General features: G+C 67.0%; 39 protein-coding genes and 1 pseudogene (1 of these 40 only partly in view). 12 read left to right on the top strand and 28 right to left on the bottom strand.

Going from position 1 to position 44,132, the window contains the following annotated elements; translation table 11 throughout:
• Positions 1-3,865: beta-ketoacyl synthase N-terminal-like domain-containing protein (locus IEY55_RS16935; RefSeq protein WP_229686466.1), on the bottom strand; the 3,865-nt coding region annotated here is incomplete at its 3' end.
• Positions 3,866-5,206: 1,341 nt separating this feature from the next.
• Here IEY55_RS16935 and IEY55_RS16930 point away from each other — a divergent pair.
• The 3 genes from IEY55_RS16930 to IEY55_RS16920 all read left to right on the top strand — a co-directional run bounded on the left by IEY55_RS16930 (position 5,207) and on the right by IEY55_RS16920 (position 7,389).
• The gene (locus IEY55_RS16930; protein ID WP_189058932.1) at positions 5,207-5,941 is read left to right on the top strand and encodes a cyclodityrosine synthase; all 735 of its coding nucleotides are present in this window, start codon (positions 5,207-5,209) and stop codon (positions 5,939-5,941) included.
• Positions 5,938-7,122 (top strand): cytochrome P450, encoded by a 1,185-nt coding sequence (locus tag IEY55_RS16925; protein WP_189058930.1) that lies wholly within the window; start codon positions 5,938-5,940, stop codon positions 7,120-7,122. Before IEY55_RS16930 ends, IEY55_RS16925 begins: the two co-directional genes overlap by 4 nt.
• A 63-nt stretch (positions 7,123-7,185) precedes the next feature.
• Positions 7,186-7,389, top strand: coding sequence for a hypothetical protein (locus tag IEY55_RS16920; RefSeq protein WP_189058928.1), 204 nt, complete (start codon positions 7,186-7,188; stop codon positions 7,387-7,389).
• 180 nt (positions 7,390-7,569) lie between these two features.
• Here IEY55_RS16920 and IEY55_RS16915 read toward each other — a convergent pair whose 3' ends face one another.
• Entirely contained in the window at positions 7,570-8,388 is an 819-nt protein-coding gene (locus IEY55_RS16915) for a S1 family peptidase (protein WP_189058926.1), read from the bottom strand.
• Between the two features lie 672 nt (positions 8,389-9,060).
• Here IEY55_RS16915 and IEY55_RS16910 point away from each other — a divergent pair.
• Positions 9,061-9,687, top strand: coding sequence for a hypothetical protein (locus IEY55_RS16910; RefSeq protein WP_189058924.1), 627 nt, complete (start codon positions 9,061-9,063; stop codon positions 9,685-9,687).
• 62 nt (positions 9,688-9,749) lie between these two features.
• On the opposite strand, the gene IEY55_RS16905 is transcribed toward IEY55_RS16910, so the two are convergent.
• The 13 genes from IEY55_RS16905 to IEY55_RS16845 all read right to left on the bottom strand — a co-directional run bounded on the left by IEY55_RS16905 (position 9,750) and on the right by IEY55_RS16845 (position 23,021).
• A complete protein-coding gene (locus IEY55_RS16905; RefSeq protein WP_189058922.1) occupies positions 9,750-10,424 on the bottom strand; it encodes a hypothetical protein in 675 nt (224 codons plus the stop codon).
• Positions 10,421-10,939 carry an Rv1363c family protein gene (locus tag IEY55_RS16900; RefSeq protein WP_189058920.1) on the bottom strand — a complete coding sequence of 173 codons (519 nt, stop codon included), beginning with the start codon at positions 10,937-10,939 and terminating at the stop codon, positions 10,421-10,423. The genes IEY55_RS16905 and IEY55_RS16900 overlap by 4 nt, the downstream gene beginning before the upstream one ends.
• On the bottom strand, positions 10,939-12,150 hold the full coding sequence (locus IEY55_RS16895; RefSeq protein WP_189058919.1) for an MCE family protein: 1,212 nt from the start codon (positions 12,148-12,150) through the stop codon (positions 10,939-10,941). The genes IEY55_RS16900 and IEY55_RS16895 overlap by 1 nt, the downstream gene beginning before the upstream one ends.
• A complete protein-coding gene (locus IEY55_RS16890) occupies positions 12,150-13,217 on the bottom strand; it encodes an MCE family protein (protein ID WP_189058917.1) in 1,068 nt (355 codons plus the stop codon). The genes IEY55_RS16895 and IEY55_RS16890 overlap by 1 nt, the downstream gene beginning before the upstream one ends.
• Position 13,218: 1 nt before the next feature.
• A complete protein-coding gene (locus tag IEY55_RS16885; protein ID WP_189058915.1) occupies positions 13,219-14,364 on the bottom strand; it encodes an MCE family protein in 1,146 nt (381 codons plus the stop codon).
• Positions 14,361-15,368 carry an MCE family protein gene (locus IEY55_RS16880; RefSeq protein ID WP_189058913.1) on the bottom strand — a complete coding sequence of 336 codons (1,008 nt, stop codon included), beginning with the start codon at positions 15,366-15,368 and terminating at the stop codon, positions 14,361-14,363. Before IEY55_RS16880 ends, IEY55_RS16885 begins: the two co-directional genes overlap by 4 nt.
• Complete coding sequence (locus IEY55_RS16875) at positions 15,365-16,408, bottom strand: MCE family protein (protein ID WP_189058959.1); 1,044 nt, start codon at positions 16,406-16,408, stop codon at positions 15,365-15,367. Before IEY55_RS16875 ends, IEY55_RS16880 begins: the two co-directional genes overlap by 4 nt.
• Before the next feature lie 5 nt (positions 16,409-16,413).
• A complete protein-coding gene (locus tag IEY55_RS16870) occupies positions 16,414-17,655 on the bottom strand; it encodes an MCE family protein (RefSeq protein ID WP_189058911.1) in 1,242 nt (413 codons plus the stop codon).
• Positions 17,652-18,488 (bottom strand): MlaE family ABC transporter permease, encoded by an 837-nt coding sequence (locus tag IEY55_RS16865; protein WP_189058909.1) that lies wholly within the window; start codon positions 18,486-18,488, stop codon positions 17,652-17,654. The genes IEY55_RS16870 and IEY55_RS16865 overlap by 4 nt, the downstream gene beginning before the upstream one ends.
• Before the next feature lie 3 nt (positions 18,489-18,491).
• The gene (locus IEY55_RS16860; protein ID WP_189058907.1) at positions 18,492-19,280 is read right to left on the bottom strand and encodes an MlaE family ABC transporter permease; all 789 of its coding nucleotides are present in this window, start codon (positions 19,278-19,280) and stop codon (positions 18,492-18,494) included.
• A complete protein-coding gene (locus tag IEY55_RS16855; protein WP_189058905.1) occupies positions 19,277-20,299 on the bottom strand; it encodes an ABC transporter ATP-binding protein in 1,023 nt (340 codons plus the stop codon). The genes IEY55_RS16860 and IEY55_RS16855 overlap by 4 nt, the downstream gene beginning before the upstream one ends.
• A gap of 31 nt (positions 20,300-20,330) precedes the next feature.
• A complete protein-coding gene (locus IEY55_RS16850) occupies positions 20,331-21,701 on the bottom strand; it encodes a DUF6801 domain-containing protein (protein ID WP_189058903.1) in 1,371 nt (456 codons plus the stop codon).
• A gap of 189 nt (positions 21,702-21,890) precedes the next feature.
• Positions 21,891-23,021 (bottom strand): DUF6801 domain-containing protein, encoded by a 1,131-nt coding sequence (locus IEY55_RS16845; RefSeq protein WP_308424768.1) that lies wholly within the window; start codon positions 23,019-23,021, stop codon positions 21,891-21,893.
• Positions 23,022-23,600: 579 nt separating this feature from the next.
• Here IEY55_RS16845 and IEY55_RS16840 point away from each other — a divergent pair.
• Positions 23,601-24,902 (top strand): PucR family transcriptional regulator, encoded by a 1,302-nt coding sequence (locus IEY55_RS16840; RefSeq protein ID WP_229686465.1) that lies wholly within the window; start codon positions 23,601-23,603, stop codon positions 24,900-24,902.
• On the opposite strand, the gene IEY55_RS16835 is transcribed toward IEY55_RS16840, so the two are convergent.
• Complete coding sequence (locus tag IEY55_RS16835) at positions 24,897-25,250, bottom strand: hypothetical protein (RefSeq protein ID WP_189058897.1); 354 nt, start codon at positions 25,248-25,250, stop codon at positions 24,897-24,899. The two genes, IEY55_RS16840 and IEY55_RS16835, sit on opposite strands and share 6 nt — an antisense overlap.
• Before the next feature lie 253 nt (positions 25,251-25,503).
• A complete protein-coding gene (locus IEY55_RS16830) occupies positions 25,504-26,031 on the bottom strand; it encodes a DUF6292 family protein (protein ID WP_189058895.1) in 528 nt (175 codons plus the stop codon).
• 480 nt (positions 26,032-26,511) lie between these two features.
• On the opposite strand from IEY55_RS16830, the gene IEY55_RS16825 reads away from it, so the two are divergent.
• On the top strand, positions 26,512-26,739 hold the full coding sequence (locus IEY55_RS16825) for a hypothetical protein (RefSeq protein ID WP_189058893.1): 228 nt from the start codon (positions 26,512-26,514) through the stop codon (positions 26,737-26,739).
• Between the two features lie 260 nt (positions 26,740-26,999).
• On the opposite strand, the gene IEY55_RS16820 is transcribed toward IEY55_RS16825, so the two are convergent.
• The 4 genes from IEY55_RS16820 to IEY55_RS16805 all read right to left on the bottom strand — a co-directional run bounded on the left by IEY55_RS16820 (position 27,000) and on the right by IEY55_RS16805 (position 29,468).
• Positions 27,000-27,968, bottom strand: a complete 969-nt coding sequence (locus tag IEY55_RS16820) for an acyl-CoA desaturase (protein WP_189058891.1) — start codon at positions 27,966-27,968, stop codon at positions 27,000-27,002.
• 166 nt (positions 27,969-28,134) lie between these two features.
• A complete protein-coding gene (locus tag IEY55_RS16815) occupies positions 28,135-28,347 on the bottom strand; it encodes a hypothetical protein (protein WP_189058889.1) in 213 nt (70 codons plus the stop codon).
• A gap of 4 nt (positions 28,348-28,351) precedes the next feature.
• A complete protein-coding gene (locus IEY55_RS16810; protein WP_268239326.1) occupies positions 28,352-28,732 on the bottom strand; it encodes a tellurite resistance TerB family protein in 381 nt (126 codons plus the stop codon).
• Positions 28,733-28,883: 151 nt separating this feature from the next.
• Positions 28,884-29,468: a winged helix-turn-helix domain-containing protein gene (locus tag IEY55_RS16805; RefSeq protein WP_189058885.1), complete on the bottom strand. Its 585-nt coding sequence runs from the start codon at positions 29,466-29,468 to the stop codon at positions 28,884-28,886.
• A gap of 696 nt (positions 29,469-30,164) precedes the next feature.
• On the opposite strand from IEY55_RS16805, the gene IEY55_RS32105 reads away from it, so the two are divergent.
• Positions 30,165-30,380 carry an AMP-binding enzyme gene (locus IEY55_RS32105; RefSeq protein WP_229686463.1) on the top strand — a complete coding sequence of 72 codons (216 nt, stop codon included), beginning with the start codon at positions 30,165-30,167 and terminating at the stop codon, positions 30,378-30,380.
• Positions 30,381-30,467: 87 nt separating this feature from the next.
• Here the strand turns inward: IEY55_RS32105 and IEY55_RS33015 are convergent, their stop codons facing one another.
• Positions 30,468-30,923 (bottom strand): nitroreductase/quinone reductase family protein, encoded by a 456-nt coding sequence (locus IEY55_RS33015; protein WP_189058883.1) that lies wholly within the window; start codon positions 30,921-30,923, stop codon positions 30,468-30,470.
• A gap of 305 nt (positions 30,924-31,228) precedes the next feature.
• Between IEY55_RS33015 and IEY55_RS16790 the strand changes: the two genes are divergently transcribed.
• Positions 31,229-32,035 (top strand): crotonase/enoyl-CoA hydratase family protein, encoded by an 807-nt coding sequence (locus IEY55_RS16790; protein WP_189058881.1) that lies wholly within the window; start codon positions 31,229-31,231, stop codon positions 32,033-32,035.
• Between the two features lie 111 nt (positions 32,036-32,146).
• Here the strand turns inward: IEY55_RS16790 and IEY55_RS16785 are convergent, their stop codons facing one another.
• Positions 32,147-33,097 (bottom strand): NAD(P)/FAD-dependent oxidoreductase, encoded by a 951-nt coding sequence (locus IEY55_RS16785; RefSeq protein WP_189058879.1) that lies wholly within the window; start codon positions 33,095-33,097, stop codon positions 32,147-32,149.
• A 769-nt stretch (positions 33,098-33,866) separates the two neighbouring features.
• Between IEY55_RS16785 and IEY55_RS16780 the strand changes: the two genes are divergently transcribed.
• Complete coding sequence (locus IEY55_RS16780) at positions 33,867-34,007, top strand: hypothetical protein (protein WP_189058877.1); 141 nt, start codon at positions 33,867-33,869, stop codon at positions 34,005-34,007.
• 509 nt (positions 34,008-34,516) lie between these two features.
• Here the strand turns inward: IEY55_RS16780 and IEY55_RS16775 are convergent.
• From IEY55_RS16775 to IEY55_RS32100, 4 genes and pseudogenes are all read right to left on the bottom strand, one after another.
• Positions 34,517-35,500 (bottom strand): M20/M25/M40 family metallo-hydrolase, encoded by a 984-nt coding sequence (locus IEY55_RS16775; RefSeq protein WP_189058875.1) that lies wholly within the window; start codon positions 35,498-35,500, stop codon positions 34,517-34,519.
• A 510-nt stretch (positions 35,501-36,010) separates the two neighbouring features.
• On the bottom strand, positions 36,011-37,660 hold the full coding sequence (locus IEY55_RS16770; protein WP_373290021.1) for a purine-cytosine permease family protein: 1,650 nt from the start codon (positions 37,658-37,660) through the stop codon (positions 36,011-36,013).
• 737 nt (positions 37,661-38,397) lie between these two features.
• Positions 38,398-39,357, bottom strand: coding sequence for a hypothetical protein (locus IEY55_RS16765; RefSeq protein WP_189058962.1), 960 nt, complete (start codon positions 39,355-39,357; stop codon positions 38,398-38,400).
• A gap of 113 nt (positions 39,358-39,470) precedes the next feature.
• A pseudogene (locus IEY55_RS32100) lies at positions 39,471-39,971 on the bottom strand (ATP-binding cassette domain-containing protein); the annotation flags it as partial.
• Positions 39,972-40,347: 376 nt separating this feature from the next.
• Between IEY55_RS32100 and IEY55_RS16755 the strand changes: the two are divergent.
• The 3 genes from IEY55_RS16755 (at position 40,348) to IEY55_RS16745 (ending at position 43,871) form a co-directional block, all read left to right on the top strand.
• On the top strand, positions 40,348-40,629 hold the full coding sequence (locus IEY55_RS16755) for a metal-sensitive transcriptional regulator (RefSeq protein WP_189058874.1): 282 nt from the start codon (positions 40,348-40,350) through the stop codon (positions 40,627-40,629).
• A gap of 43 nt (positions 40,630-40,672) precedes the next feature.
• Complete coding sequence (locus IEY55_RS16750; RefSeq protein ID WP_189058872.1) at positions 40,673-40,882, top strand: heavy-metal-associated domain-containing protein; 210 nt, start codon at positions 40,673-40,675, stop codon at positions 40,880-40,882.
• A gap of 652 nt (positions 40,883-41,534) precedes the next feature.
• Entirely contained in the window at positions 41,535-43,871 is a 2,337-nt protein-coding gene (locus tag IEY55_RS16745) for a heavy metal translocating P-type ATPase (RefSeq protein ID WP_189058870.1), read from the top strand.
• Between the two features lie 242 nt (positions 43,872-44,113).
• On the opposite strand, the gene IEY55_RS16740 is transcribed toward IEY55_RS16745, so the two are convergent.
• A protein-coding gene (locus tag IEY55_RS16740; RefSeq protein WP_229686462.1) for a metal-sensitive transcriptional regulator crosses the window boundary here: on the bottom strand, positions 44,114-44,132 show its end. The gene runs 302 nt beyond the window's last position; 19 of the gene's 321 nt are visible here — the last part of the coding sequence; its start codon lies off the right edge, out of view; it ends in the stop codon at positions 44,114-44,116.

Below are 44,132 nucleotides of genomic sequence, written 5' to 3'. Positions count from 1 at the left end.
TGCCCAGGGCCGGCTGGGCCGCCCGGGTGTCGGTGACGGCCGCACGCTGCTGTTGGATCTCCTGCTGGGTGAACGCGGCGGGCGGGAACATCACGTCGGCATACCGACCGCCGGCCAGGCGAAGGAACCGCTGCAACCGGGGGAAGGCCAGGAAGAGCTCCCGCAGCATGCCCGGCCGCTGGCTGCCCTGCCCGGGATACAGGAACGCGACCTTCCCGCGCGCACCGTCCAGGGCGGGGAACACCCCGGGGGCCCTACGGAACTCGCGGGCGGCGGCGAGCTTGTCCGCCAGGTCGGCGGAACCGGTGGCCACGATCGCGACCTGGACCGGCCCCTGGCCGTTGCCGGACGTCCGGGCGAGGTCGCGCAGGCGTGGCTCGCCCCGCGAGAGCAGGTCGCCGATCCGGTCCAGTTCCGCGTGTGCGGCCGCACGGTCGGTCCCCCGGATGAGGAACAACTCGGCGGGCCACTCGGCAAGCCCGGAGACCGGCTCCGGGGCGCCGTCGTAGCCGGCGAGCACCGCGTGGAAGTTGGCACCGCCGAAGCCGAAGGCGCTCACTCCGGCGAACCGCTCACCGGGCGGCACCGGCCACGGCCGGGCGGCCCGGTCGAAGCTGAACGGGCTGGTGCCCGCAGACCAGGCGGCGATGGGCTTGCGCAGGTGCAGGGTGGCGGGCCGGATCCCGGTGTGCAGGGCGTAGGCGGTCTTGATCAGCCCAGCCAGTCCGGCGGCGCACTTGGTGTGGCCGATCTGCGATTTCACCGAGCCGAGCGCGATGCTGCCCGGCCGGGCGCCCGCGGCGGTGAAGGTCTCGGTCAGGGTGGTCAGCTCGGTACGGTCCCCGACCGCGGTCCCGGTGCCGTGTGCCTCGATGAGTCCGACCTGGGCGGGAGAGACGCCGGCCAGCCCGTACGCCCGCTCCAACGCCAGCCGTTGGCCCGCCGCCCGGGGTGCGGTGAGTCCGAGGGAGCGGCCGTCACTGGATCCCGCCACCGACTTGATGACCGCGTACACCCGGTCGCCGTCCCGCTCCGCATCGGCCAGCCGCTTGAGCACCACGCAGGCCACGCCCTCACCGAGGGTGATCCCGTCGCCGTCGGCGTCGAAGGCGGCGCACCGACCGCTGGGCGAGAGCGCGTGCACCGAGGCGAAGAGCAGGTAGTCGTGGATGCTGTTGTGCAGGTCGGCACCACCGCACAGGACCATGTCGCTGGTCCCGGCGGTGAGCTCCTTGCACGCCGCGTCCAGGGCGGCGAGGGATGCGGCGCAGGCGGCGTCCACCGTGTAGTTGGCGCCGCCGAGGTTCAGCCGGTTGGCGATTCGCCCGGCGATCACGTTGGTGAGTACTCCGGGGAAGGAGTCTTCGGTGAGTCTCGGCAGCCGCTGGTCCAGCTCTGCGGGCACCGCACCGAAGTACTGGGGCAGCAGGGCCCGGGTGCTGTAGGCGGCGCTGAGGTCGGTCCCGGCCTCGGCGCCGAAGAAGACCGCGGTGCGGGAGCGGTCGAACGGCCGGTCGGCGTAGCCGGCGTCGGCCAGCGCCCGGGAGGCGACATCCAGGGCCAGCAACTGGATCGGCTCGATACTGCCGAGCGAGTTCGGCGGGATGCCGTACGCCAACGCGTCGAACGGCACGTCCGGCAGGAACCCGCCCCACTTGGACGGGGTCTTCTCTCCCGGCACGCCGGCAGGGTCGTAGTAGACCTCCGGATCCCAGCGCTCGGCGGGCACCTCGGTCACGGCGTCGACGCCACCGACGATGTTGGCCCAGAACTCGTCGGCGTTCCGTGCCCACGGGTAGACGCAGCCGATGCCCACGATGGCGATGTCCAGCGGCCGGGTGTCCCTGCCGGGCCCGTTGGCGACCCCGGTCCGGGCGAGGTCGATGCCCAAGTGGGCGGCGCGGGCGGCGAGGAACCGGGTGGCCCCGGCGGTGACCTGCTCGTGCAGGCTGGCGATGCTCGTGGTCGCCGACCGCAGCGCCGCGACCTGACCGATCATGAACAGGCCCTCGCGGCGCTGTTCCTCGTCGTCCACCGCCAGCAGACGATCCCCCTGGCGGCGGAGCCCCTTGCTGGCGATCCGCAGGCGGCCGAGGTTGAGCTTCTCCAGCCGCACCCACATGTCCTGCCTGCTCGTACCGGACTCCTCCAGTTCCCGCCGGGTGGCGGCGAACTCGTCAACGTACGGGCTGTGCGCGCAACGGGTGGCATGGCCCGGGGACGTCTGCAGCAGGACGGTCCGGTCGCACTGGACGGCGGCGCGCTGGAAACCGGGCTGGATCGCTCCGGCCGCGACCGCCTCGTCGGTGAAGAGGTAGGCGGTACCCATCAGGATCCGGATGTCGGCGCCGCGTTCGGCCAGCGGACCCGCGAGCGCGGCGACCATGGCGGCCGACCGCGCGTCGTGGATGCCGCCGGCGAAGGCCACCGACAGCTCGGTGGCGGCCTCAGGGTGATGCTCGGTGAACTCCAGCAACCCGGCAAGCTGTGTCTCCCAGAGCGGGAAGCTGGCCAACGGCCCGACGTGCCCACCGCATTCCCGCCCTTCGAAGACGAATTTCCGTGCGCCCCTGCGCAGAAACCGCACCAACAGACCCGGTGTCGGAACGTGTAGGTAGGTGCTGGTTCCGGCCGCCTCGAGCGAGGCAGCCTGCGCGGGGAGGCCGCCGGCGATCAACGCGTAGGGCGGCCGGAACTCCCGCACGACGGCGAGCTGGGCCTCCCGGATCTCGGGCGGGGCGAACCCGAGCACACCGACACCCCATGGCCGGTCGCCAAGCCGGTCGGCGGTGTCCGCGAGCAGTTGCCGCACCTCCTGACCGCTCATCAGCGCGAGCGCCAGCAGCGGCAGGCTGCCGTCCTGCGCGACCGCCGCAGCGAATGCGGCCCGATCGCTCACCCGGGTCATCGGTCCCTGGATCACCGGGTAACGGGCGGCGTTCCCAGCGTCGCGGAGGGTCCCTTCACCGGACAAACCATCGGCTGCGGGCACCCCGGGCAGATGTTCCCTGGGGGCGAGCGGTTGGGCCCGGAGCGCGGCGAGCAGATGCGTGGAGAGCTGCTCCCGCACGGCCTGGACCACGCCTCCCGCGGTGTGGTAGCGGGCCGCGAGCGGTCCGGCCAACGCGCCGTCCTGTCCCACGGGCACCAGCTGGGTACGCAGGTCCACCGCGCCAATCCGGCGGACGGTCTCCGCCGGATCGAACCTGGGCAGGTCGGGCCGGGTATAGACGCGGTGCCCCGCCACCAGGCGGGTCTCACGACCGTCCATCGCCTCCAGCGCGGCACCGAGCTCAGCCGGCAGGTCCGTCTCCCGGACCAGCGCGAGCTGGGCGTCCAGCACCACCCCCGCGGCACCCCCCACGATTGCGGCGGCGGCGGTGTGCAGACCGATACCGCCGGCCGCCCACACCGGCACACGCAGCCGGCGGTCCGACAACAGCTGCTGCAACAGGACGAACGTGGTGAGCTCACCCACCCGGCCGCCGGCCTCGCAGCCCCGGGCAATCAGGCCGTGTGCACCCTGCCGCAGCGCCGCGTACGCCTCTGCCAGGTCGACGACCTCCGCCCACAGCCTTCGGCCCCGCCCATACGGCAACGCCGTGGCGAACGCGGGGGCATCGACCAGGATGGTGTCGACGGCGGGCGGGAGCTCCTCGGGCCGCACATCACAACCGGCCGGGACGCGGACTCCGAACGGACCGCCCCACCATCCGGTGACCTCGTCCAGGGCGGCCAGCGCCCGCTCGCGGTCGCGACCCAGGTCCAGGACGCCGAGCCCCCCGGCGCGGGCCACGGCCACCGTCAGCCGCGCGGCCGGCCGCCCGAACGGTGTCACCCCGACGACCTGATCTCGTGTCGGCACGACCGGACCGTCCCCCGCCTCAGCCGGATTCGCTGTGTCAGCTATCACCGACGCCCCCGACATGTCGTCCAATTGTTGATTCATTGACCGGCGGTGCGGACGATGGGCTACTGCGCCGCGCCACCTTTCAAACTGCTGACTACTGTCCAACTACTACCTTGATCTTTTTGCCGACACGTGGCTGACACGCCAGTGGTCGATACACAAGGACGTAAGACCACACGGACCGGTGAATATGGCGCCCCTCCAAAGTCGAATGACCAACTGGATGGAAGCTGGGTCCAGGTGCCCATCGGATATTTGTGATCATATTCGCGCCGTGATCGTTTGGTTGGATGCTCCTGCCGCATTTGCGCGGTGTGGTGGTCGAGCGGACTCGGACGGGGTCTGCTGATCTGGGCGCGCGCCAAGCCGGAGGACGGGATCATTTTTTCCGGCGATGGCCGATCGCACCAGATTCACAGGCGCTACGACCGCGGGCTGGCCGACGGCTGGGTGCCGGCCGGCACGACCAACGACCTCGTGCATAGTTGATGAGGCGACGTGTCTGGCCGCTTAGTGGCGGATCCACATGGTGCGGCGTACGGGGAGTGCTTCGATCGGCTGCCGTCGGCGGTGGGGGGTGTCAATGATCGCAGAGTAGGCCGGCGACGGCGCGGACAGTCGGGCAGGATGTCACGTCGGCCGTGGTGGCGAGTCAGTGCTCGCCAGTTCGTCAGGTAGGCGACAGCGTGCTCGACCCGGATCCGCCTTGGTGCGTGTGCTTTCCGTGGCGCGGCATGCAGTTCCGCGATGCCGGGAATGCATGCCAACCACTTCTTGCGGTGCCTTACGGTGGGGGTGATGACCTGGCCGAATCGACCAGACCGGACCGGCGGGATTGGGTGATGCGGGTGTGTCGCCGCGACACAGGGCTCCACAGAACAGCAATCACCCGTGCACGTCGGTGATGACCAGGGCCTTCATGGCGTTGGTGCGGGGCTTGCCGAAGATGAAGGAGATGAACCGGTGGCGCTCAGCCCGTCGATCCGTGGACTTCCGGCTACGGGCACGTCACCCGACGCTCCCGGAGCACACCGACACGAGTCACACCAAAACCATCCCAGACTACGGCGCTGACCGCGCATGAGGTCGTTAGCCCACCGGTTCGAGATCGGTAGTCTTTTCAGTCCAGCCCAACCGAACGCATCACAACGATTCGATCACACCCACCGGGTGAAACTTACTGCGTGAGATCACGCGTTGACTCTCTGTTGGACAGTCGCTAGTTTCGCATGCGGTGCCGCCACACCATGGGCACGAGGTCCATAGGGACTAGCGGCATGGAGGGTACAGCGTTTCGTGACGACAGCAGCTGTCTCAACGTCAACGCCGACCGAAATCATTACGCGGGAAGGATTCCGCATCCGTCCGTACACCCCCCATTGTCACGTCATCTACGCCGACCGTGACCACGCAGTCATCGGCGTTTCTCCCGGCAACAGCTACTTCTCCGCACGTCGGATCCACGATCTCGCCCGCTGGGGACTGGCACATTTTGACCGCGTGGACTTCATCTACACCGACGTCCGCGTCGCCGACATGTACCAGGCGCTCGGCTATACCGAGATCGACGCCCGCCGCAAGGCAGCGAAGAACTTGCGTGGCGTGCGCGCCAAGGTCACCCGAACCGTCGTGGAGGTCGATCCCAGACGACGGCGCGTTTTCGCGCATCCGATTTCCGCGTTCGAGAGCAACCAAGCCTATCTCGCACTGCGCGGGGACCTGATCCGCCGACTGGAAGTCGACGAGAAGTTCCGCGTGGTCTGCGAGACGTTGGTGGAACGGTTCCTTTCCACCAAGTTGCTCGAGGGGAAGGCGCCCACCACACACCAGAAGCGGGTGTGCTTGGACTACATCTGCGCGGAGGCTCCGTTGTTTCTCGATACGCCGGCGATCTTGGGCGTCCCGTCATCGCTGAACTGCTACCACCAACTGCTGCCCATGGCCGAACTCCTCTACGCGCGAGGTTCTGGCCTTCGTGCCTCCCGCAATCAAGGCCACGCCATCGTCACGCCCATCGGAGACAACGCATGAGTGCCGACGTTCTCGATTTTCCTTTCTCCGCGCGCGGCGACCGGCTCCCCGATGAGGTCACCATGCTGCGCGACACCACACCCGTCCGCAAGGTGCGCACGATCGCGGGTGACGAGGCCTGGCTGGTCTCGTCCCACGCGCTGTGCAATAAGGTTCTGCACGACAGTCGGTTTTCACTGAAGGAGACATCCACCCCCGGCGTTCCCCGCCAGTACGCGCTGACCATCCCGCCCGAGGTTGTCAACAATATGGGCAACATCACCCACGCGGGACTACGCAAAGCCGTGATGAAGGCGCTCAACCCCAAGGCGCCTGGTCTCGAAGAGTTCATGCGCACCACCGCGGAGACGCTCGTGAGGAGCGTCACCGCCGAAGGCGCTCCCGCCGACCTGCGCAACGACTTCGCCGAGCCGTACTCGGCTGCGCTACACTGCCACATCCTCGGCATCCCACAACAGGACGCGCCGAAGTTGATGCGCAGCCTGCATATCGCGTTCATGAACTCCGCCGAACCCATCCCTGCGGCCAAGCTGAACTGGGACCGGGACATCACGTACATGACGAAACGTCTCGACGATCCGACCACGACCGGTCTCATGGCCGATCTTGCCGCGCTACGCGGTGATCTGGACTATGTGCACCTCACCGACGACATGCTCGCCACGGTCGGCGTCACGCTGTTCGGCGCCGGGGTGATCTCGACATCAGGATTCCTTACCATGGCACTGGTTTCACTCATCCAGCACAAGGACTTGCGGGATCGTCTCGTCGATGACCGCGACCTCATTCCCGACGGTGTCGAGGAACTGCTGCGGATCAACCTGTCCATCGGTGACGCCCTCCCTCGGATCGCGACCGACGACATCCGGCTCGGCGATGTGCTGGTCAAGAGGGGCGAGCTCGTGCTCGTGTCGGTGGAGGGAGCCAACTTCGACCCGAACGTCTTCGCAGAGCCCGAAAAGGTCGACCTGCATCGGCCGAACAATTCCTCTCACTTCTCGTTTGGCGGCGGTAAGCACTACTGTCCGGCCAGCGCGCTCGGACGCAAACACGCTGAGATCGCGTTAGACGTGCTGCTGAAATACATGCCGGGTCTCGACATCGCGGTACCGATGGATCAGCTCGTGTGGCGCACTCGGTTCATGAAGCGGACTCCCGAGCGACTGCCCGTGCTCTGGTAGCGCGACATCGGTTCGCAGTTCGGGGCCTGCCGCGATCGGGCGCGGTGCATGATCCTCAGCTCCATGACGGCGCTGGTTCACTTTCGAACGGAACCAGACCTGCGTTGGCGGGTCGAGGATGAGCGGGCGGGGTACCGCCGGCTCCAACTCGGTGTCTTGGACGACGGTGAGCTGATCGAGGTCGAGGTGGACGTACCCGCCTTGGTGTTCGAGTTGGAGGTGATCCGGCCAGGTGGCCATGTCACGGCTGATCGCGAACAGTCGTGAGGTGGGCTGTTCGCGTTCTTCTGCCAGATCCAGTTCCGCCTCTGCATCCCACCTCTGCACTCTCGACTTGGGCCTGGAGCGAGCGGACGGCCCGGTTCAGCTCGCTCGGCCTCGCGCCCGGGCTCTGCGGGAGCGCAGCGAGCGTCGCGTGGACGCGGCCCTGGAGGAAGTCGCCGAGGGTCAGGCAGCGGGCCGGTGTGTCGGTATGTCGCGAAGTACGGGCGAAAGAAGTTGCGCCAACGGGCCGGTGTGCCGCTCGATCCACCCTCGGTGAGCGGGTAGGTCAGTGTAGATCACATTCGTGATGCCACAACCCCTCGTATCAACGGGACGGCTGAGGACGCCAATCAGTTCCCACCGGTGTCCAATCTTGATGACCTGTGGTGTACCTACGTCTCCGTAGCAGGGCAGATTGGGCACCCGAACGACGTGTGGTCTCGTGCAGATCTCGGTCTGCCCTTCGATCGCCCCCTCGCTACACCGTTCGTCCGACACAACCGTGGCTGGGAGATGGCGGAGGGAGTCGCAATCGTCACGCTGACAGTAACCCCACGCGACAAGCAACGTGTCGGTGTCGGGTGGCGGGGATTCTGCAGCAACCGTGACACGTGTACGCGGCACAGCTCGAGCGAGTTCGATCAGCGCGATGTCGCCGCGACCTGGCTGCGGCACGATGCGGGTTACCGCCGTCAGAACGCCGCCCTTGGTGCGGTTGGAGCCAACCCGGACGTGGATCATCTGTGGGGAAACACCCTGAACGCAGGCTCTGGATGCGACAACCCAGGACGGGGTGATGAGCACGCCGCCGCAGTAATGCCTTCCTGCCCGTTGCAGGGAGACGACGGACCGGTAGACGTCTCTCAGCGGGTCTTGGCGGGCGGACTGGTTCGTCTCGGCACGTTGCAGCCTTTCCGTGCTGGCGGCAGTGGGGGCGGCGGGGCCACCGAGCAGAGCGGTGGCGGCGGTGACGATGCCAATGAGCAGCGAGCGGGTGTACATCGGTCGTTCTCCGTTTCATCGTGGAACTCCCGAAACGGACGCTAGGCACCACGCGCAGCGGGGTGGTACCGGCGGACGGGGTGTTCCGTCGTAGCCCCCACTCATTACGAAGCTGTACTGTAGTTATGTCCGAAAGGGACAGCTGACCACGCCACACCCCCACCTGCATCTCATGCTCGCAGCATCCTCGCCCACCGTCTGACGACGATTGGGGAACTCACCGACGCTGTCGTAGGAGGGGGGGTGGTGCTAGCGACCCGACCATTCACGGGTCACTTGTTGGACGGGGATGGCTGGGTGTGTCGTCGGCCTCCACGTCAACGTTGCCACCGCCCCCGGACCTCGCCGACCCAGGTCCGGCCGAGGCTGTTGAGCAGCTCGAGTCCGTTGGCTTCTCCTCCGGCACGCCGCGGTCGCGGAACTGCTCACCATTCCGCCACCACTCGCCATGACGACTCATGGTTCGAACAAATTCCATGCTATCCACAGTCACCGGGATGACAATTCCGGATGGGCCCTGCGTCAAACCGAGCAATCTACCAGTCGCACTCTTGTAGCGCCACCACAGGAACGGTAACGTGCTGGCCAGTAGGCTGACCGGGGTCGAAAAACACGATTATCGATCCGGCACTCTTTTCCATTGTCGCACCAAGGCAATAGCGGAGGTTGAGCATGTTGAGACGTTGGAGGCATTCGTCGAGGATCGGGGCGGCACGGCTGGCCGCCATCGGGGCGATCGTCTGCCTCGCCGCCGCGGGCATCGGCGCCGGAATCGCGTCCGCCGAGCCCGTTTTCCGCTACGACGTGGTCAAGGGCAGCTCCACGATCGAGAAGTTGGACGCGACCCTGGCGCTCGGGCCCGGCAAGCTCGTAGTCGACCTGGAGGGCGCGACCGGCCGGTTCACCGCGGACATGCAGCTGCCTCCGGCCAGCGGAAGCTTCAAGATCTTCGGGCTCTTCCCGACCACGGCCACGGTCACGATGATCCAGCAGGGCCCGATTGTCGGGACCATCACCGACGGCGTTGTCGAGGCGGACGCGAACGTTGCGATCAAGCTCAGCGACGTCCACGCGGTTGGGTTCCCGCTGTTCGTCGGGAACAACTGCAGGACGGAAAGGCCGGCCGAAATCCATCTCAAGTCAGCACCCGGCTTCAACCCGATCGAAGGCGGTGACCTGCTCGGCACATATACGATTCCCGATTTCTCCGGCTGCGGGTCTTCCACTCCTGTTCTGAACTGTCTCATCCCCGGTCCGAGTAACACTATTTCGTTGACCCTCGCCATCAGGTGGGACTGAGCCGTGCCCACTCGTGAGTGTCTTGTCGGACAATGTTCGGACAAGACACTCACGAGTACGGTTCAGCGCGGGACGAGTTCGTTGATCTTCCAGATATCGTCCTGCCGCTCGGCCTTGACGGTCAACGCCGCCGCGCTGCCGCTGGTCTTGTCCGTGTCCACCCTCGTGGCCACCTGGTCCAGGAAGACCAGTAGCTGGGCCCGATCGCCGTCCAGCATCCGCACCCCGGCCGTGGTCACCTTGGTGGACAGCACCAGCTTCTGGGCCGGTGCCTCCGCCTTCACCTGGTCGATCAGCTTCTCGTACTCGCCCACCGCCGTCCCGGCGAGCACCTGCCTGGCCGCGTTGCCGGTGGCGTCGACGTTGTCGTAGCTGAACGAGAAGATCCGCTCCAGCGCGTTCTTGACTTGCCCGTTGACCTCGGTGGTCGCCCTGGTGTCAAGCAGCGCGACATTGCCAACTGTCTCCGCGGACCGCGCCTCGACCATGAAGAACACTCCGAGCCCGGCAAGCACCGCGGCCACCAGGATCAGCACCACGGCCGCACCGGGGCGACGCGGTGTCGATTCCTCGGCCTCGACCGCGACTTCCTCGTCAACCTCGGGTTGCGACGCGGGTTCGGGCACGGGGTCGGTGACCTCGCGGCGTCCGTTGGCGCGCGCAGTGGGTCGGTTCCGACCGGCGACCCGGGGACGGCGGACGGGGGTCCTGCGCCGTTTGGCCGGTTTGATGGTCATGACTCACCTACCACAACGGCGCGCAGGGAACTCAGCCGCCACCCCGCCTCGGTACGGTCCAGCCCGGCCTCGAAGCGGTTGCGCTTCACCACTGGCCGGCCGCCGTCGGGCGTCACGGTGATCTCCACGGCCGCGATCACCCGGGCGATGCCGCTGGCCACTTCCAATTCGGTCACCGCGGCGTCCACCACCTTGCCCACGGTGACCGTCTTCCCCTCGGCGATCTGTTTCCTGCTTTCGTCCATGCCCTGGACAAGGCTGTCCCGCAAGGCGCCGGTGGACGACGACAGCCAGCGGTTCAGCCCCTCGTCGACGGCGCGGTGGTCCATGGTGGTGAGGTTGGCGATGCCCTGCTCCCCCACGCGCAGCACCTCCTCCCTGGTCTCGACGTAGTTGTCCGCGTCCGCCGAGGCTCGTGTCCACGACCAGCCGAACCAGCCCGCGAAGGCAGCTGCGCCGATCACGAGGACCACCGCGAACACCAACCCCGTCCTACGCCGGGTCAGCTGGGACATCACCGGTCACCTCCCTTGAGTCCAAGGAGCTGATGTAGGGAAGGCGGGTCGGATTCCGGCGCCGTCAACGCCAATACCCCGGGCAGCACAGGGTTGGGAACCGGGCCACCTTTGGGCGCGTTCTGCGATCCGCGTACCGAGGTTTCGTGGCCACGCGGTAACGCGCACCGGACAAGGGTGTTCAGCGGCACGGTTTCGACGTTCTTCCCATCCCGGTTCTCCGTGCTCTCGTACCCGGAACGGCACGGTGGCGGGTTGCTGAAGTTCAGCACCATGACGAAGTTGCCCGTCCCGTCCGATCCGATCACCCGGTAACCCGCACTGATCGCGCGCGGGTAGGCGCTGAGCAGATGTTCCGCCGCGCCGAGCCTGGTCTCGAACACCTGGGCCGGGGTGCGCAGATTCGCCAGCAGCAGGCCGATCCCCTGACCCGACTCCCGCAACAGGGCACTGACCTGTTCGGACACCGGCGGTGTCGCGGCGAACAGCCGGCGCAGGTCGCTGTCGGATCGCTTGAGCTGGTCGGCGAGCAACCGGGCGTCGGTGCTGAACGACCGGATCGCCGACGACTGGTTGCTCTGGGACAGCAGGACCACGCCCGCGTCGGTGATCAGGTTCTTGGTCTGCGGAAGGTACTCGGTTGCCTTGGCGGTGAAGGCGGCCTGGGTGTCCAGCAGCGTCTGCAGATCGGTGCCCCGGCCACGGAACGACTCGTCCAGTTCGTGGATCACGGTACGCAGCGAGTCCTGCGGCACCGAAGCCACCAGCTTGTCCAAATTGGTCAGAACGTCTTCGACAGGCGGTGGCAGGTCGATCGCGGATCGGGGTATCACCGACCCGTCGGTGAGGTACGGCCCGTCGTCGCGTCGAGGTCTCAGGTCGAGGTACTGCTCGCCGACCGCGGACCGGTTGGTGACTACCGCGTCCAGGTGGACCGGTATGTCCGGGGCCGAGTGGTCCAGGTACAGGTCCGCCTCGATGCCCGTGTCGGTCAGCCGCATCGGCCCGACCCGGCCAACCCGCACGCCACGGTAAGTCACCTCGGAGTTGGTGAACAGGCCGCCGGCCTCGGGCATCTCGGCCTTCACCACGATGCCACTGCCGCCGACGAGCCGGTCCAGCCCGGCATAGCTGGCGCCGACGTAGGTCATGCCGAGCAGAGCGATCACCACGAACACGATGACCTGGATCTTGATCTTGCGGGTCAGCATCAGCCGTCACCTCGCTGGATGACCGGTGCATCCATGGGCGGCAGCGGCATCGCCGGACCATCCGGCCCCGGTGCCTCGGTCCTGGGTGGCAGCAGGTCGATGAAAAGGTTCACATAGTCCCCTTTGACCGCGGTGGCCGCCGCATAGTCGGTGAACGGGTAGGTCAGCAGCAGCTCGAACGACTCGGGCAGTTTCTTGCCCGCATCGGCGAGGTTGCGCAGGACCGGTGCGAGCGCCTTGAGGTCCGCGACAATGTCGTCCTTGGACTTGTTGACCGTGGTCACCGCCACGTCGGCCAGCGCGTCCAGCGACCGCAGCAGGGCGACCAGGTCCTTGCGTTGCTCGGCCAGCACCGCGATACCGGGGCCGAGCTGGCCGAGAATCCCGTCGATCTGGCCGCGCTGGCCGGCCACGGTGGCTGACAACCGGTTCAGGCTGTCCAGCGCCCTGGTGATCTCACCACGGTGCGTGTCGAGCTCACGGATGAACGTGTCGGTGTTGGCCAGCAACGCGCGCAGGCCCTGTTCGTTGCCGGCCAACGCGTTGTTCACCTCGCGGGCGATCTGCTGGAACTGTCCCACGCCGCCGCCGTTGAGCAGCAGGGACAACGCGCCGAAGACCTCTTCGATCTCCGCGTTGCGGTTGCTGCGTTCCCGTGGGATCACCGCGTTGTCGGTCAACCTGCCGACACCCGGTTCACCACGCGGCGCACCGAGCTCCACGAACTTCTCGCCGAGCAAGCTGAACTGGCGGACACTCGCCGACGCGTTCGCAGGCAGCACCACGTCACCGCGCACGATCAGGACCACCTCGGCGGTCCAGCCGTCCTCAGCGACGTCGATCCGTTCCACTTTGCCGACCGGGACGTCGTTGACCTTCACCCCGGCCTGCGGGACCAGGTCCAGCACGTTGTCGAACTGCACCCGCACCCGGTACGGATGGTCGCCGAGGTCCGCGCCGCCGGGCAAGGGAACGGTATAGACGCCATTGAACCCACCTGCGCCGCAGGCAGTCAGCACCAGCAAGCACATCCCGACGAGGCCGCGTTCCAGCAGTCGAACGCTCATGTCAGCGCCCCTCCGCCGAGGAGTACGTGGTGCCGACGGCCGGCAGTGGCAACGAAGGTCCGCCCTCGGCCGCACCCGCGGCCGGCCGCAGTTCCCGGCAGCCCTGGGTGAGTGAGGTGACCGCGGTACCCGACGTCGGCAGGTTGCAGGCGACCATCGAGCCCGGGAACCATTCGAGCAGGTTGGCCCGGGACTCCAGGGCACCGGTCGCGGGGTTGATCGCGTTCATCAGGTTGGTAACCGCGTTCGGCGCCACGTCCAGCGCCTCGGCCAGGGACGCCCGCTGGTCCACCAGTATCTCGGTGATGCCGATCAGCTTGTCTACATTGGACTTGATCTTTTCCCGGTTGTCGTTGATGAAACCGCGCACCTGCTCCAAAGCCGAGGCCAGCTCGGCCAGCGCGCCGGCCAGCTCGGTCCGCTCGGCCGCGAGGTTCGCCGACACGTCCCGTAACTGCTTGGTGAACTCCACCACGTGAGCGTCGTTGCGGGCCAACATGGTGGTGAACCGCTGGATGCCGTCGACCGTGCCGAACAGCTGGTCCGCAGACCCGGCAAGGGTCCTGGACGACTCGGCGAACTGCTTGATGGTCTCGTTGACGGTGGCGCCGTTGCCCTTGATGTTGGCGGCGAGCACGTCCAGCATCCTGGACACGGCGCCGTCGGCGTTGGCGCCGTCCGGGCCGAGCGCCACCGACAACCGGTCCAGGCTCTTGTACAGCTCGTCCAGCTCGACCGGGGTGATGGTGCGTTCCACCGGGATCACCGAGCCGTCGTCGAGCTGGGCGCCGCCCACGTACACCGGGGACAGCTGCACAAACCGGTCGCTGACCAGGCTGGGCGCGACCACGACCGCGTTGGCGTTGGCCGGGATGGGCCGGGACGCGTCCACCGTCATGGTCACCCGCACCAGCTGGCCCTGGGGTGTGACCTCGTCGACCGTACCGATCGGGATGCCGAGCACCCGGACCGTGGAGCCTACGTACAGCCCCACCGCCGAGGAGAAGTAGGCGGTGATCCGCTTGCCACCGAGGGGGCTCATGATCCACCACGTGCCCGCGGCGAGCACCAGGGCGAGCACGGTGAGCATGGTCAGCGCCCACAGTCCTTTCCCGGTACCGGTGGTGCTGTCGTGTGGCGCGCTCATCGGTTCCCTCCCTCGGGTGGCGGTGGGTGGCAGTCACCGGTGGGGACCTCGACGCCCGGTGGCAGGATCAGGTCGCAGAGGTACAGGTCGATCCATCGGCCATTGCCCGCGGCGTTGCCGAGCAGCCGGTAGTAAGGGCCGGCCAGCCGCAGGCTCTTGGTCAGGTTGTCCTGGTTGCGTTGCAGGATGGTGTTGACCCGCTCCAGCTGCTCCAGTGCGGGACGCAGCTGCGCGGAGTTGTCCGACACCAGTCCGGACAGCTCGGCGGCCAGCGCCCGGGTACCGGAGAACAAGGCACTGATCGAGTCCCGTCGCTTGCGGATCTCGTCCAGCAACAGGCCGCCGTCCTCGAGCAGCCGCTCCACCTGGTCGTTGCGGTCGGCCAACGTCTTGCTGAGCTGCTGGGTGTTGGCGAACAGTTCGGCCAGTTCCTGGTCTCGGGAGGAGATCGTCTTGGACAGCGCCGACAGACCATCCAGTGCGGACTTCACTTGCCGGGGCGAGTCTTTGAACGTCTCGGCCAGCACGTCCAGCGCGTTGGCGAGCTTGCCCGTGTCGATCTCGTTGACCGTGGTGGCCAGTTGGTCGAAGACCTGGTTGATGTCGTACGGCGCCGACGTGCGGTCCTTCGGGATCGGCGTGTTCGGGTCCTGTGGGGCGCTGCCCTGCGGGTCCACCGCGAGGTACTTGGACCCGAGCAGGGTCTTGATTCCGATCGACACCGTACTGCGATCGCCGATCCACGCGTCGGTGACTCGGAACCGCACCCGGACGTGGTCGCCTTCCAGGTCGACGTCGGTGACCGTGCCGATTTTCACGCCTGCCGCCCTGACCTCGGTGCTGGCCAGCAGGCCGGCCGACTCGCCGAAGTGCGCGGTGTACGTCGTACCGCCTCCGATGATCGGCAGATCGTCGGCGTAGAACGCACCGAGGCCGAGCAGGGTCAGCACGACCACGCTGACCGAGCCGATCACGACCTGGTTTCGCTCCTGGAAGGATTTCATGGTCGACACCTTGCTGGCAGGTTCGGAGCCGGTGGGGCCGCGGCGCGAGGTATGGGCAGCACGGGCGCTGAATCGGTGGGTACCGGTGGTGCGGTAGCCGCGCAGAGGTAGAAGTTCATCCACGAGCCGTAGTTGACCGTACGGCCGATGTCGTTCATCTTCACCGGCAGGTTGTGCAGGGCCCTGTCCACGATCTGCTCGTTGTCCGCGAGGTTCGCCGAGACCCGGCCGAGCTGGGCAATGCTGTCCTTGAGTGGCTTGCGGCCATCCTCGAGCAGTCCTTCGGTCGCGACGGTCAGCTCGGCGAGCGCGCCAATGGCCTCCCCAATGGGTTTGCGGTCCTGGGCGAACCCGGACACGAACTGCTGCAGCGTGGCGATCAGGTTGGACAGTTGGTCTCCCCTGGCGTTGACGGTGTCCAGCACCTGGTTCAGGTTGCCGATCACCTCGCCAATCACCTTGTCCTTGTCAGCTAACGTGGCGGTGAGCGACGCGGTGTGCCGCAGCAGGCTTTCCACGGTCCCACCCTCACCTTGCAACACCTGCACGATCTCGTGGGACAGTGTGTTCACGTCGTCTGGGGACAGTGCCTGGAACAGCGGCTTGAAGCCATTGAACAGGATGGTCAGGTCCAGTGCCGGCTTGGTGCGCTCCAGCGGGATCTCCGCTCCGGCACGCAGGATGGAATCGACCGCTCCGGCGCCGCGTTCCAACGAGATGTACCGCTGGCCGATCATGTTGCGGTACTTGATGGTCGCCGTGACGGACGTGGGTAGCTTGCGGCGGGCGTCCACCGAAAATCCCACGAGGGCCACCCGCCGGTCGACCAGCTCGATCCGTTCCACCTGGCCGACCCGCACGCCGGCGACCCGTACGTCGTCACCGACCGACAGCGAGGTCACATCGGTGAACCTGGCCGTGTAGGTTTTGGCCGCGCGTAGATCGGAGTTGGCGATGGTGACGGCGAGCAGCGCGGTGGAGGTCACCGTTACCACCGCGAACACGCCCAGTTTGATCAGCGGAGCAACAAGTCCGCGCAGCCGGCTCATTCGACCCTCACCTCCACCCCGCGGTACAGCGGACCGACCAGCAGGCTGCCCCACGCCGCCACCGAGTTCGGCTCCACCTTCAGCGCTGGGGCCAGCAGTGTGGCGATCATCTGTCGTTCGGCGGGCGAGTTCGCCGGCCCGAGCCCATCACCGTCCACATGCGATACCGTTGCCGGCTCGGCGTCTGGACCGTAACAGCGCGGCCCGGTCTTGTCGTTGTACACAGGCTCATCCCGGTTGGGCAGGTACTTTCCGCGATCGTGCACCACCGACAGATTGACCTTCAGTCCTGGCTCACCGATGTTCTTGCCGAACGCCTTGTCCACCCTGGGCACGAAGTCGGCGACCGCGGTCAACATGCATAAGTAGCCCGGTGCGTACTTGGCGAACAGCTCCAGGGTCGGCCTGCTACTGCCGGTCAGCGCGATCAGGTTGTCGCTGTTGTGTTGGAGGAACGCCGTCACGTCACTGCTCGCCGCGGTGAGCGTCCGATACATGGCCTGCAGGGTGAGCCGCTGGTCCACCAGGGTCTTGCTGGTGACCGTGAAGTCGCTCAGTGCTTGGAGGATGTCGTCGGCGGCGTCGCCATAGGTGTCCGCGACCGTGGCGAACCTGGTGATGTCCGCCTTGATCTCGGGCATCTGTGGGGTCAGCTCGCCAAGGTAGTGTCCTATTTGGACCATTGTCCGTCCGAGTGGCTTGCCGCGTCCTTCCAGCACCCGCGACAGGGTGGTCAACGTGGCGGACAGTTTCTCCGGCTGGACGGTTTGCAACAGCGGCAACAGGTTGTTGAGCACCCGCTCCAGTTCGATGGAGTTGGCCGAGCGGTCCTGACCGATCACATCCCCCGCGGACAGGCGGACGGTGTCGGGCCGCTGCGGCATCACCAGATTCACGTAACGTTCGCCGAACAGGGTCTTGGGCAGCAGCTGGGCCGACACGTTCCGCGGGACGCGGTCCATCATGGCCGGGTCCATGGCCAGCTCCAGCACGGCGCCGTCGCCGGTGCTGGTCACCGAGCGCACCCTGCCGACGGCGATGCCGCGCAGCTTGACGTCGGCGTCGGCCTGCATCTGGTTTCCCGCCTGGCCTGCCCGTAACGTGACCGGGACGTCGGTGCCGAACACGTCTTCGTACACGGCCACCGTGAAGGCCAGGAACGCCGCGACCACGGCAACGTACACCACGCCCAGCACCCTCATCCTGGTGCTTCGGTAGCGCTCTTCGAGAGTGTTCATCCGGCGATCCTCACCGTCGTCGTGGTGCCCCAGATGGCGAGGCTGAGGAAGAAGTCCAGAACGCTGATGGCCACGATGGACCAGCGCACCGAGCGCCCCACCGCGACGCCGACGCCGGCGGGCCCACCGGAGGCTCGGTAGCCGTAGTAGCAGTGCGCCAGGATGACCACCACGCTGAACACGATCGCCTTGAGGAACGACCAGAGCACGTCCGCGGGGGGCAGGAAGAGCGTGAAGTAGTGGTCGTACGTGCCTGCCGACTGCTGGTAGAACTCGACCGTGATGGTCCGTGCCGCCAGGTACGAGGTGAGTAGGCCGATCACATACAGCGGGATGATTGCGATGAACCCGGCGATCACCCGGCAGGTCACCAGGAATGGCAGACTCCGCACGCCGATCACCTCGAGCGCGTCGATCTCCTCGGAGATACGCATGGCGCCGAGTTGGGCGGTGAAACCCGATCCGACGGTCGCGGACAGCGCGAGCCCGGCGACCAATGGGGCGATCTCACGGGTGTTGAAGTACGCGGAGAGGAACCCGGCGAACGCCGACGTGCCGATCTGATTCAGCGCCGAGAACCCTTGCAGCCCGACGACTGTGCCGGTGAACACGGACATGCCGACCATCACGCCGATCGTGCCGCCGATCACCGCGAGCGCGCCGGTGCCGAAGCTCACCTCGGACAACAGTCGGACGATCTCCCTGCTGTAGCGGCGAGCGGCACGCGGGATCCACAGCAACGCGCGGAGGTAGAACAAGAGCTGGTCACCGAGGCGGCCGAGGGTGTCCAGTGACCGGTCCACCGGTCGCCGCGCCGCACCCCTGGTCACCATGGCTCACAACCCCTTCCGCGGAACGATCTGCAGGTAGATCGTGGTGAGGACGAAGTTGAGGAAGAACAGCAACAGGAAGGTGATCACCACGGACTGGTTCACCGCGTCGCCGACGCCTTTCGGCCCGCCACGCGGATTGAGGCCGCGGTGGGCGGCCACCACCCCGGCGACGAACCCGAACATCACCGCCTTGATCTCGCTGATCCACAGGTCCGGCAGCTGGGCGAGTGCGGAGAACGACGCCAAATACGCGCCGGGCGTGCCACCCTGCATGATCACGTTGAAGAAATAGCCGCCGAGCACACCGACCACGCTGACCATCCCGTTGAGCAGTACGCAGATCACGACCGCCGCGTACACCCGTGGCACCACCAGCCGGTGGATCGGGGAGACGCCGAGTGCCTCCATGGCGTCGATTTCTTCCCTGATCTTGCGCGAGCCCAGGTCCGCGCAGATCGCCGATCCGCCGGCGCCCGCGATGAGCAGCGCGGTGATGATCGGGCTGGCCTGCTGGATCACCGCCAGCACGCTGGCCGACCCGGTGAACGACTGGGCGCCGATCTGCTTGGTCAGCGACCCGAGTTGCAGCGCGATCACCCCACCGAACGGGATCGCCACCAGCGCCGCGGGCAGGATCGTGACCGACACGATGAACCAGCACTGGTTGACGAATTCGCGGACCTGGAACGGCCGCCGGAAGGTCAATCGGAACACGTCGAGGCCCAGCGAGCAGAGCTGGCCGATCTGGCGGATCCCGGCCAGTCCGCGTTGTGCGACGCGCAGTGTGGTCACCGGCGGTACCCCCTGGTTGACACGGCGATCCCGTACCTCACCTTGTCGGCGTCGGTCAGGCTGTCGACGATCTGCCGCTGGGCGGCAGGAGGCAGGGTGTGCAGGATCTGCATGACCCGGTCCTTACGGCGGGCCACTGCCTGCCGTGATGGCAGTCCGGGGGTGGGTTCGAGCTGCGGCACCACGCCCGGCACCACGTGCTCCCCCGGGCGGGTTTCGGTCAGGGTGGCCGCCTCCGCGGCCATGGTGGCCTGATCCTTCTCCTCGGCCATGCCGATCGGCCCGGCCCGTCGGCCGTTGACGAACTGGGCCACGACCGGCTCGTCCGAGGTGAGCAGCACTTCCCGCGGCCCGAACATGACCAGCTCGCGGCGGAACAACATGCCCACGTTGTCCGGCACGGTCCGGGCCACCGAGATGTTGTGGGTGACGATCAGGATGGTCGCGTCGATCTGCGCGTTCAGGTCGATGAGCAGCTGGGACAGGTACGCGGTACGTACCGGGTCGAGCCCGGAGTCCGGCTCGTCACACAGGATGATCTCCGGGTCGAGCACGAGCGCCCGTGCCAGGCCGGCCCGCTTGCGCATACCACCGGAGATCTCTCCGGGCAGCTTCTTCTCCGCACCGGACAGGCCCACCATCTCCATCTTTTCGAGCACGATCCGCTTGATCTGGCTCTCTGCTTTTCTGGTGTGCTCACGCAGCGGGAACGCCACGTTGTCGTACAGGTTCATGGACCCGAACAGGGCGCCGTCCTGGAACAGCACCCCGAACAGCTTGCGTGTCTCGTACAACTGGTGCTCGGAGCAGTGGCACAGGTCGACGCCGTTCACCATGACCCGTCCTTGCTCCGGCTTGAGCAGGCCGACCAAACATTTCAGGAACACCGACTTGCCCGTGCCGGACGGGCCGAGCATCCCACTCACCTCGCCGGCGGGCAGGGTGAGCGTGACGTCGCGCCAGATGTTCTGGCTACCGAAGGACTTCGTCAGTCCTTCCACGACCACTTCGACACCCATGCACGCCTCCGGGGGCTCGCTCACTGGTCGGTCAACGCCGTACCGACAGGGGCGGTACACACGGCTCTTGCGGGTTCGGGCAGAAGTTGATCGGGCCGAACTCGAGCACGATGTGGTTACCCGGCCCCGAGATCAGCCCGGTGAACAGTGGGTCGAGCGGTTCGGAGACTCCGCAGCCGGAAAACTGCGGAATCTCGAACTCGGCTTCAATCTTTCCGCCAAGGAAAACGTCCCAGTCGACGGGATTCGACCTGAGATCGATCACGACGGCTGGTACGGTTCTGCAGTTCGGGCCGACATCGAGCAGCGTGCCGTTCACCGTCACATTGCTCAAGAACATGTCGATGACGGCGCGCGCGATGATCACCCCGTCCCAGATGCGACCTTCCGCTCGGCGGACCTGCTTGATGATGACCGTGGTGGTGGTGGGCATGAACCGGAGGACCGTGAACGATCCGGGCGCCGGCGGTAGCAGTAGATCACCGAAGATTGCGCCGCAGGAGATCTCACCCTCCGTCCAGTAGAAGAGCTGGGCGCTCAGGTATCCGGGGCCGAGGTCGATCCCAGACCTCAGCTTCTTCACCGTCACGCGACCCTTGATGTCGTAGTAGCTCCAGAAGTAGTACGCGTCCGACGGGATCTCCTGACAGGCATCGGCCCGCGGCTGCCGCTGGCGGGTGCCGGCTTCGCTGCCCGGCCCGGTCGCCTCCGGCGCGCCCTCGTCGGTTCCGGTGACGCCGCTGGGTGCGGCCGACGGCGACGACCGGATCGGCGAGGAAGGCGGAGTGGGCTCGCTGGTGGCCGGCGGCGCGACGCGGATCGTCCCCAGCGTGGTGTCCTGGTCCGTTTCTGGTTCGCAGACCACCGGTTTGCCGCTCGGTTCGCCGGTCGCCGCGCCTTCGGTGGCTTCCGGGGTTTCCGCGGCACGCGGCAGGAGCAGCACTTCGAGCCGGTTGAGCCGGAACGTCACAGTGCCAGGGCTGGTCGTCGGCACCGGCGAGGTGGCTGTGCCGGGCAGGGTGAGTGTGAGTTCGCCTGCCCGGGGCAGTGCCGTCTTTGGCACGGTCGCCCTGACCGGTGTCTGAACGGTGTCGGCGTCGTCCTGCGCGGCGAGACCAATGCCCGCCATGCCTTCGATCGCCCCGACCGCCCTGTCCCGCAAGCCATCGACAAGTGTCGCGGGCAGGACCAGCCGCAGCGAGGCGTCCTGCGGCCGGATCGGCGTTCCGGCAGGCACCGATGCCGGCAAAGCCACAGACAGCTCCGCCACGATCACGTGCTGGCCCACCGGGGTGATCTCGCAGGCGCCACGCATCGTCGCGGTAGCAGGCACGGTGTCGGTGGCACGCGGCTGCGCCGGTGTGCTCGGCGCGGCCGAACCCGCCGCCACCAGCGCGGCCACCATCGTGGCCGTGACCGCGGTGGCCACCCCCGCTCGCCGGGCGATCCTCGGTGGCACTCCGACCTCCTACGCCTCATTGATCACCGTGACCGCCGAGGGGGCTGGCGTGGCCACCACCATGGTTTCGGTGACCACGCCAGCCTGTTCACGGTCGGCCCGTGGGACCGGTCAGCCTGGTTTCCTCACCCGTCAGTTGGTGATCGTTATCGATCCCAGGAACCTGTCCTGGCCGGGGACAACCGTGCACAGCACGTCGAACGTGCCGAGTTCGGTCTCCGAACCGTCGGCCTTGTGTGGCGTGAACGTGCCGTTGAGTAGCTCGCCCGCGGACACCTGGAGCGTTCCGGGCGCCCGGAAGATCAGGGTCGGGATCTCCGGGGAGATCTGCGCGCCCAGCGAACCGGTCTCCGGCACCGCGACCGGTGGGATCTTGCTCGGAATGCCGAACGTGATCACCGTGCCGTCCAGGTCCGCGTCCACGTCGGCGACCCCGGAACCACCCACCGTGGCCGCTTCGGCCTGCCGCAGAGTGCTGGTGACATCGTTGTTGAACTCGGCGCTCACCAGCAGGTCGGTCACGGCCAGCCGCTGTCCCACCGTGCCGGAGTCGGGAATCGTGGCCTTGATGTTGCCGCTGACGTTCGTCGGGCCGACCCGGGGGAAGTCGCAGCTGTAGGTGAGGTCCTTGTCGACCTGACCGGACGTCGGCACCAAGCGCGCGGGGGTCACGTTCGGGCCGCTGATCGGAATGGTCGCCAGGTGCAGGTCCTGCGGTGGCGTGGTGGCCTTCACCGTGCACGGCACGTCGAGCACGCCCAGGGCGGTCGGGGTGCCGTCGGCCTTGCGCGTGTCCACCTTGGCGTTGAACTGCTGGCCCGCGGAGACGGAGATCGCGCCGGCCTTGTACACGATCAGGCTCGGCATGACGCCGGTGATCGTGGTGGTCAGCGTGCCGCTCGGTGGAATGTCCCGCCTGGCGATGTGCAGGTCGGGAATGCCGAGGGTCAGCTCCTTGCTGTCGTAACTAGCGTCCACGTCCGCGGTGGCCGTGCCCTCCGCGTAGGCCGTCTGGAATGCCCGCAGCGCACCCACGATATTCTCGTTCAGCGTCACGTCGATGTGCAGGTCACCGATGACGACCCGCTCACCGGTGGTGCCCGAGTCGGGGAAGGTGATTTTGACCTTGCCGGTCACGTCCTGCTGTCCGACCAAGGGGAAAGCACATCGATAAGTGAGGTCCTTGACGACCTCACGCATGGCGGCGGAACCATTCGCGGCCGCGGTGGGAGCGGCAAGGACGCCGCCCATGCCGGCGATCATGGCGGCCACCGCGACTCCAGCGGTTAATCGTCTCGGCGACAATCTCGAACGGTGCAGGTTCATTCGGTGCCTCCTCACACTCCCGCCGACCCTGCGGCGAGAGCACGGCTGGCGCGCGGCGGCCAGTTACGCAGCCGCATTCAATCGAGGGAACGAAAACTGACGGGCCGACCTACCAGCCAGTAGGTTACTTCGGCGCCACAGAAGTAACAAGAGTTCGCTAAACGTTGGACCGATCCAGAAGGATGAACCCGAGAACTTGTCATGAGCACTCAAAAACGATCCGAGCACGTTGTGATGCACAGACGAACTTCGGCGCAGATGGGAACGATTCTAGCCCATTCGGCCCAGCTTCGTGCCGGAAAAGTCCGACGTGCCACGAAGTCGCGTGCGGCGTTTTCACGCCCCGTGGCAGGCCGGCAGGGAACCCCGCCGAACGGCCTTACCCAACCGAGCCGACGCCGAGTGACACGTTGACAGCGCAGGCAGGCCAAAATATGGTACGAACGTCACAAAACTTGGGCGATAGCAACGACGATGCGACAGATTTTTCTGTTGCCGCTCAAAGGATGGCGCGCTGTGACCGAGTCAGGTACCCGCCGCACGAGGACAGCCACCCTGCCGGAACCGACCGCACTCGACACGTTGCTGCCTTCGCCGCACGCCTCGCGCGGCACGCCCGACCCGGCACATGCGAGGAAGCTGTGGTTCACCTTGCCACGGGAGCTCGCGGCGCTGTTCCGGCCGTGGGCCACCGAGGTGAAAAACGCGATCATCCAGGAGATCCGGCGGTCGATCCCGGAGTACGCCGGGCTGCTGGACGGGCCGCACGGTGCCGTGGTGACCAACGGGGTGGAGCAGGCGATCTCCCAGTTCATCGACCGGCTGGCCGATCCGAGCGCGCCGCGCGAGCACTGCGCGAAAATGTTCCGCCGCCTGGGCAAGCTCGAGGTCGCGCACGGTCGCAGTGTGGACACACTGCAGAGCGCCTACCGGATCGGCGCGCGGGTGGCGTGGCGCAGGATCGCCAAGTTCGGCCAGTCGGTGAACCTGTCGGTCAGTACGATCTGCCTGCTCGCCGAGGCGGTGTTCGACTACATCGACGAGATTTCCGTCCTGTCACTCGAAGGCTACGCGGCCGCACAGGCGCGCGCCGCGGGAGCTGTGGAGCGCAGCCGCAGGCGTCTGCTCGAACTGATCCTGTCCGAGCCACCGGTCTCCGCACCCACCCTGGCCAACGTGGCTGCCGCCGCCCGCTGGAAGCTGCCGGAGTCCGTGGCCACGGTCGCCTTGGAGCGCCGCGTCGAGGGGACCGAGCTACCCACGTTCGACGAGGACGTCCTGGATGACCTGGAGGGCGCCGAGCCCTGCCTGGTGGTCGCCGAGCCAAACCTCCATCTCCTGCACGACTTGCAGGACCAGGTCCCCGGCTGGCGTGCCGCGGTCGGACCGAGTGTCCGGCTGTCCGAGGCGCCGCGCTCGCTGCGGCTGGCCAGGCGCGCACTCAACCTGATGCACCACGGCGTGATCACAGACGGACCGGTCGCGTGGTGCTGTGACCACCTGTCCACGTTGTGGCTGCTCACCGACGAGTTCCTGATACATGAGCTCGCCGAACGAACACTGAGCCCACTGGCCGGGCTGACTGCCAAACAACGCGCCCGGCTCAGCGAGACCCTGCTGGCGTGGCTGGAGACCAGCGGCAGCGCCCCGGAGATCGCCGGCAGACTCAAGGTCCACCCGCAGACCGTGCGCTACCGGCTGCACCAACTCGAAGCCCTGTATGGCGCCAGGCTCAACGACCCCGACGAACGCTTCCGTATGGAAATATCCCTGCGCGCCACGCAACTGCTCGAAGCGATGTCATCCGACACCTCATGAGGCTCCTCGGTTAACCCCAGCGCCCCGGCTCACCGTAGCCTCATACAGCGCGCCTTGGTGCGAGCCAACACGGGCCCGGGGCAGCCGGTCGGCAATCGAGGAATGCACGGCGTCAAGGGTGCTGGCGAACATGCGCACTGAGGAGAACACGGTGCGCTTCCGTTCCCTGGCCAGCCCTTCCAGCCGGGTGAAGTCGATCGGCAAACCCTCCACGAACGTGGGTGGATATTCCCGAAACAGGGGCCGGACCACGCCTGGGTCGCTGTCGGTCATCACCAGCAGTCTGGCGGGTGGCACGCTCAAGTAAGTCCAGGTGAAGCTGCGGGCGTGGGTGAACGGCAGGAACACGGTGACGGTGTCGCCACGCCGGTAGGAGAGCAACGGCCAACGGACACATTACAGCCGTGCTGGGCTCCCGAGGTGGATATCAGCCGCAGGAAGGCCGCAACGCCGTGAGGTACACCCAGTCCGGATCGAGGTCGGACCGCGCCCGGACCACGGGCCAGTCCACCGTCCCGTCTGCTCGCCGGAGCCCAGGAATCATCACAGAACAGCAGCCCTCCTGAGCCTGTCGACCCGATGAGACCATCATGTCGGTAGGTCACGAGCTGGCGACGTATCGCACAAGTCGTTCGGCCAGGTGGTGCCGGTTTTCGTCAGTCGGAAACTTCGGCGGCGTGCGTTCGGCTTGGAAGCCGGCGATGACGTCGGTGACGAAACGGGCGACGGCACGAGGGTCGGGTACGGGGTCGGTGCCACCGAGACAGGCCACGACGATGGTCTCTTCCCCGGGGTCGGTCTCCACCGACACGATCCACCCGTTCCGTTCGCTCCAGACCAGCATCAGATCGTCGTTGGGTCGCTGCGGCCAGCGTCGGGTGAGGGCGAGATATGCGGTCGCGGTGTCGCTGACCTCGAAGCTCGTGCCCTCTGACGGCACGCCGACCGCGGCCGCAACAGCGTGTAGGTAGGCGGCGAGACCACGTTGCAGCGCCGCTGTGCCGTCGACCGTGGTGTCCGGGCTGTCCGTCCCGGTCGACGTGAGGTTCCGGCGACCATCGACCGCCTGCAGACCGAGCATTGCCAGTAGCTGTTGGCAGTCGTCCGCGTCCACGGCATGCTCGGCCACCGTACGGACGGCCTCGGTTCGTCGTATGGTCTCCGCGCTCCTCTCGGCGGCCCTGGCTCGAGCGAGTCGGCCTTGTGCCTCGCGTGGTCGTCTCCGCCGTGCCTGGCTCATGGGAACTCCGTTTCTCGCCAGGGTCGAGTCTTCGGCACCGGGGAGGTGCGGGCGGTTCGACCGGCAGGTAGCGCCGCTCGGGAAGAGGCTGTGGGGCCGAACCGTCGAAGCCGTCGTCCCAAAGTCTCGGTCGGTCCCGTTCTCGACCGACAGCCGAGCCGGGGCCGCTCGAGTCCGGTCCCCTGGATTCGAGTAGTCCGGCCGGAGACCGCGCCCGCGGTCCCGTCCACGGTCGGACCTCCGGCTGGGCCTGGGTTCGCCGAGGGCGACACCGGCTCGAATGCCGACATGCGGGGTGCTCTCGACGAGACTGACTCTACCCCCGCATCGGGGCTGCTGTCCCCTGGTTCTGGGCAGTACGGTCGACCCATGCCTGTTGACGCTGATGGCCCCACGCTCGGCCCGACCCTGGCGGGGTGGCTCGACGCGCGCGAGGAGACCCGGCTCCACCTGGGGACGGCGCGTCCCCCGGTCGACGAGGCGTGGGTGCAGCGGCTGTCGGACCTGCTGGTCACCGAACGTTCGTGGCAGGACCAGTACACGGAGCTGCTGGCGTTGGGCAGGAGCGACGGCACGTTCCCACCGTCCCTGCGCTGAAGACTGCCCACCGCGACGCTGTCGCCAGCTACCGGGCAGACGCAGTCCCAGCCCAGACCCTCAGGCAGCCCCGCTTCCCTGTCCGGCGAAGCCGGCCATCACGCCAGCACCAACCCGATCCCCACCAGCTCCACCGGCGACTACCCGCGGTAATCCTGAAGCGGCGGTGTTGCTTCCGGTCGCCGTGCCGTTGCGGTCCTCTCCGGTCGCGCCGCTCGGCTCCCCCGAGCTCACCTGCCCGCCGCCCGACACGCCCCTGGTCAGGGTGTCGGGTGAGGCGCGCTCACGCTGAGCTTGGCCAGGCGCTGCGGGGTCGGCCACCGGACGTTCCAGACCCAGCCCAGCTTCTCGAAGAACCAGATCAGCCGGGCGGAGATATCGATCTGACCGCGGAGCACGCCGTGCCGGGCACAGGTGGGGTCGGCGTGGTGGGAGTTGTGCCAGGACTCACCGAACGACACCAGCGCCAGCGGCCAGAAGTTGGCCGCCTTGTCCCGGCTGTGGAACGGTCGCTCGCCGATCATGTGGCAGATCGAGTTCACCGACCACGTGATGTGGTGCAGAACGGCCACGCGCACGAGACCGGCCCAGAAGAACCCGGTGACCGCGCCCCACCACGACCACGTCAGCAGCCCGCCGAGCACGCCGGGCAACAGCAGGGTCGCCGCCGTCCAGGCCGGGAAGAACCGGTCAACCGTCCGGATGTCGCGGTCGGCGAGCAGGTCGGGGGCGTACCGCTGCACGTTCGTCTGCTCCCGATCGAACAGCCAGCCCATGTGGGCATGCCAGAAGCCCCTGGCCAACGCCCAGGGCGAGGACCCGAACAGCCACGGCGAGTGCGGGTCGCCATCCTTGTCCGAGAACGCGTGATGCCGCCGGTGATCAGCCACCCACACCGTCACCGGGCCCTGCACCGCCAGGTTCCCGAATACGGCAAGCACGATCCGCAACGCCCGCTTCGCCTTGAACGCTCCATGCGTGAAGTGGCGGTGATAACCCACCGTCACGCCCAACCCGCTGAGCACAAAGAAACCTGCGGCCAGAGCAAGATCGACCCATCCCAGGCCCCAGCCCCATGCGAACGGCACCGCACCCGCCAACGCGAGCAACGGAACCACCACGAAGACCTTCACCGTGAGATAGGAAGCCAGTGAGCGGCGGCCACTGGTCACCGGCTGCGACCCCCGACCGGGCTGCCGAGGCGTGGACGCCTCGAGGGTTGTCGACATGACTGATCAACCTCAACTCTCGACGTCGCACGCAAGAACTTCCCACGGCTCCGTTGCCAGCGAGCCTACGCTCGATTCCGCCACCTCCGCTCCCCCGCCGGCCCAGCCCCCCTCAGCGGGCCCCGGGTGCCACCCGCGGTCAACCCCAACCCACACCAATCCGACGTCACGGAACTGCCGTGGCGCTCTCGGCCAGGTCCTCGGGTCCGTCCTGCTCGTCCTCGAACACATCGGCGAGCAGCGCCGCCACTGCCGCGCTCTCCTGCATCTTCGCCTGCACCAGCGCCTGGTCGAGTTGCAGTCCACCGCTCGTTCGCGGCTCGGACTCCGATGGGATGACGTACCCGGTGGGGCGGGTGTCCGCCGGGATCACGGTCACTGGTTCACGAGCGGGTGCCGGACGGGTCGTCGCGGGGGGCGGCATTCAGGCCGTGCAACCTGCTGTACACCGTGTCCGGGTCCAACTCCAGCAAGGTGTAAATCTTGCGGAGGGACTTCACCTCGCCCGGCGAGATGTGCCCGTCGATGACCGCGATCGTCGTCGAGAACTCGGCCACGTGGGTGCGCTGCTCGACGGTGAGACCCGCCAGTCGCTTCTTCAACCCGGCGAGTTTCAGCTCCGAGGCCAACAACCAGGTCAGATGGGCCTTTAGGCGCATCCGTTCGCCGGGGGTCAGATGCAGGCTGGACTCGAGATGCCCGACCAGGTGGTCCCGTTCGGCCTCGGACACGTCGTCGTCCGCCACGGAGACCACGGCAGCCAGGTGCAGCAGCCTCGTCGCCCGCGGCTCTCGCCCGGGTCGAGAACACGGCCGTCTTCGCTCGGCTGATGGAGCTCTACGCCGGCATGGAACCGGCGGAGAGCCCCATCTGGCGGCCGAGTGGCGGCGGGTTCTGGTCCCGTACTGTCTGTGCCTACGAGAGCGTCCCGCTGCGGGTGTCGCTGGCCTGACGTGGTCTGGCCAGCGGGTGCCCCGCTATTGCGCCGACCACGGCATACGCCCGCTCCAGCACGTATCCGTGCCCCCATGCGGTCCGGATGACCAACCCGAGCGGCTCGATCCGGCGGCGCAGCCGCATGATGTGCAGGTCGAGGGAGTTGCGGGTCGAGGAGCGGCCTTCCTGGGCATAGAGCTGGGCGCGGAGCGTTTCTCGCGCCACCACCGTTCCGAAACGCGCGACGAACAGGTGCAACAAATCGGTCTGGGTCGCGGAGATCGGCGTGGAAAGGCCCCGAAAATGCAATACCCCGCTCACATCGAGTCGGGGCACACTATCAATCTCGGCGCGCGCACGCAGGTTGGCCAGTCTGGCATCCAGGTCGTGTTTCGAGATGGGGGCGCGTACCCAGTCCTCCTTGGGGTCGAGACAAAGCGGTGGTGCGGCACCCCCTTCGACGACCAACAGGCAGGGCACACCGATCTCGAGGCACTGATTACGGAGCTCGGCCTGTGCGGGCCACCGGACAAGCTGAACCTCACCGTTTTCTGCATTCAGCATACAAACCCCCAGTGATATGCGTCACGCAAACTAACAGGCATGTCATGACATCGCAAGAGTCGCGATAGATTTGCACTGGCACATACCGACACTTCACGGTTCGGGGCGAATGTGTGTCAACTTCTTACCTCCGGATGGCTCCGAGTTGAATGGGCGAGCGCAACCGGCGAATGGCCCGTTGACCAGGCGGCTCGGGACCGACGCTACCTCTGGTGATCACGGGCCGACACGAATCGGTGGGCGTCCGGGTGATCGCTTCGCGGCACCGACCTGATCGAGACAACCGACCCCCGCGACGATAATCCACACGGTCACACGTCCCCGTGGTCCACCGCGAGGTCCTCCACGAGCACACCTCTCATAGCCCAGATGGTCCACACACGCCACCAGCACCCAACCGGACTGCCAACGTTTCAACGTCAACCAATTCCCCTGACACCGCCCGCACAAAATGATCGGCCCCAGTCCGACATCGCCCACCGAACGACAGAGTCGCCATACCAGCAAGATCATGCTGTGGTAGGTATCGGCTCAACACCAAGTCGTTCACCCAAGACGGGTTCTTCCGCACCGGCGACGTGGTCGTGTCCGGCCACGCAAAGGACATCATCAACCTCGGCGGCGACAAGGTCTCCGCCGAGGAGGTGGAAAACACCTTCTCGCGCACCCGACGTACGGGACGCCGTCGTCGTCGGCGTGGCCGACCCACAACTCGGCGAGCGCACATGCGCCTTCGTGATCCCCCGCGACGACACACGACCCCGGCTCGGGATACTCAAGGCGTTCCTGCGCGACCGCGGCCTCGCCGCCTTCAAGCTGCCCGACCAACTCGCACTCGTCACCAGCCTCCCACACACCGCAGTGGGAAAGGTGGACAAGAACAGACTCCGCAGCGGCACCTACAACGGCTGACCAGTCGACGCTCGGGCCGCCGGCTCAGGCACCACCCCGACCCGACGTCCACGGAACTTTCCCGGCACGGCACAAGACCGTGCCACCTCACCTGGTGATGTCGATGCGGACCGTCATAGGAGTGGTCTCCAGGGCTCGAAAACCGGCTTGAGCCAGTCTCTGACCCAGAGTGCTCGAAGCAAAGGTCGCGGCTCTGGCACGCACATCGTCCTCGGGCAAGAGATGTGCGGTGCCGTCGTACCAATGCCCTCGGATGCGGAGCCGAACAGCGGGAGACGCCTGGATGTTCCGCACCCAGCCGGCGTGAGAGCCGTGTTGGGCCACCAGCCACACCGTTGCGCCCTCTCGGTGGCAGACAACCGGTACGACACGCCTCAGCCCCGTCCGGCGTCCCACTGTCTCGATCAAAGCATGCCCCGGGGGCGTGATCCCCAGCCGGAACAGCCCACGCACCAACGGGTTTGCCAGGTATCGGCCGAACAGGATCTCAACCCGACGTTTGCGGGCGCGCCCACCCTTCACGCCACAGGCGGATGACGTCATCGCAACGCTCCCTTCCTGCACCTCTGCCGGTCCGACACTGCGTCATGTACCACCTCTATACCGATCAACATACATAACTCTCGTCGGCCCCGGCGGGCTCTGATCCCGCAAACAGCCGACGAACAGCAGCTCGAGCTGCACATTTACTCATCGAGTGACGCACGTCTCACCTGTTGACATGGGGTGACCCGGCCGCATACTGGCCCAAGGATTATGGAAACCAGCATACATAGCTGATCAGCTGGCGGACCCGGAGCCGACTCGCGGACCAGGGCGAGGCCGGCCGAACTCGACAGGGAGCTCTGATGGGCGAACGTGATCACGGCGACGGCGACGTGGTGACTACTGAGTTGCGCGGCCACGTGTTGCTGATCGGGCTGAACCGGGTGGCCAAGCGCAATGCGTTCAACCAGGCCATGCTCAACGAGCTGGCCAACGCCTATGCACGCCTGGACGACGATCCTCAGGCGTGGGTGGGAGTGCTGTTCGCCCACGGCGAGCACTTCACCGCCGGGCTGGACCTCCCGCAGGTCGCGGGCCGCCTCGTCGAGGGCACGCCGCGCCATGACTCCGCATCAGCAGTCGACCCGTGGGGGCTGGTCGGGCGTACCCGGTCCAAGCCAGTGGTCACAGCCACCCAGGGCTGGTGCCTGACTCTGGGGATCGAGCTAATGCTGGCCTCCGATATTCGGATCGCCGCCAACGACAGCCGCTTCTCCCAGATGGAGGTCCAGCGGGGGATCTACCCCTTCGGCGGGGCGACGATCCGGTTCCCACACGAGGCCGGCTGGGGCAACGCGATGCGGTGGCTGCTGACCGGGGACACCTTCGACGCCGCCGAGGCCCTACGGATCGGGCTGGTGCAGGAGGTCGTCGAACCCGGCGCCCAGCTGGATCGGGCAGTGCAGCTCGCCGAACGCATCGCGACGCAGGCCGCACCCCTGGGAGTGCGCACCACACTGGCCTCGGCCCGCCGCGCCCTCGTCGAGGGCCACCAAGCCGCAGCCGACCGGCTCGTCACCGATGTCAGCAAGCTCTTCGTCACCGCCGACGCAGCCGAGGGCGTGCAGTCGTTCATCGAACGCCGACCAGCGGTCTTCCAGGGCCGCTGAGCCCAGTACCGGTGTGTCGTGCGCCGTGAGCAAGATGTACGACGAAGAAGCCAATCGAGGTGAGCCGTCCCCGGCGTCTGCCGGGGACAACTTCGGTGACGTACCACTCCGTCACGCCCGCGAGAACCTCTCGCCTGCCACGCGGTGGTCCGCGACAGCCTGTTCGACGTCCGCGGCCAGCAGGTAGTGGTTGAGCCCGATAGCGGCGAGCGACCCAGCGCCAGCAGCGTTGATCGCCTGAGCACCTTCGGCCACGACGTTGCCCGCCGCCCAGACCCCGGGCACGCTGGTGCGGCCCATGGCATCGGCGGCCACCCAACCGTTCTCGCCGATCTCGCACCCCAGCTCGGTCAGCAGCTCATCGTGAGGCACGAAGCGGGGTCCGACGAACACCGCCGTCCGCGACACCACCTGGCCATCGGCGAGCTCAACGCCCGACAGGCGGCCATCATCCACCACCAACCGTGCCACCTCTCCCTCGACGATGCGAATCCCGCGAGCGGTCAACCGCTCACGTTCCTCGGCGTCCACAGTGATCCGGTTGGGAAAGAACACCACGTCGGCAGACCACTGTCGCACCAGCGACGCCTGGTGCATCGTGAACGGCCGGTTGTCGCCGCCCACCACCCCGATCGGTGCGTCGCGAACCTCATACCCGTGGCAGTACGGGCAATGCAGCACGTCCATGCCCCACCGCACACGCAGGCCCGGGATCTCGGGCAGTTCGTCCCGCAGTCCGGTGGCCACCAGCACACCGCGCGTGGTCAGCTCGCCTCCGCTGGCGAGCCATATCCGGAAACCGCGCTCCTCGAGACGTTCGACGTCCCGAACCCGACCCTCGAGCAGCTCGCCGCCGTACCTGACCACCTCGCCCCGGCCCACCTCGAGCAGCTCCGCCGGAGACATCCCGTCCCGAGACAGAAAACCATGCAGGTGCGCGGCCGGGGCATTGCGCGGTTCACCGGCATCGACCACCACCACCCGGCGGCGGGACCGAGCTAACATCATCCCGGCGGCCAGCCCGGCCGTACCGCCTCCGACCACCACCACGTCATATTCCATCGCTTCCACCACAACCCCCTCCGTCGCCGTGCCTGCGTCCGTCGTCGGACAGGCCCGGAGTTTCCACTGCCTTCTCTGGGTATGGCCGGGGACGTTGGGTGACCCACTCGCCATAACGACGGCACGCAGGATTCAAGATCACCCTAACAGCAGGGTGCAGCGCGCCCTCATCCTTTTTGTTTTTGAGTTTGGCCGTTGTGTCGTAGGGTTGGGAGTGGGTGATTGTTTTGATCAGCACTGAAATTATCCTGACCACAGTGTCCTCCTAGTCCATCCTCAGCCCCACCCGCGTCCCCCGCGAGGTCGGTCGCGGCATCGGGGCAGGTGGAACGCCTGGTGTCGCGATGGTCGCAGCAGATCACCCGGTACCGCTGGGCCCACGCGGTCACCATCTCCCCCGGCCATGGCATGCCCGAACCGGCCGCTCCGGGCGATCGGCGACAACGGTGGGACCTGCACACCACCGCCGGTCTCCTGGACGCACACCCGCACGGGCGTCTCCTCAACAAAACGTGCCATGCGCTTTCCGTCCACTCCACTTCACCGCTGCGTCTTCATGAGAACCGAGGGGTTCCGACTGGACGCAAAGCGTCACATTGCTCGTCAAAAAGGCCCCGCATTGCCGCCGCGAGGTTTTCTTTGCGACCAATGGGGCTTAGGCTCGGTTTCCACAAACCGGGTGGAAGACTTCGGTCTCCGCCGAGTAGGGCCGTGCCCGGCCGAGGCCGCCGCCTCTCGCCTGGAGTCCCTCGACCCAGGAGGCGGGATGATGCGGACCTCTACATGGTTGCGGTCAGCGGTCGTGCTGGCCGCGTCGGCTCTCGTCGCCGCGGCGTGTGGTGCGCCCAGCGACGACACCCGGGGCGGTGACGGCGACTACCTCTTCAGGCGGCTCCCCCGAACGCCCTGAAGCCCCGGAGGCCCGGGTCGATGTCTTCATCGCTTTCTCCGCGCCGGTTATGGCTGTGGATGGCACCCCGATGGTGGCGCCTGCGTGGGGATGTTATTAGTCGACACTGAAGATATTGCGTCCACAATGCGAAACACAAAGCACTCCCAACGCAGCTGGACATGTGGAACTACCTGACCGGGGACGAGCAGCGGGTCGTGCTGGACGCCCTGGAGCTGCTCGCCAAGGCCACGGGGAGATTCCGGGATGAACGTGGTCGAGCTCGCCCATGTCGACTCGCATTTGTTGACTTTGTTTGGGCGGCGACCCGGGCGGTCTTTGTGGGACTGACACGGTTGCGTCGTGAGTGCTGTCGTCCGGTCTGCGGAATATCGCACTGATATGTGGAGCTTCTCCGGAAGCTGCTGGCTGGTTTCCTGCGCCCCGTACAACCACCGCCGTGTGCTCGCGAACGACAGTACGGTTGTGGGGCCGTCGCTCGACCGACCGGCGGCCCCACAACACTCCACTCAGGTCATGAGCAACTGCCGGGTGACCGTCGACAAGACCGCGGTGGACACTCGCAACTCCTCTTCGTTCACATAGCTCGTGCGGTCGCAGGCTTGGTGGTAGCACTCACCCAGGACGCCCTCCGGTGTAATACCGGGAGCCGAGACCAGCCCACCGGTGGGGACATCCGCAACGAAGGAATTGCTGTCACTGCTGAGGAAGAGCACCTGATCCTCCACCACGGGGCGACCGGCCGCGCGCAGGGCGTCGGACAGCAACCGCTCGATCCGTTCCGAGCCTTGCGCCGGCTTCGGCTGCGACCTCGCCAACTCCTCCGCCAGGTCCGCCGGCAAGGACGACCAGCTCGAACGGTCCGCGTCGAACACCTGCGTCGTGCCGTCCCGCAGCGCCAACATGTCGACGTTGAGATATGCCGTCAGACGCGGGAGCTCCGCAGTGTGCTCGGCCACCCACTGCCGCGAACCGACCGCCCCCGCCTCCTCGTCGTCCCAGAACGCCAACCGCAGTGTGCGATCAGCAAGACCGTTCGCCTTCACCTGGCGAGCGATCTCCAACAACACTGCGACACCGGTACCGTTGTCGCCGATGCCCGGTCCGGTGGGCACACTGTCCAGATGCGCACCGAGCATCACCGCGTGCTCGGGGTCGCGACCAGGGATGTCGGCAAGCAGGTTTCGCCCCTTATGTCCGTTCTGCGCCTTGAATTCATGCTCCTGTGTGCCGATGCCCAGGCTTTCCAAGGTCTGCCGCACGTAGTCGACGGACTCGGCGAACCCCGGCGTTCCGGTCGCCCTGTTGCCACCGTTGCGGTCGGCGATCGCCTGAAGCGCGGTGAGATCGCCGCGCAGGCGTTCGGCCGAGGCGTCAACGCGATCGACGACCGCTTCCGGTGGGGCCGCCACAGCCGTCGGCGGAACCACGGCAATCGCTGCGCCCACCAGTGCCAGGGCAACCATGACACCGCGTCGGCGTCCTACCGTCATCCTCATGTCTCCTCTGGAACCGTTGCTGAACAAGGACAACCGGCACGCTAGAAGCCCAGGACGTAGCCGATCGTCAGACCGAGGTCGTGCGTCATCTTGCGACCCTGGGCGGATCCCTACTCATCCGTTTGGGGGATCCGGTCGCCGGTAACAAGCGGCCGGCACTGGATCACGGCACCAAGCGCTGCCAACACGGCGAGCACCGCGAGCGCCAGTCGTTCCGCCGCCGACGAATGCCGTCGCGTATGTCTCTCCCCGTGTGTCGCCGGATGGTCGTATGCTGCCGGGCAGGTACAGCCCACCGACATGGCTCTGCGCCTCGGACAGACGGCCACGCAGATCGCTCTGCAGGATCGCCCCGATCACGGCGAGCCCGACCGAACCCGCCATCTGCTGTGTTGCGTGGAAGACACCGGAAGCCGCTCCCGCGAATTACGGGGGAACCTCGCACGTTGCCTCGCTCGTGGCAGCCGAGCGCAGGGAAGGCTCTGAGGACCTGCGATCTCGTTCTCACACTGACTGCACGGGAAGAACATGCAGACCGGTGCGGTCAGTACTCAGGCACAGTGAACAGATGATTCCGCCTGCCGCGCTGGCCAGCACGTCGGGACGCTCGTAGGTCTGGCCACAAACCTGGCACTCGAAACGTGCCGCATTAGGGTTCCCGTCGCCGTCCAGCAGTGGCTCGTCGATGCCGTCGTCAGTGCGGCGCAGGTAGAAGCGGCCGCGGGTCACGATGGCAAGCAACGGTGTGAGCACGGCGGCGATGACGATTGCGGCAAGCGGCGAGTACGGCTGGAGGGTGGTACCGAACAGTCCAAAGTAGATGTATATGGACACCACCGAGGAGGCAAGGAATGACACCACGCCAACCGGGTTGACGGCGTACAACATCCCGCGGCGGAACTCGGGCCGCTGTGGCGAGAGCTTCAGCAGGTACTTGTTCACCCCGATGTCCGTGGCCACGGTGACGACCCAGGCGATCGCGCAGTTGGAATAGAAGCTCAGCACGTTGTTGAGGAAGCTGAACATGTCGGCTTCCATGAGGATGAGCGAGAACGAGAGGTTGATCAGCACGAACACGAGCCGACCGGGATAGCGCCTCGTCACCCGTGTGAATGAGTTCGTCCAGGCCAGCGAGCCGGAGTAGGCGTTGGTCACATTGATCTTCACCTGGCTCAGCACGACGAGCATCAGCGCGAGAGGAACAATCATCCAGGACGGCATCATCTGCCGGAACACCCCGGTGAACTGCTCGATCGGCTCCACGGCGGCAGCTGACCCCACTGCGCCCAGGATGTACACCGCCATGAACACCCCGATGGCCTGCTTGAGCGCACCGAACAGGACCCAGCCGGGGCCGGCCAGAACGACCGAGGCCCACCAAGAACGCTTGTTGCTCTCCGTCTTGGGCGGCATGAACCTCAGGTAGTCGATCTGCTCGCCGATCTGCCCCATCAGCGACAGGCACACACCGGCACCGAGCATGACAGCTGCGGTGCTCACGCCCGAACCCGCAGAACCCTCGTAGGTCAGCCAACGCCGTACCGAGTCCGGGTCCTTGAGGACGAGGAACGCCAGTGGCACCACCATCAGCGTCAGCCACAGCGGGTTGGTCCAGCTCTGTAGCTTGGCGAGCGCCTTCATGCCGTAGATCACCATCGGGATGATGACGACGGTGGACACGAGGTAGCCCAGCCACAGTGGGACGCCCAGGGCGAACCGTAAGCCCTGGGCCATGATCGACCCTTCGGTCGCGAAGAAGATGAAGGTGAAACTGGCGAAGATGACGCTGGTGAGCACCGACCCGTAGTAGCCGAAGCCAGACCCACGAGTGATCAGGTCGAGATCGATGTTGTACCGCGCCCCGTAGTAGGCGAGTGGAAACCCGGTGACGAAGATGACCGCAGCAGCAACCAGGATCGCCAGTAGTGCGTTCGCTGTCCCATGTGTGAGGCCGATCCCGGCGCCGATTGAGAAGTCCGCCATGTAGGCAATACCGCCCAGCGCCGAGGCACCCACCACCCCCGACGTCCACCGACGGTAGCTGCGGGGCGCAAACCGTAGGGTGTAGTCCTCGAGCGTTTCCGTCATCGCCTGTCCGGTTCCGGGCGCCGCTGTCGCCGGCCGATCGACGACAGGGACGTCTTCGACCGTCATATGTGCTCCTCAAGGTCGTTGGGGTGCCGGAGAGAAAGGCGAATCGGGGCGCGGCTCTGCGCTCGATTCCTCATGCTGGAGCCAGCGTCGTGATTCAACGTGCGACTACAGGCGTGATCCGGCCGAACAATGCCGGAACTACGCGTCTCCTGGCGTGGATCTTCTGGTTCACCAGGTGTCCGCCTTGCTGTCAACCCGAGAGTTCAGGCATACCTGCCGAGACGTGCTGCGCGTGCGTGGTGCTGGGCTGGCTGGGCCTCAGTCATCAGCATCAGGAACCCCAGCCCGTCGTTGGCCCTTTCCTCTCACGTCCGGTCACTCACCGGCCTGCAACGGAACGAGGGTGGTTCGAGCGCCGGCTCGACGGCTGGGCGGGCCGGCGCAGAGATGCCTGCGTCCATGAGCGGAACGCTAGGAACGGTATGTTTCCACGGATCTTCCCGAGGATGACACACGTGTTTCGCGGTGTTACGTGGTCTCGCTACTCAGTTGAGCGTGGCGATTCGCGGAGTCTCCGCGGACACGTGCTGGTCTTCCGGACCAGAGTCGGCGGCAGATCCAGGGGATCGACATGCTCCAGCTCCACGAGCACGACCAGGTCGTGACCCCCACGGGCATGCTCCGCCCGCTCGGCGGTGCTCGCGATGAAGGACCGGATGGCCGCCGCCCTCGGAACAAACCCCGGATGAGCATCCGGGACGCTACGGTTTGCCGCCGCCCGCCCGCGGAGCCGACGCTCAGGGCGACCGTCGGCTTCGTTCGGTTGGTCCCTGGATCCGCGTCACCTCGCGAAGTGCCGAGTTTCGGTGGATGTCACCTGGAGTGACGAAGTGGGGGTCGGCGGCCAGGGTGTGAATCATCCCCAGGGCGGCGCGGGAAGCATCCCCGCCCTCCTCCTGCCGGCCCGTGGCCGGTGCCAACGCGGTCCCGAAGCTGACCATCGACCGCAGCAGATCCTCGTCGGTCACCATGCCCTCCCCCGCCGCTGCCGTCGAGACACCGACCGAGCCGGTGGTGAGGCCGGATTCGATGAGGTAATGAGAGATCAGCGGCGCCAACGTGGTCGCGGCCTCCCGATGCGCCGTTGCGGGGTCGGTCGGCTCGGCAGCCACCGGGACCGACCCCGCCGCGGACAGAGCCGGCTGCGCCAACGCCCAGTCAAGCAGGGTCGACCCGGTGGCACGGCGCCGAGCGGGGTCGGCGTGCAGTCGATACGTTTCGCCCGCCTCCCGGTGGCAATGGGCCACGAACTCCGGGCACAGCATGAGCTGACGCCCGTGCGCGACCACGGAGTGGAGTGTGGCGGTGGTGTGATCGAGCACCGCACGCACCAGCCGGCGCCGGCTCGGGGCCGGGGGAAGAGGACGGGTCAGGGTGAGCAGTGCGACCAGCACCAGCTGCTGCTGGACAAAAGGCGCCGCAGCATCGATGTAGCCCTTGGCTGCATGCAGGACCGGGGTCGGGTCAACGGGTCGGACAGCCCGCAGGATGATGGTGTCCTCGTGCGCCGCCACGGCCTTGGCCAGCGGAAACCGGCGCGGACCCACACCCACCACCTCGCCGACCATGCCGTCTTCCAGGGCCAGCGCCGCAAAGTCGACCTCAGCACCATCGAGCAGCCGGACCGCGGCAGACAGCGCGGTGCGGCTCCGCATGAGCACCACATCGCCCGGCTCGATCTCCTCGATCGATCCCACTCCTCACCACCTTCACCCGCTACCGACCGCTTGCCGTGGTCCTCGCCCTCAGGAAGTAGCGACATCGTTTGCCTGCCGAGGGTGTCGTTGAACGCTAGCCAGCCCACCGTCCCACTCGATTCAGCGACCCGGTCCAGCAGGGCCCGCCGGGACCCGACACTGCCGTCGCTGGGCACCCGCAGCGTGAGGGCAGTGTCGTCACGCGACACGTCACCGAGGAAGCGGGCGGCCGACTCCAGTCCGACGGGGTCGACGAACTGCAGGCGGATGTGGCCGCCGGGCACGAGGCGCTTGAGCTCGTCCGCGGTGCCTTCGGCGACCAGCTTCCCGTGGGCGAGGACCGCGATCCGGTCGGCGAGTTGGTCGGCCTCCTCCAGGTACTGCGTCATCAGCAAGACCGTGACCCCACCGGCCACGAGACGACGGATGATCTGCCACATGGTGTGGCGGCTGCGCGAATCCAATCCGCTGGTGGGCTCGTCCAGGAAGATGACGCGCGGGTCGCCAACCAGGGTCATCGCCAAGTCGAGCCGACGCCGCATGCCGCCGGAGTAGGTGGCGGCCGGTTTCCGTCCCGCCTCGACCAGGTCGAACTGCTCGAGCAGTTCGTGCTTGCGGCGGGATTCGGCGAAGCGGCGACAGCATCCCCTTGTTGCCTTGAGTGATCGAGCCGCCACTGACTGTCGACGCCTCGGTTCGTGGCGCATCTGGGCACCGCAGGCGGCAAGTTGCCTCGACTGGGTTACACCGGGAACGCCGCGGTAACCCAGCCCCGCCGCGCCGCGATAGAACCTAGTGGCGGCGCCTACTCATACCCCCCTTCCGTATTTCTAAGACGGCGGCATCGCTGCTGCGATCATGCGTTCTACCTCCACTTGGTTTGGAGAAGAGCACCGATACCGTCGGCGACCTTGACACACCTACCCTGTAGGGGTAGACACTGCCGGTGTCACCCGGGACGGCCGGGGACGTACCGGGGAGTTGAGGACCGTGTACGGCTACACGCACCACAAGGACGACCACCTCAAGCGGCTGCGCCGCATCGAAGGACAGGTTCGTGGCCTGCAGCGGATGATCGAGGAAGACCAGTACTGCATTGACGTGCTGACCCAGATCTCCGCGACCACCCGCGCCCTGCAGGCGGTCGCCCTCACCCTGCTCGACGAGCACATGGGCCACTGCGTCAGCCAGGCCATCGCCCAGGGAGGCGGCACGGCCGACGTCAAGATCCGTGAGGCCAGTGACGCCATCGCGCGGCTCGTACGGTCCTGACCCGCCACGCACGTGCCGGCTTCCGGCGGAGAGGAAACCTTTCGTGCCCGAGACGATCTACACCGTGAGCGGCATGACCTGTGGTCATTGCGCGAACGCGGTCACCAGGGAGATCAGCAGGATCGAGGGGGTCCACAAGGTTGACGTGGACGTCGCCAGCGGCCGGGTCGTGGTCGCCACCGTCGCCGATCTGTCCAGTCAGGATGTTCGGGCGGCGGTCACCGAAGCCGGCTACGACCTGGTCGGGAACTGAAAGCGCACGACGAGACCACCCGGAGGTGGCGACGTGAAGACCGCGGCCAAGCTGTCCGCCTACGGCCTCACCCTGGCCACCGTGTTCGGCGGTGCCTGGGCGGTCGGTTCCGTTGTCGGTCCGTTCGATGATGGTTCGGCCGGCCCGTCGCGCAACGGCACCCAACACCGTGCGGGTTCGCCCGAACCATGGAACCCCGGTAACAGGACAACCCGCCCATCAGACCCCGCCGCACCCGGCCAGTCCCCCGGCCCGGAGGCAGAAACAGCACCTGGGTTACCGGTTTCCCCGGCTGATGGGGGTAGTCCTGTCGCGCTCCGGGCAAGCACCGAGACGCATTCACCGGAATCGACCGCGAGTCCGGACTGGATACGGCCCGCCGATCAGCAGGACCAGGAGGATGCGGTTCCGGCACCGGGAACAACAGCCGGGAACAACCGCCCTGGTGTCGCCGCATTCACCGCGGGCACCGGGGAGACGCCAACCACGGAGCTACTGCGGCGGAACCCGGGGCAGCGTGCTGACCGACCCCACCGACCCTGCGGCGAACATCCAGGTCACGGTCCGCACCAAGGCAAGCACCGGGGCCACGGTCCGCGCCGATGAGTTCATCGAGATCAGTACTTCTCAGCCAGACAGGAGGTTGGCGTCGATGACGTCCACCGCCCACGACACATCGAGCACCACGGTGCAGGAGGTCGAGCTGTCGATTGGGGGCATGACCTGCGCCTCGTGCGCCGCCCACGTCGAGCGCAAGCTGAACAGGCTCGACGGGGTGCGGGCAACGGTCAACTTCGCCACGGAGAAGGCCCAGGTCTCCTTCCCGGACACACTGTCCATCGAGGACCTGGTGAAGGTGGTGGCCGACACCGGCTACACCGCCTCGCTGCCGAGGCCCGCGACCGAATCCGCAACCGACGCCGCCAGCGGCGAGGACCCCGAGGACACCCCCACTCGTGAGCTACGGGACCGCGTCCTCATCTCCGCGGCGTTGTCGATCCCGGTCATTGCACTGGCGATGATCCCACCGCTGCAGTTCGACTACTGGCAGTGGTTGTCGTTGACCCTGGCCGCGCCGGTGGTGGTCTGGGGTGCGTGGCCCTTCCACAAGGCGGCGTGGACGAACGCCCGTCACGGTGCGGCCACAATGGACACCCTCATCTCCATCGGAGTCTCCGCGGCGTTTCTGTGGTCGCTGTACGCGCTGTTCTTCGGTACGGCTGGCATGCCGGGGATGCGGCATGGCTTCGAGCTGACGATCGAGCGCATCTCCGGGGTCGACAACCTCTACCTGGAGGTGGCCGCCGGTGTCACGACGGCAATCCTGTTGGGCCGCTACTTCGAGGCCCGGTCCCGACGCCGTGCTGGCGCCGCGCTACGCGCGTTGTTGGAGCTGGGCGCCAGGGACGTGACGGTCCTGCGCAACGGACGAGAAGACCGCATTCCGGTCGAGCAGCTCGCGGTGGGTGACCTGTTCGTCGTGCGCCCCGGGGAGAAGATCGCCACCGACGGGGTTGTCGAGGAAGGGTCCTCGGCGGTGGATGCCTCCATGCTGACCGGCGAGTCCGTGCCCGTCGAGGTCGCCCACGGTGATGCCGTCGTGGGGGCGACGGTGAATGCCGGCGGCCGGCTGGTGGTGCGCGCAACGCGGGTGGGATCGGACACCCAGCTGGCGCAGATGGCCAAGCTGGTCGAGGAAGCCCAGACCGGTAAGGCCGCGATCCAGCGCCTCGCGGACCGTATCTCGGCGGTGTTCGTGCCGATCGTGATCGCGCTCGCGGTGATGGCGCTGGGGTTCTGGCTCGGTGCCGGTGCCGGCGCGGGGGCGGCGTTCACCGCCGCCGTGGCCGTGCTGATCATTGCCTGCCCCTGTGCGCTGGGCCTGGCCGCACCCATCGCGATGCTGGTCGGCACCGGCCGCGGCGCGCAGCTGGGGATCCTGATCAAGGGCCCCGAGGTACTGGAGTCCACCCGCCGCATCGACACCGTGGTGTTGGACAAGACCGGCACGGTCACCACCGGCAAGATGGCCCTGGTCGCCGTGCACGCCGCCGATGGTGTCGACCCGGACGAGGCCCTGCAGCTGGCCGGAGCGCTGGAGAACGCCTCCGAACACCCCATCGCCAGGGCCATCGCAGGTGCCGCCGCTGACAAGCTCGGTGCGTTGCCCGGTGTCGAGGGCTTCCAGAACGTCGACGGTCTCGGGGTCACCGGGGTCGTGTCCGGCCACGGCGCCGTGGTCGGCCGCACCCAGCTGCTCGCCGAGTGGAGCGTCCGGTTGTCCGAGGAGCTGCAGCGCGCCAAGCAGGAGGCCGAGAGCAAGGGCCAGACGGCCGTGGTCGTGGCCTGGGATGGCGAGGCACGTGCGGTGCTGGCCGTCGCGGACACCCTCAAGCCCACCTCCGCCGAGGCCGTCCGCGGTCTTCGCCAGCTCGGGCTACGTCCGGTGCTGCTCACCGGTGACAACGAGACCGTGGCCCGGGCCGTGGCCGCCGAGGTCGGCATCGACGAGGTCATCGCCGAGGTCCTCCCCACCGACAAGGTCGACGTCGTCGGGCGCCTGCAGGCCGAGGGCCGGGTCGTGGCCATGGTGGGCGACGGCATCAACGACGCCCCCGCGCTGGCCCAGGCCGACCTCGGCCTGTCCATGGGCACCGGCACCGACGTGGCCATCGAGGCCAGCGACCTCACCCTGGTGCGTGGCGACCTCAACGCCGCCGTGGACGCCATCCGACTGGCCCGCCGCACGCTGAGCACGATCAAGGGCAACCTGTTCTGGGCGTTCGCCTACAACGTCTCCGCGCTGCCCCTGGCCGCCAGCGGCCTGCTCAACCCGCTGATCGCGGGCGGGGCGATGGCCTTCTCCAGCGTGTTCGTCGTGACCAACAGCCTGCGGCTACGGCGCTTCCGCAGCATCACCGCAACAGCAACGGCACCGCAGGACGTCACCGCATCGACGCCCGAGAAGCAGCCCGCGGCGGTCGGTTGAGCCCTCGGGGGCCGGGTCCGGGGTGGGGACCAGAAGTGCTGTTCCCACCCCGGGCCTTCGTGGTGCCGGTGTCTGCCCAAGGAGCCGTCGCCGGTGCGGTTTCGACAAGGGTGGAGGCGAGGAGCTGCGCATGCTCAACAGCGACGCTGGCCGCGCTCCCGGTCGGGGTGCCCCAGCTCGCGTGCCAGGGCCCGAGCTGGGGCACCCTCGCGACGGCGGAGCCGGGACACCCGGAGGGCCGGTCAGCGAGAGCGCCGATAG

The organism is Longimycelium tulufanense, assembly GCF_014645795.1.
Lineage (GTDB): Bacteria > Actinomycetota > Actinomycetes > Mycobacteriales > Pseudonocardiaceae > Longimycelium > Longimycelium tulufanense.
Note: the sequence above shows the minus strand (reverse complement) of the source record. Positions and strands in the feature narration are given on the sequence as shown.

What these genes read in the sequence shown, in the direction of transcription:
- IEY55_RS16820 (WP_189058891.1), bottom strand. Translation starts at nt 27,968, where the DNA reads ATGTCGACAACCCTCGAGGCGTCCACGCCTCGGCAGCCCGGTCGGGGG.
- IEY55_RS16790 (WP_189058881.1), top strand. Translation starts at nt 31,229, where the DNA reads ATGGGCGAACGTGATCACGGCGACGGCGACGTGGTGACTACTGAGTTG.
- IEY55_RS16770 (WP_373290021.1), bottom strand. Translation starts at nt 37,660, where the DNA reads ATGACGGTCGAAGACGTCCCTGTCGTCGATCGGCCGGCGACAGCGGCG.
- IEY55_RS16775 (WP_189058875.1), bottom strand. Translation starts at nt 35,500, where the DNA reads ATGACGGTAGGACGCCGACGCGGTGTCATGGTTGCCCTGGCACTGGTG.
- IEY55_RS16845 (WP_308424768.1), bottom strand. Translation starts at nt 23,021, where the DNA reads ATGATCGCCGGCATGGGCGGCGTCCTTGCCGCTCCCACCGCGGCCGCG.
- IEY55_RS16825 (WP_189058893.1), top strand. Translation starts at nt 26,512, where the DNA reads ATGCCTGTTGACGCTGATGGCCCCACGCTCGGCCCGACCCTGGCGGGG.
- IEY55_RS16895 (WP_189058919.1), bottom strand. Translation starts at nt 12,150, where the DNA reads ATGCTGACCCGCAAGATCAAGATCCAGGTCATCGTGTTCGTGGTGATC.
- IEY55_RS16870 (WP_189058911.1), bottom strand. Translation starts at nt 17,655, where the DNA reads ATGAACACTCTCGAAGAGCGCTACCGAAGCACCAGGATGAGGGTGCTG.
- IEY55_RS16805 (WP_189058885.1), bottom strand. Translation starts at nt 29,468, where the DNA reads ATGCTGAATGCAGAAAACGGTGAGGTTCAGCTTGTCCGGTGGCCCGCA.
- IEY55_RS16785 (WP_189058879.1), bottom strand. Translation starts at nt 33,097, where the DNA reads ATGGAATATGACGTGGTGGTGGTCGGAGGCGGTACGGCCGGGCTGGCC.
- IEY55_RS16745 (WP_189058870.1), top strand. Translation starts at nt 41,535, where the DNA reads ATGACGTCCACCGCCCACGACACATCGAGCACCACGGTGCAGGAGGTC.
- IEY55_RS16910 (WP_189058924.1), top strand. Translation starts at nt 9,061, where the DNA reads ATGTTGAGACGTTGGAGGCATTCGTCGAGGATCGGGGCGGCACGGCTG.
- IEY55_RS16905 (WP_189058922.1), bottom strand. Translation starts at nt 10,424, where the DNA reads ATGACCATCAAACCGGCCAAACGGCGCAGGACCCCCGTCCGCCGTCCC.
- IEY55_RS16925 (WP_189058930.1), top strand. Translation starts at nt 5,938, where the DNA reads ATGAGTGCCGACGTTCTCGATTTTCCTTTCTCCGCGCGCGGCGACCGG.
- IEY55_RS16920 (WP_189058928.1), top strand. Translation starts at nt 7,186, where the DNA reads ATGACGGCGCTGGTTCACTTTCGAACGGAACCAGACCTGCGTTGGCGG.
- IEY55_RS33015 (WP_189058883.1), bottom strand. Translation starts at nt 30,923, where the DNA reads ATGACGTCATCCGCCTGTGGCGTGAAGGGTGGGCGCGCCCGCAAACGT.
- IEY55_RS16780 (WP_189058877.1), top strand. Translation starts at nt 33,867, where the DNA reads ATGCGGACCTCTACATGGTTGCGGTCAGCGGTCGTGCTGGCCGCGTCG.
- IEY55_RS16855 (WP_189058905.1), bottom strand. Translation starts at nt 20,299, where the DNA reads ATGGGTGTCGAAGTGGTCGTGGAAGGACTGACGAAGTCCTTCGGTAGC.
- IEY55_RS16900 (WP_189058920.1), bottom strand. Translation starts at nt 10,939, where the DNA reads ATGTCCCAGCTGACCCGGCGTAGGACGGGGTTGGTGTTCGCGGTGGTC.
- IEY55_RS16865 (WP_189058909.1), bottom strand. Translation starts at nt 18,488, where the DNA reads ATGGTGACCAGGGGTGCGGCGCGGCGACCGGTGGACCGGTCACTGGAC.
- IEY55_RS16890 (WP_189058917.1), bottom strand. Translation starts at nt 13,217, where the DNA reads ATGAGCGTTCGACTGCTGGAACGCGGCCTCGTCGGGATGTGCTTGCTG.
- IEY55_RS16915 (WP_189058926.1), bottom strand. Translation starts at nt 8,388, where the DNA reads ATGTACACCCGCTCGCTGCTCATTGGCATCGTCACCGCCGCCACCGCT.
- IEY55_RS16885 (WP_189058915.1), bottom strand. Translation starts at nt 14,364, where the DNA reads ATGAGCGCGCCACACGACAGCACCACCGGTACCGGGAAAGGACTGTGG.
- IEY55_RS16880 (WP_189058913.1), bottom strand. Translation starts at nt 15,368, where the DNA reads ATGAAATCCTTCCAGGAGCGAAACCAGGTCGTGATCGGCTCGGTCAGC.